54 protein-coding genes, 3 tRNA genes and 1 pseudogene (2 of these 58 cut by a window edge) are annotated in these 54,788 nt (G+C 73.4%); 30 read left to right on the top strand and 28 right to left on the bottom strand.

The genetic code is table 11. From position 1 onward, the window contains the following. The 5 genes from FKD65_RS08285 to FKD65_RS08265 form a co-directional block, all read left to right on the top strand. On the top strand, window positions 1-989 hold the final stretch of the coding sequence (locus tag FKD65_RS08285; protein ID WP_141576909.1) for an RNA helicase. It extends 1,519 nt beyond the left edge of the window; 989 of the gene's 2,508 nt are visible here — the last part of the coding sequence; its start codon lies beyond the left edge, outside the window; it ends in the stop codon at window positions 987-989. Window positions 990-998: 9 nt separating this feature from the next. Then, the gene (locus tag FKD65_RS08280; RefSeq protein WP_141576908.1) at window positions 999-1,799 is read left to right on the top strand and encodes a carbon-nitrogen hydrolase family protein; all 801 of its coding nucleotides are present in this window, start codon (window positions 999-1,001) and stop codon (window positions 1,797-1,799) included. A gap of 97 nt (window positions 1,800-1,896) precedes the next feature. After that, entirely contained in the window at window positions 1,897-2,739 is an 843-nt protein-coding gene (locus tag FKD65_RS08275) for an LLM class flavin-dependent oxidoreductase (protein ID WP_141576907.1), read from the top strand. Window positions 2,740-2,804: 65 nt separating this feature from the next. Next, window positions 2,805-3,740 carry a hypothetical protein gene (locus FKD65_RS08270; RefSeq protein WP_141576906.1) on the top strand — a complete coding sequence of 312 codons (936 nt, stop codon included), beginning with the start codon at window positions 2,805-2,807 and terminating at the stop codon, window positions 3,738-3,740. Between the two features lie 240 nt (window positions 3,741-3,980). Further along, window positions 3,981-4,526: a hypothetical protein gene (locus FKD65_RS08265; protein ID WP_141576905.1), complete on the top strand. Its 546-nt coding sequence runs from the start codon at window positions 3,981-3,983 to the stop codon at window positions 4,524-4,526. A 10-nt stretch (window positions 4,527-4,536) separates the two neighbouring features. Here the strand turns inward: FKD65_RS08265 and FKD65_RS08260 are convergent, their stop codons facing one another. The 4 genes and pseudogenes from FKD65_RS08260 to FKD65_RS08245 all read right to left on the bottom strand — a co-directional run bounded on the left by FKD65_RS08260 (window position 4,537) and on the right by FKD65_RS08245 (window position 7,824). Then, window positions 4,537-5,094, bottom strand: coding sequence for a Clp protease N-terminal domain-containing protein (locus FKD65_RS08260; protein ID WP_141576904.1), 558 nt, complete (start codon window positions 5,092-5,094; stop codon window positions 4,537-4,539). Between the two features lie 131 nt (window positions 5,095-5,225). Further along, window positions 5,226-5,426, bottom strand: a pseudogene (locus FKD65_RS08255) (helix-turn-helix domain-containing protein); the annotation flags it as partial. Between the two features lie 59 nt (window positions 5,427-5,485). After that, on the bottom strand, window positions 5,486-6,505 hold the full coding sequence (locus tag FKD65_RS08250; RefSeq protein ID WP_141576903.1) for a hemolysin family protein: 1,020 nt from the start codon (window positions 6,503-6,505) through the stop codon (window positions 5,486-5,488). Then, window positions 6,502-7,824 carry a hemolysin family protein gene (locus tag FKD65_RS08245; RefSeq protein ID WP_141576902.1) on the bottom strand — a complete coding sequence of 441 codons (1,323 nt, stop codon included), beginning with the start codon at window positions 7,822-7,824 and terminating at the stop codon, window positions 6,502-6,504. The genes FKD65_RS08250 and FKD65_RS08245 overlap by 4 nt, the downstream gene beginning before the upstream one ends. Window positions 7,825-7,978: 154 nt before the next feature. On the opposite strand from FKD65_RS08245, the gene FKD65_RS08240 reads away from it, so the two are divergent. Both FKD65_RS08240 and FKD65_RS08235 read left to right on the top strand, forming a co-directional pair. Then, window positions 7,979-8,938 (top strand): MBL fold metallo-hydrolase, encoded by a 960-nt coding sequence (locus FKD65_RS08240; protein ID WP_141576901.1) that lies wholly within the window; start codon window positions 7,979-7,981, stop codon window positions 8,936-8,938. Between the two features lie 134 nt (window positions 8,939-9,072). Further along, entirely contained in the window at window positions 9,073-10,077 is a 1,005-nt protein-coding gene (locus tag FKD65_RS08235) for a hypothetical protein (protein WP_141576900.1), read from the top strand. Window positions 10,078-10,132: 55 nt separating this feature from the next. On the opposite strand, the gene FKD65_RS08230 is transcribed toward FKD65_RS08235, so the two are convergent. The 3 genes from FKD65_RS08230 to FKD65_RS08220 form a co-directional block, all read right to left on the bottom strand. Beyond that, window positions 10,133-12,001, bottom strand: a complete 1,869-nt coding sequence (locus tag FKD65_RS08230) for a potassium transporter TrkA (protein WP_368367268.1) — start codon at window positions 11,999-12,001, stop codon at window positions 10,133-10,135. 190 nt (window positions 12,002-12,191) lie between these two features. Then, a complete protein-coding gene (locus FKD65_RS08225) occupies window positions 12,192-12,521 on the bottom strand; it encodes an Lsr2 family protein (RefSeq protein ID WP_141576899.1) in 330 nt (109 codons plus the stop codon). Between the two features lie 17 nt (window positions 12,522-12,538). After that, window positions 12,539-12,964 carry a histone-like nucleoid-structuring protein Lsr2 gene (locus FKD65_RS08220; RefSeq protein WP_240810025.1) on the bottom strand — a complete coding sequence of 142 codons (426 nt, stop codon included), beginning with the start codon at window positions 12,962-12,964 and terminating at the stop codon, window positions 12,539-12,541. 204 nt (window positions 12,965-13,168) lie between these two features. Between FKD65_RS08220 and FKD65_RS08215 the strand changes: the two genes are divergently transcribed. From FKD65_RS08215 to FKD65_RS08205, 4 genes are all read left to right on the top strand, one after another. Continuing rightward, entirely contained in the window at window positions 13,169-15,265 is a 2,097-nt protein-coding gene (locus FKD65_RS08215) for a catalase (protein ID WP_141576898.1), read from the top strand. A 549-nt stretch (window positions 15,266-15,814) separates the two neighbouring features. Continuing rightward, complete coding sequence (locus tag FKD65_RS44080) at window positions 15,815-15,973, top strand: hypothetical protein (RefSeq protein WP_168220985.1); 159 nt, start codon at window positions 15,815-15,817, stop codon at window positions 15,971-15,973. A gap of 59 nt (window positions 15,974-16,032) precedes the next feature. Next, the gene (locus FKD65_RS08210) at window positions 16,033-17,070 is read left to right on the top strand and encodes a hypothetical protein (protein WP_141576897.1); all 1,038 of its coding nucleotides are present in this window, start codon (window positions 16,033-16,035) and stop codon (window positions 17,068-17,070) included. Window positions 17,071-17,083: 13 nt separating this feature from the next. Then, window positions 17,084-18,289, top strand: coding sequence for a CdaR family transcriptional regulator (locus FKD65_RS08205; protein WP_141576896.1), 1,206 nt, complete (start codon window positions 17,084-17,086; stop codon window positions 18,287-18,289). A gap of 76 nt (window positions 18,290-18,365) precedes the next feature. On the opposite strand, the gene FKD65_RS08200 is transcribed toward FKD65_RS08205, so the two are convergent. Together FKD65_RS08200 and FKD65_RS08195 are read right to left on the bottom strand one after the other, a co-directional pair. Beyond that, window positions 18,366-19,553, bottom strand: a complete 1,188-nt coding sequence (locus FKD65_RS08200; protein ID WP_141576895.1) for a zinc-dependent alcohol dehydrogenase — start codon at window positions 19,551-19,553, stop codon at window positions 18,366-18,368. 79 nt (window positions 19,554-19,632) lie between these two features. After that, complete coding sequence (locus FKD65_RS08195) at window positions 19,633-20,277, bottom strand: hypothetical protein (RefSeq protein ID WP_141576894.1); 645 nt, start codon at window positions 20,275-20,277, stop codon at window positions 19,633-19,635. Between the two features lie 234 nt (window positions 20,278-20,511). Here FKD65_RS08195 and ctaD point away from each other — a divergent pair, with 234 nt between their 5' ends. Next, on the top strand, window positions 20,512-22,200 hold the full coding sequence (ctaD, locus tag FKD65_RS08190) for a cytochrome c oxidase subunit I (protein WP_141576893.1): 1,689 nt from the start codon (window positions 20,512-20,514) through the stop codon (window positions 22,198-22,200). A 26-nt stretch (window positions 22,201-22,226) separates the two neighbouring features. On the opposite strand, the gene FKD65_RS08185 is transcribed toward ctaD, so the two are convergent. Together FKD65_RS08185 and FKD65_RS08180 are read right to left on the bottom strand one after the other, a co-directional pair. Then, on the bottom strand, window positions 22,227-23,861 hold the full coding sequence (locus tag FKD65_RS08185; RefSeq protein WP_141576892.1) for a ubiquinol-cytochrome c reductase cytochrome b subunit: 1,635 nt from the start codon (window positions 23,859-23,861) through the stop codon (window positions 22,227-22,229). Window positions 23,862-23,950: 89 nt separating this feature from the next. Next, window positions 23,951-24,829 carry a LysR family transcriptional regulator gene (locus FKD65_RS08180; protein ID WP_141576891.1) on the bottom strand — a complete coding sequence of 293 codons (879 nt, stop codon included), beginning with the start codon at window positions 24,827-24,829 and terminating at the stop codon, window positions 23,951-23,953. A 97-nt stretch (window positions 24,830-24,926) separates the two neighbouring features. Between FKD65_RS08180 and FKD65_RS08175 the strand changes: the two genes are divergently transcribed. Beyond that, a complete protein-coding gene (locus tag FKD65_RS08175; protein ID WP_205718602.1) occupies window positions 24,927-26,309 on the top strand; it encodes an MFS transporter in 1,383 nt (460 codons plus the stop codon). Here FKD65_RS08175 and FKD65_RS08170 read toward each other — a convergent pair. From FKD65_RS08170 to FKD65_RS08165, 3 genes are all read right to left on the bottom strand, one after another. Beyond that, window positions 26,275-27,384 carry a PrsW family intramembrane metalloprotease gene (locus FKD65_RS08170; protein WP_168220984.1) on the bottom strand — a complete coding sequence of 370 codons (1,110 nt, stop codon included), beginning with the start codon at window positions 27,382-27,384 and terminating at the stop codon, window positions 26,275-26,277. The two genes, FKD65_RS08175 and FKD65_RS08170, sit on opposite strands and share 35 nt — an antisense overlap. Beyond that, complete coding sequence (locus FKD65_RS44075) at window positions 27,375-27,944, bottom strand: hypothetical protein (protein ID WP_168220983.1); 570 nt, start codon at window positions 27,942-27,944, stop codon at window positions 27,375-27,377. The genes FKD65_RS08170 and FKD65_RS44075 overlap by 10 nt, the downstream gene beginning before the upstream one ends. A 77-nt stretch (window positions 27,945-28,021) precedes the next feature. Further along, window positions 28,022-28,840, bottom strand: a complete 819-nt coding sequence (locus FKD65_RS08165; protein WP_141576889.1) for a pentapeptide repeat-containing protein — start codon at window positions 28,838-28,840, stop codon at window positions 28,022-28,024. A gap of 110 nt (window positions 28,841-28,950) precedes the next feature. Here FKD65_RS08165 and FKD65_RS08160 point away from each other — a divergent pair, with 110 nt between their 5' ends. The 5 genes from FKD65_RS08160 (at window position 28,951) to FKD65_RS08145 (ending at window position 30,649) form a co-directional block, all read left to right on the top strand. After that, entirely contained in the window at window positions 28,951-29,733 is a 783-nt protein-coding gene (locus tag FKD65_RS08160; RefSeq protein WP_141576888.1) for a putative protein N(5)-glutamine methyltransferase, read from the top strand. 54 nt (window positions 29,734-29,787) lie between these two features. Further along, window positions 29,788-29,916 (top strand): LPFR motif small protein, encoded by a 129-nt coding sequence (locus FKD65_RS46105; protein WP_254714467.1) that lies wholly within the window; start codon window positions 29,788-29,790, stop codon window positions 29,914-29,916. Between the two features lie 328 nt (window positions 29,917-30,244). Further along, window positions 30,245-30,316: transfer RNA gene (locus FKD65_RS08155), tRNA-Ala, on the top strand. Window positions 30,317-30,417: 101 nt separating this feature from the next. Beyond that, a tRNA-Gly gene (locus FKD65_RS08150) sits at window positions 30,418-30,489 on the top strand. Window positions 30,490-30,578: 89 nt separating this feature from the next. Further along, window positions 30,579-30,649 (top strand) — tRNA-Gln (locus tag FKD65_RS08145). 20 nt (window positions 30,650-30,669) lie between these two features. On the opposite strand, the gene FKD65_RS08140 is transcribed toward FKD65_RS08145, so the two are convergent. After that, on the bottom strand, window positions 30,670-31,818 hold the full coding sequence (locus FKD65_RS08140; protein WP_141576887.1) for a mandelate racemase/muconate lactonizing enzyme family protein: 1,149 nt from the start codon (window positions 31,816-31,818) through the stop codon (window positions 30,670-30,672). 1 nt (window position 31,819) lies between these two features. Next, window positions 31,820-32,734: a 5-dehydro-4-deoxyglucarate dehydratase gene (gene kdgD, locus FKD65_RS08135; protein ID WP_141576886.1), complete on the bottom strand. Its 915-nt coding sequence runs from the start codon at window positions 32,732-32,734 to the stop codon at window positions 31,820-31,822. A gap of 74 nt (window positions 32,735-32,808) precedes the next feature. On the opposite strand from kdgD, the gene FKD65_RS08130 reads away from it, so the two are divergent. From FKD65_RS08130 to FKD65_RS08115, 4 genes are all read left to right on the top strand, one after another. Continuing rightward, window positions 32,809-33,693, top strand: coding sequence for a LysR substrate-binding domain-containing protein (locus tag FKD65_RS08130; protein ID WP_141576885.1), 885 nt, complete (start codon window positions 32,809-32,811; stop codon window positions 33,691-33,693). 84 nt (window positions 33,694-33,777) lie between these two features. Continuing rightward, window positions 33,778-34,947, top strand: a complete 1,170-nt coding sequence (locus FKD65_RS08125) for an acyl-CoA dehydrogenase family protein (protein ID WP_141576884.1) — start codon at window positions 33,778-33,780, stop codon at window positions 34,945-34,947. Between the two features lie 78 nt (window positions 34,948-35,025). After that, window positions 35,026-35,823 carry an SAM-dependent methyltransferase gene (locus tag FKD65_RS08120; RefSeq protein ID WP_141576883.1) on the top strand — a complete coding sequence of 266 codons (798 nt, stop codon included), beginning with the start codon at window positions 35,026-35,028 and terminating at the stop codon, window positions 35,821-35,823. A gap of 27 nt (window positions 35,824-35,850) precedes the next feature. Further along, a complete protein-coding gene (locus tag FKD65_RS08115) occupies window positions 35,851-36,321 on the top strand; it encodes an SRPBCC family protein (protein WP_141576882.1) in 471 nt (156 codons plus the stop codon). Window positions 36,322-36,360: 39 nt separating this feature from the next. On the opposite strand, the gene FKD65_RS08110 is transcribed toward FKD65_RS08115, so the two are convergent. From FKD65_RS08110 to FKD65_RS08095, 4 genes are all read right to left on the bottom strand, one after another. Beyond that, the gene (locus tag FKD65_RS08110) at window positions 36,361-36,678 is read right to left on the bottom strand and encodes a hypothetical protein (RefSeq protein ID WP_141576881.1); all 318 of its coding nucleotides are present in this window, start codon (window positions 36,676-36,678) and stop codon (window positions 36,361-36,363) included. 469 nt (window positions 36,679-37,147) lie between these two features. Further along, the gene (locus FKD65_RS08105; protein ID WP_141586573.1) at window positions 37,148-37,336 is read right to left on the bottom strand and encodes a DUF5999 family protein; all 189 of its coding nucleotides are present in this window, start codon (window positions 37,334-37,336) and stop codon (window positions 37,148-37,150) included. Window positions 37,337-37,497: 161 nt separating this feature from the next. Further along, a complete protein-coding gene (locus tag FKD65_RS44870) occupies window positions 37,498-37,992 on the bottom strand; it encodes a hypothetical protein (RefSeq protein WP_205718601.1) in 495 nt (164 codons plus the stop codon). A 259-nt stretch (window positions 37,993-38,251) separates the two neighbouring features. Then, window positions 38,252-39,067, bottom strand: coding sequence for an SAM-dependent methyltransferase (locus FKD65_RS08095; RefSeq protein ID WP_141576880.1), 816 nt, complete (start codon window positions 39,065-39,067; stop codon window positions 38,252-38,254). A gap of 213 nt (window positions 39,068-39,280) precedes the next feature. Here FKD65_RS08095 and FKD65_RS08090 point away from each other — a divergent pair, with 213 nt between their 5' ends. From FKD65_RS08090 to FKD65_RS08080, 3 genes are read left to right on the top strand one after another with little or no spacing between them, the layout of a single operon-like run. Then, window positions 39,281-39,988, top strand: a complete 708-nt coding sequence (locus FKD65_RS08090) for a DedA family protein (protein WP_141576879.1) — start codon at window positions 39,281-39,283, stop codon at window positions 39,986-39,988. Further along, entirely contained in the window at window positions 39,972-41,165 is a 1,194-nt protein-coding gene (locus tag FKD65_RS08085) for a sensor histidine kinase (protein ID WP_240810024.1), read from the top strand. The genes FKD65_RS08090 and FKD65_RS08085 overlap by 17 nt, the downstream gene beginning before the upstream one ends. Next, complete coding sequence (locus FKD65_RS08080; protein WP_168220982.1) at window positions 41,156-41,803, top strand: response regulator transcription factor; 648 nt, start codon at window positions 41,156-41,158, stop codon at window positions 41,801-41,803. Before FKD65_RS08085 ends, FKD65_RS08080 begins: the two co-directional genes overlap by 10 nt. A gap of 17 nt (window positions 41,804-41,820) precedes the next feature. On the opposite strand, the gene FKD65_RS08075 is transcribed toward FKD65_RS08080, so the two are convergent. Genes FKD65_RS08075 through FKD65_RS08065 form a run of 3 tightly spaced genes read right to left on the bottom strand, consistent with a single transcriptional unit; the run spans window position 41,821 to window position 45,697 of the window. Then, window positions 41,821-43,626: a GMC family oxidoreductase gene (locus tag FKD65_RS08075; protein WP_141576878.1), complete on the bottom strand. Its 1,806-nt coding sequence runs from the start codon at window positions 43,624-43,626 to the stop codon at window positions 41,821-41,823. Beyond that, window positions 43,623-45,008 carry a hypothetical protein gene (locus FKD65_RS08070; protein ID WP_205718600.1) on the bottom strand — a complete coding sequence of 462 codons (1,386 nt, stop codon included), beginning with the start codon at window positions 45,006-45,008 and terminating at the stop codon, window positions 43,623-43,625. Before FKD65_RS08070 ends, FKD65_RS08075 begins: the two co-directional genes overlap by 4 nt. Further along, a complete protein-coding gene (locus FKD65_RS08065; RefSeq protein ID WP_205718599.1) occupies window positions 45,005-45,697 on the bottom strand; it encodes a FadR/GntR family transcriptional regulator in 693 nt (230 codons plus the stop codon). Before FKD65_RS08065 ends, FKD65_RS08070 begins: the two co-directional genes overlap by 4 nt. Before the next feature lie 102 nt (window positions 45,698-45,799). Between FKD65_RS08065 and FKD65_RS08060 the strand changes: the two genes are divergently transcribed. Further along, a complete protein-coding gene (locus FKD65_RS08060) occupies window positions 45,800-46,318 on the top strand; it encodes a YbaK/EbsC family protein (protein ID WP_141576877.1) in 519 nt (172 codons plus the stop codon). Between the two features lie 50 nt (window positions 46,319-46,368). Here FKD65_RS08060 and FKD65_RS08055 read toward each other — a convergent pair whose 3' ends face one another. Continuing rightward, window positions 46,369-47,466 carry an FAD-binding protein gene (locus FKD65_RS08055; protein WP_141576876.1) on the bottom strand — a complete coding sequence of 366 codons (1,098 nt, stop codon included), beginning with the start codon at window positions 47,464-47,466 and terminating at the stop codon, window positions 46,369-46,371. Between the two features lie 299 nt (window positions 47,467-47,765). Between FKD65_RS08055 and FKD65_RS08050 the strand changes: the two genes are divergently transcribed. Next, window positions 47,766-49,196 carry a trehalose-6-phosphate synthase gene (locus FKD65_RS08050; RefSeq protein WP_141576875.1) on the top strand — a complete coding sequence of 477 codons (1,431 nt, stop codon included), beginning with the start codon at window positions 47,766-47,768 and terminating at the stop codon, window positions 49,194-49,196. Here FKD65_RS08050 and FKD65_RS08045 read toward each other — a convergent pair. Then, window positions 49,174-49,800: an ATP-binding protein gene (locus FKD65_RS08045; RefSeq protein ID WP_141576874.1), complete on the bottom strand. Its 627-nt coding sequence runs from the start codon at window positions 49,798-49,800 to the stop codon at window positions 49,174-49,176. The two genes, FKD65_RS08050 and FKD65_RS08045, sit on opposite strands and share 23 nt — an antisense overlap. Before the next feature lie 195 nt (window positions 49,801-49,995). Here FKD65_RS08045 and FKD65_RS08040 point away from each other — a divergent pair, with 195 nt between their 5' ends. Together FKD65_RS08040 and FKD65_RS08035 are read left to right on the top strand one after the other, a co-directional pair. Continuing rightward, a complete protein-coding gene (locus tag FKD65_RS08040; RefSeq protein ID WP_141576873.1) occupies window positions 49,996-50,229 on the top strand; it encodes a DUF397 domain-containing protein in 234 nt (77 codons plus the stop codon). A gap of 67 nt (window positions 50,230-50,296) precedes the next feature. After that, complete coding sequence (locus tag FKD65_RS08035; RefSeq protein WP_141576872.1) at window positions 50,297-51,832, top strand: acyl-CoA synthetase; 1,536 nt, start codon at window positions 50,297-50,299, stop codon at window positions 51,830-51,832. A gap of 76 nt (window positions 51,833-51,908) precedes the next feature. Here FKD65_RS08035 and FKD65_RS08030 read toward each other — a convergent pair whose 3' ends face one another. The 3 genes from FKD65_RS08030 to FKD65_RS08020 all read right to left on the bottom strand — a co-directional run bounded on the left by FKD65_RS08030 (window position 51,909) and on the right by FKD65_RS08020 (window position 54,625). Continuing rightward, window positions 51,909-53,450, bottom strand: coding sequence for a DHA2 family efflux MFS transporter permease subunit (locus FKD65_RS08030; RefSeq protein WP_240810023.1), 1,542 nt, complete (start codon window positions 53,448-53,450; stop codon window positions 51,909-51,911). Window positions 53,451-53,823: 373 nt separating this feature from the next. Then, a complete protein-coding gene (locus tag FKD65_RS08025; RefSeq protein ID WP_141576871.1) occupies window positions 53,824-54,156 on the bottom strand; it encodes a TfoX/Sxy family protein in 333 nt (110 codons plus the stop codon). 4 nt (window positions 54,157-54,160) lie between these two features. Continuing rightward, on the bottom strand, window positions 54,161-54,625 hold the full coding sequence (locus FKD65_RS08020) for a DUF4260 family protein (RefSeq protein WP_141576870.1): 465 nt from the start codon (window positions 54,623-54,625) through the stop codon (window positions 54,161-54,163). Between the two features lie 135 nt (window positions 54,626-54,760). Here FKD65_RS08020 and FKD65_RS08015 point away from each other — a divergent pair, with 135 nt between their 5' ends. Next, window positions 54,761-54,788, top strand: partial view of a MarR family winged helix-turn-helix transcriptional regulator gene (locus FKD65_RS08015; protein ID WP_141576869.1) — the beginning only. Its footprint extends 449 nt past the window's final position; the window shows 28 of its 477 coding nt (coding positions 1-28); the start codon lies at window positions 54,761-54,763; its stop codon lies off the right edge, out of view.

The raw sequence follows: 54,788 nt of genomic DNA, 5'->3' as shown, positions 1-54,788 counted from the left end.
AGGAGGACTTCGCCCTCAACCAGGCGCTGTCGACGTTCGCGCTCGCCGCCTTCGAGATCCTCGACCCGGCGTCGCCGTCGTACGCGCTGGACGTCCTGTCGGTGATCGAGGCGACGCTGGAGGACCCGCGGCAGATCATCGCCGCGCAGCTCAACCGGGCGCGGGGCGAGGCCGTCCAGGAGATGAAGGCCGAGGGCATCGAGTACGAGGAGCGGATGGAGCTGCTCCAGGACGTCGACTACCCGAAGCCGCTGGAGGAGGAGCTCGGCGCCGCCTACGAGGTGTACCGGGCCGGGCACCCGTGGGTGGGCGACCACCCGCTGCGCCCGAAGTCGGTCGTGCGCGACATGTACGAGCGGGCGATGACGTTCACCGAGTACATCGGCTTCTACGAGCTGGCGCGGGGCGAGGGGCTCGTCCTGCGGTACCTGTCGGGGGCCTACAAGGCGCTCCAGCAGACCGTCCCGGAGTCGATCAAGACCGACGACCTGATCGACCTGATCGAGTGGCTGGGCGAGCTGGTCCGGCAGGTCGACTCCAGCCTGCTGGACGAGTGGGAGCAGCTCGCCAACCCCGCCGCCGAGGACCTGGACGAGCCGATCGAGGAGCGGGTCACCAGGGTGACCGCGAACACGCGCGCGTTCCGGGTGCTGGTGCGCAACGCGATGTTCCGGCGGGTGGAGCTGGCGGCGCTGGAGCGCTACGACGAGCTTGGCGTGCTCGACCCCGACTTCGGCGCCGGGGCGTGGGCCGACGCCATGGACCGCTACTTCGAGGACCACGACGAGCTGCTCACCGGGGCCGACGCGCGGGGGCCGAAGCTGCTCCAGATCGAGGAGGTCCCGGAGGACGCCCTGTGGCGGGTCCGGCAGGTGTTCGACGACCCCGAGGGGCATCACGACTGGGGCATCAGCGCCGAGGTCGACCTCGCGGGTTCCGACCAGGAGGGCGAGGCCGTAGTCCGGGTGACCGGCGTCGACCGGATGTAGGAGGCGGGGATGGTACGTGTCGCGGTGGCGCAGTTCGCGCCCGGAACCGGCAAGGACGAGAACCTCGCGGCGATCGGCGGGCTGGCCGCCGAGGCGGTCGCGCAGGGGGCGCGGGTCGTGGTCCTGCCCGAGTTCGCCATGTTCACCGCGCCGAAGATGGACCGGCGGTTCGTCGACTCGGCCGAACCCCTGGACGGCCCGTTCGTCGCGGGTCTCGGGGATCTGGCCTGGCGCCACGGCGTCCACGTCGTCGCCGGTGTGAACGAGCGGCTGGACGAGCCGGACCGCATCTCCAACACCCTCGTCGCGATCGCCCCCGGCGGGGAGGTCGTCGCCGAATACCGCAAGCTCCACCTGTACGACGCGTTCGGGTACGAGGAGTCGGCGCTGGTGCGGCCCGGCGAGATCGGAGAGCCGGAGACCTTCGCCGTCGACGGCGTCGTGTTCGGCATGCAGACCTGCTACGACGTCCGGTTCCCCGAGGTGACCCGGCGGATCGTGGACGCCGGCGCCGACGTCCTCGCGCTGCCCGCCGAGTGGGTGCCGGGACCGCTCAAGGAGGACCACTGGCGCACGCTGGTGCGGGCCCGCGCGATCGAGAACACGGTCTACGTGGCGGCTGCCGACCAGTGCGCCCCGACCGGCGCGGGCAACAGCATGGTCGTCGACCCGATGGGCGTCGTCGTGGCCGCGCTGGGGGAGGGGACCGGCGTCGTGTCCGGGGACGTCTCACCCGAGCGGATCAAGGCCGTCCGGGCGAAGAACCCGGCCCTCGACCTGCGGCGTTTCACCGTCACCGAGGCCGGTTAGCCGCCCTCGCCGCGCGGGCCCGGGCTCGCGGGCCCTTGACAAATGAGTGAGTGCTCACTCAAATGGAGGTGTCCGGCGGCGAACGGGAGGCGGGCAGATGGCCGATCGGCGGTTCAGGTTCGCGGTGATGGCCGCGTGGGCGCGGGACGGCGCGGACTGGGCGGCTCAGGCGCGGCGCGCCGAGGAACTGGGGTATGCGACGCTGCTGACCCCCGACACCTCGGGCACGGCGATGCCCGCGGCGTCCCTCGCCGCGGCGGCGGGCGCCACGACGGCGCTGCGGGTCGGCACGTTCGTGCTCTCCGCCGCGACCCGGCCGCCGCACATGATCGCCTGGGAGGCCGCCTCGATGGCGTTCGCCACCGGCGACCGGTTCGAACTCGGGATCGGCGCCGGCCGGCCCGGCGGCGAGGACGACGCCGCGCTGTTCGGCGTCCCCTACGGGTCGGGCGCCGAGCGGCTGGCCAGGGTGGAGCGGGTGCTCGACGCGGTCGCGCGCCCGCCGGACCGCCTGTTCGCGGGGACGGGCCGCCCGCCGCGCGTGCTCGTCGCCGCGTCGCGGCGCCGGATGCTGGAACTGGCCGCACGGCGGGCCGACACGGTCGCGTTCGGCGTCCCGCCGATGACCGACGACGCGCGCCTGGCGGAGTATGTGGAGATCGTCCGGACGGCGGCGGGCGAGCGGTTCGACGACCTCGAGCTGTGCACGCAGGTCCACGTCGTCGGCGACGAGGTGCCGGAGTGGCTGAGCCGGCAGATGAACGTGGACACCGACGCCCTGGCGAGATCCGCCGCGATCGCGAAGCTCTCCGGGACGCCCCGCGAGATGGCCGGCACGCTCGCCCGCCGGCGGGACGAACTGGGCGTGTCATACGTATCGGTCTCCTCCGCGTTCGTCGAGGCGTTCGCGCCGGTGGTGGAGCTGCTCGCGGGCCGCTGACCCGTAGGCGAACCTCCGGGGGCCGGCCCGGAACTCACGGCCCGCGCGAGGAGTCGTAAAAGACCGTGAATTCCAACAGCCACGACATCATCGGGACCGCCCTCGTGGACGCGTTCGCTCAGCGCGGCTACCAGGCGGCGCTGCCCGACCCCGACACCCTCGCCGTCACGCTCAGGGACGGCACCCGTGTGCAGGCGGGCATCGCGGAATGGCGGGCGCACGCCGGACGGAACCCGAGGTCCGCTCTGCCGGGCATCGCGGCCCAGTACGCCGACCAGGCGGTGCGGGCGTTCGCGCGGCGCCCGGCTCCGCCTCCGGCCGGCGGGACGCTCGACGTCGCGAGCCTGCGCGTCCGGCTCTATCCCGAGGAGGCGCTCGACGAGCGGATGCGGGCCGCCCTCGTGACCCGGCCGCTCGCACCCGGACTGCTCCAGACCGTCGTCATGGACTATCCGGACTCGATCGTGCCGCTCAACCGGGTCGACCTCGGCGGCCTGCCCGAGACCGAGGCGTTCGGGCACGCGTTGACGCAGTCGATCGAGCGGGAGCCCCACTACGTCCAGGCCACCGACGTGCAGGGCATAAAGATCGCGAACATCGGCGAGCAGCACCGCTACATCGGCGCGCACGTCCAGGTCCTGCGGCGCTACTTCCCCGGGCCGCTGCCGTTCGGCGCACTGGTCGCCTTCCCGCTCCCGGAGTACGTCATGGTCCACGAGGTCGGGACCGAGCAGCACCTGGTCCTCGCCATGAAGACCGTCCAGGACGTCGCGGCCAGGCTCGCCGGCACGGGGGAGAAGCCGATCAGCCCGCAGGTGTACTGGTGGCGGCCGGGCGACTACGAGGCCCTGGCCGAGCGCGACGCCCTGTTCGGCGGGCGCGTCCCGGACCTGCGGCCCGTGGGCGTCCAGGTCGAGCAGGGCGGGGAGCGCCTCCAGGCCGGACTCGTCGGCGACCACACCGCCGCGCTGGTGCAGGGCTGGGAGGCGGCGCGCCGCTGAGCGGGATCGGGGGCGTCCCGGAGACCCTCCCTCCAGGGCGCCCCGCGAGATGGCCGGCACGCTCGCCCGCTGACGGGACGAGCTGGGCGTGTCGTACGTATCGGGCTCCTCCGCGTTGGTCGAGGAACTCGCGCCGGTGGTGGGGCCGCTCGCGGGCCGCCGACCCAGGAGGGGTATCGAGGTGGCAACGTCACGGTGATTTTCCGTGCCCGGACGGGTGCTCAGCGTGACCATCGTAGGGTGCGCCCTTCCTCCAGCCTTCCGCCCGCCGGGTACACCCGCGGCGAGCCCAGGCCGCCCGTCCGCCGCCCGAGCCGCCTGTCGGTGGTCGTCGCGGCGGCCGCCCTCGTCACCGGGCTCCTCCTCGTCATCGCCTACGGGACGACGCGGCTCGCGCCCGCCCCGCCGGCGGGGGGCCCGGGCACCACTCCGGTGCCGTCCGCCGGGCCTCCGTCGTCCGCCGCGCCTTCGACCGCGCCTTCGACCGCGCCTCCGCCGGCCGCCACCGTGCCGCCGTCCGGCCGGGAGGCGGACGCGCCCGGCACGACACCGCCCCGCCACCCCGCCGGGAAGAAGAAGCGGGCCCATCACCGCAAGCACGCCTCCCGCCCCCGCCACCACCGGCCCGTGCGGCGGCCCCACAGGCCGGTGGTGCGCAGGCCGCCGCGGCCCGTCCGCCCCGCGGCGCCGCCGTGGATCACGCGCGAGTGCAAGCGCCGCTACCCGTTCGATCCCACCCGCAGCGCCGCCTGCGCCGGCACCCTCTCCGGCGTCTTCGGCCGCTGACGCCGTGCGGTCAGGCCGCCTTGGACGTCAGCAGCCGGCGGACCTCGTCGCGCAGGGCCTCGACGTCCACCCCCGCCTCGGTGACCAGCCGCGTCGACAGGAAGTCGTCGTCGTGCAGGAGGCCGAGCAGGAGGTGGCCGCTGCGGATCTCCTTCTGCCGGAGCCGGACCGCGTGCCGGAGGCCCAGCTCCAACGCCTTCTTGGCCTTCGGCGTGAAGGGGATGTGGCCCCTGCGGTACCGGTCGATCTTCCCCGGCGGCACGTCGAGGGCGCCCTCGCCGAAGCTCTGCTCGGTGGCCTCCCGGACGGCGTCCAGGTCGATGCCGATGCTGCGCAGGGCCTCGGAGTCGAGGACGTCGCCGCCCGCGCGGTTGACGCGGACGATCCGGGCCCGCAGGTCGTCCTGGGTGAGCCCGTGCTCGCGGAGCGCGCGTCCCATGGCGTCCTGCGCGCCCGTGAGGGCGAGCAGGACGTGCTCGGTGCCGATGTGCCGGTCGCGCAGCGCCCGCGCCTCGGCCTGGGCGCCGGTGACCGCCTGCCGCGCGTCGGCGGTGAAACGCTCGAACATCCCTACTGCTCCTTCTTGTCTCTGGCGGGGGGGCGACCCCCCGCACCCCCCGGAACTGCCTTCTGGTCTCTGGCGGGGGGGCGACCCCCCGCACCCCCCGGAACTGCCTTGTGGAGAATCCGGCGGCCGGAGCCGTGCTTCTTGTGAACGGCCTGCCTGCTCACGCCGAGGCAGACGGCGATCTCCTGCCAGGACCAGCCCTGGTCGCGGGCGCTGGCGACCTGGAGCGCCTCCAGCCGCTCGGCCAGCTCGCGCAGCGCTCGCACGGCCCGCAGCCCGACCGCGGGATCCCGGCTGCTCGCCTCCTGGGCGAGCGTCACTCCATCGCTCATGGCTGTCAATGTAGGTTGACATTCGAGGCATGTCAACCAACGTTGACACCCTCGCGGGTTCAGCGCACGGTGAGCAGCGTGGTGAGCAGGTCGTCGAGGCTGACCATGCCGGCGACGCGGCCGTCCGGCGCGACGGCGAGGCCGAGATGGCTGTGATTGGCCTTCAGGGTGGCGACGGCCTCTCCGACGGGGGTACCGACCGGCAGCGCCGGGACGGGGTGCGCCAGGTCCCGGGCGGGGGTGTCGCGGCCCCGCGCGCGCGCCACGAAGGCGTCCCGGATGTGCACCATGCGGGCCTGCCCCGGACGCCCGGAGTCCCGCAGCATGAGCCGGGTGCGGCCGCTGCGGGCGGCGATGTCGATGACCTCCTGCGGGGTCGCGGCCGCAGGGACCGACACGATGTCGGAGACCGGCACGACGAGGCCGGCCAGCGGTGCGCGCGGCGCGTCCAGCGCGGTGGTGAGCAGCTTCAGCTCGCCCTGCCCGATCAGCCCCAGCCGCCGCGACTCCTGGGCGATGCTGCGCAGCTGCTCGGGGGTGCGCGAGACCTCCCGCGAGTCGGCGGGGCGGACGCCCACCAGCCGCAGCAGCAGGTTCGTCGAGCCGTTCAGCGCCGCCAGCACCGGGCGGGCGACGGTGGCGAACGCGCGGAACGGCATGCCGAGCACGCTCGCCGAGCGCTCCGGGTCGGCGATCGCCCACGACTTCGGAGCCATCTCGCCGACGACCATGTGCAGGAACGTCACCAGCGCCAGGGCCAGCACGAACGCGACCGCGTGCGCCGCGCCCTCCGGCAGGCCGGCCGAGTGGAACAGCGGCGTGAGGGCGCCCGCGAACACCGGTTCGGACACCAGGCCGAGCCCGAGCGAGCACATCGTGATGCCGAGCTGCGCCCCGGCCAGGGTCAGCGACAGCTCGTCGATCCCCGCGACGGCCGCCGCCGCGCCCCGCCCGCCGCGCGCGGCGGACCGCTCCAGCCGCGGCCGCCGCGCCGCCACCAGCGCGAACTCGGTGGCGACGAAGAACCCGTTGCCCGCCAGCAGCGCCAGCGTGACCGGAGCGCCGAGCGCGAGGTTCACCGGCCCTCCTCGGTGCGGACGCGGATCAGCTCCGGCACGTGCCGGTGGATCGTCAGGACCTCCACCACGGCGGTCCGGGCGGGCTCGTCCAGCGCGGTCGGGGCCAGCTCCACCCGGACGACGTCGCCCGGCCGCGCGACCCGGCCGAGCCGCTTCATCAGCAGCCCCGCGACGGTCTCGTAGTCGCCCTCCGGCAGCGAGATGCCCGTCTCGTGGGCGACCTCGTCCATCCGCAGGCCCGCGTCGGTCGTCCACCACTCGCCGCTGCGGATGGCGAGCTCCTCGCCCGGCTCGTTCTCGTCGGCGATCTCCCCGACCAGCTCCTCGGCGACGTCCTCCCAGGTGAGGATGCCGGCGAAACCCCCGTACTCGTCCACGACGCAGGCGATGGGCTCGCCCGCGCCCTGGAGCCGCAGCACCACGTCCGGCAGCGGCAGCGACGAGGGCAGCAGCAGCGCCGGGCGGGCGATCGCGCCGACCTCGGTGCGCTCCGCCTCCCGCGGACCGAGCGCGACCAGCTCCTCCAGCCCGACGATCCCGACCACGTCGTCGACGCCCTCGCCGAGGACGGGGTAGCGCGTGTGCCCGCTCGCCGCGACCACGTCGCTCACCTCGGCCGCGCGCGCGGAGGCCGGCACGGTCACCACGTCGACCCGGGGCACCATGACCTCCTCGGCGTCCCGCTCGGAGAACACCAGGGCCCGCTCCAGCAGGTCGGCGTGGCCCGCCTGGAACTGCTCCCCGGACTCGCCGATCATGTGCCCGAGCTCCTCCAGCGTCGCGCCGTGCCGCAGCTCCTCCACCGGCTCGATGCCCACCGCGCGGACGAGGCGGTTCGCGGACGCGTCGAACAGCCTGATCAGCGGGCCCGCCACGGTCAGGTAGACCAGGGTGGACCCGGCCAACGCGCGCGCCATCGGCTCCGCTCTCGCCAGCGCCAGATTCTTGGGGAACAGCTCGCCCAGCACCATCTGGATCACGGTGGCGAGGACGAACCCGAGCGCCACCGCCACCCCGCCCGCCGCCGCGTCCGGCACCCCGCCCGCGTGCAGGGCCGGGGCGATCAGGTCGGCCAGGGCGGGCTTGGCGATGAACCCCACGACCAGCGCGGTGACCGTGATGCCGAGCTGCGCGCCCGAGAGCATGAACGACAGCCGGCCCATCACCCGCACCGCGCGCCCCGCCGCCCGGTCGCCCTCCGCCGCGCGCTGGTCGAGCGCCGGGCGGTCCGCGGTGACGAACGCGAACTCCTGCGCCACGAAGTAGCCGGTCGCGGCGGTCAGCACGAGGACGGCGAGCAGCCCGAGCGCGGCATTCACCCCGGAGTCCTCCTCACGCGCGGCACCTTCGAGATCACTTCTACCCCCGCCCGGCCGACCCTCCCCGGTGCCTGAGACGGTTATCGACTGCTCTGTGTGGAATGAACCACATTGCAGGCGAAAAGGCCGGGGCCACGACCGCGAGGGGGCGCCCATGCCGAGACCGTTCGCGTCGTCCGCGGACCTGGGCGACAAGACGCAGACGCTGGAGATCCTCGCCGACGGGGTGTACGCGCTCACGGCCGAGGGGGACCCCAACGTCGGGGCCGTGGAGGGCGAGGACTTCCTCGTCTGCTTCGAGGCCCTCGCCACGCCCGCCGCCGCGCGCGACTGGCTCGCCGTCCTGCGCGAGCACACCGACAAGCCCGTCCGCTACCTGGTCCTGTCGCACTACCACGCCGTCCGGACGCTGGGCGCGAGCGCGTTCGGCGCCCCGGTGGTCGTCGCGCACGACCTGACCCGCGCGCTGATAGCCGAGCGCGGCAAGCAGGACTGGGAGTCGGAGTACGGCCGGATGCCACGGCTGTTCAAGGACCCGGACGGCATACCGGGGCTCACCTGGCCGACCGTGACGTTCTCCGGCACGCTCACCATCGACCTGGGCGGCGACCGCGGCGACCTCGACCTGGCCTACTGCGGGCGCGGGCACACCGAGGGCGACATCGTGGCGTGGCTGCCCCGGCACCGGATCCTGTTCGCCGGCGACCTCGTGGAGACGCAGGCCGCGCTCTACACCGGCGACGCGTTCCACCGCGAGTGGGCGTCCCGCACGCTCGACCACGTCGACTCCTTCGGGGCCGAGGTCCTCGTCGGCGGGCGCGGCGCCGTCGCGCACGGCCGGGACGCCGCCCGCGCCGCCGTCCGGCAGACCCGCGACTTCCTGACCACGATGACCGAGGAGGCCGAGCGGGTCCGGCGCGGCGGCGGCACGCTCGGGGACGCCTTCGCCGCCGTGCACGCGGCGCTCGCCCCCGCCTACGGCGGCTGGCCGATCTTCGAGCACTGCCTGCCGTTCGACGTCTCCCGCCTCTGGGACGAACTGGACGGCGTCGAGCGCCCCCGGATCTGGACGGCCGAACGCGACCGGGAGGTCTGGGCGGAGTTGCAGGACTAGCCGGTACCGGAGAAGGGAGGCCCAGCGGCGGCAGGAATGTCCGGATCTCGTGACGACCCGGAGAGGGCCGGGACCCGCGTGGAAGGCTGGGAGGCGCCCGCGGGCACGGGGTTCCAGACGCGGAGGGAGTGTCGATGACCGAGCGGTACCGTCCCCGTCCGGTGTTCGATCCCGGCATCGCCGGCGAGGAGCGCGCGCTGCTGGCCGCCGCGCCCGAGCGGCTCGTCCCCGCCCGCATGCCCGCGCCCGCGCCGCCGCGCCTGCGCACCGCCACGGTTGCGGCGCGGATGGTGTGGATCCCGGCGTTCGCCCTCTTCTACGGCGTGCTGCCCGGCGGATGGCTGCGCGTGTGCTTCGTCGCCTCGCTGGACGACGACGAGCTGGTGGGCGGCGCGGTGCGCTGGGGCAGGCTGCCCGTGCTCGCGATGATGCTCACCCCGGCGCTGCAGGTCCTCCTGCTGCTGATCGGCCAGGTCGAGGCCGCCGTCGTCCTGGCGGCCGCGAGCTTCGCCGGCTGGGTCGGCGGGGCGCTGCGCTACGTCCGGGAGCCGGCCGCCGCCCGCGCCGCGCGCGAGCACCACGGCCGCTACCTGCTGCCCGCCGACTTCGACGAGCCCGCCGCCGCCCTGCTCGTCCGCGCCCAGCGCGCCGTCGACGCCGTCCTCGGCTCGCGGGCCCACTGCGCCGGGCTGCTCGACGACATCAACAACTCGGTCGTGCTGCCGCGGCAGGAGTGGGCGATCGCGGACGCCCTCGCCGAGCACACGCGGCTGCGCCGGGAGCGCCGCGCCCAGCGCCCGGAACGCCTCTCGCCGCACGTCCGCGCCCTGCTGGAGCCGCAGGACCGCGCCCTCGCGCTGTCGGTCCGCTCGGTCACCGGACGCATCGAGGCGCTGGAGGCGTACGCGCGCCGGGCGGGCGAGGCCGACGACGCCTACCACGAGTCCACGGTCCTGCAGGGGCTGCCCGAGCAGAACGCCCGCTACCGGGACCTGCTGGCGAGCACCGTAGGGGACGAGATGGCGGGGGAGGAGATCCGCGGGATGACCGAGGACGCCCGCCGGGCCGAGACGGCGCTGCGCGAGCGCGTCGCCGGAGCCGTGCGCGCCGGGCACGAGCTGGGCCCGCCGCTCGGATGAGGCCGGTCCGGGGACGGTTTCCGGGACGTCCCGCCGTGGCGGGGTCCTCGGCCGGTCAGTTCTCGGCCAGCACGATGACGCGGTCGTCGGCCGACAGCGTGAGCGGCGCGGTCTTGCCGGGGTTCAGCACCACCCCGTAGCCGGGCGGCTCGTGGAACCGCTCCGTCAGCCGGTAGCCGAGCGCGACCTCGCCGCGCCGCCGCGCCGACTCGATGAGCGTGGTGAAGTCGGCCTCGGCGCCCGGGGCCAGGTAGTCGCAGGCCGGCTTGAGGTAGATCTCCGAGCCCGCGGGGTCGAGCAGGTCGGCGAACACCTCGTACAGGTGCCGGTTCTCGCTCAGCTGGGTCAGCATCAGGCTGATCAGCTTCTCGCTGACCACGAAGTCGTCGGCCTTGGTGACCTGCGCGATCTCCCGGTTGGCGTCGTCGTTGATCTCGCTGACGATAGCGAAGGGGTCACCGATCTTGTCCTCGATGTCGCGCAGGTGCAGCAGCGTGACGAGGGTGCGGGCGTCGGCGTGCTCCCGCTCGTGGCGGGCGTCCGACAGCACGATGACCTTCTGGAAGGAGCCGAGGTCGAGGGACTCCAGCGCGGGCCGCTCGGTCGGCTCCGCCCGGATGAAGTCGATCTCGAGGTTGGCGTGCTCGCGCAGGGCCCCGGTCGGGTCGTCGCGGGGCGCCGCCACCACGAGCGCGGACCGGGGGGCGAGGAACTCGTCCAGCAGCTCGATGATCTTCGGGGCGCGGTGGTTCCAGCCGAGCATCAGGGTGCGCTCGGGCACCGGGGGCCGCGCGGTCGCCGTCGTGATCGCCGCCTCCCGGGCGGGCGGCGCGGGTCCGGTGGCGAGCCGGATCAGCAGGTCGTCCTCCGCCAGGATGATGACCTCGTCGTCGGCGCGGATCACGGTGTCCATCGGCGGGTTCAGCAGGACGGCCCCGTCCGCCCGCCGCAGTCCGGAGGGGACGCCGAGGTCGTAGGCCGACAGCGACTCCCCGAACGTCATGCCCGCGAGGGACGGCTCGGGGCGCATGTAGAACTCGTGGCCGGCGAAGTCCAGCAGCTCGGTGCAGACCTGCGACAGCCCCGACTGGCGGTGCGACTGGACGATCAGCCGGATCGCCACGTCGTCGGCGTCGATGACGTGCGCGGCGGGGCCGCCCGCGAGCCGGGCGGCGGGCAGGTTGGCCGAGTCGTGCACGGCGGCGACCACGTGCGGGCGGCGCCGCCCCCAGGGGCGGGCGCCGAGCGACAGCAGCACCTTGATGACGCGGGCGTCGGCCTCGTCGACCTCCGGCGTGACCACCATGATGGACCGCGCCGTGCCGGGGCTGACCAGCTCCACGTCCGCGACCTTCAGCGGGTCGCCGGTGCGGCACACGATCCTGGTGCGGCCGAGGTCGCCGACCCGCGCGCGGATGGCGTCCTCCATCTCGACCTTGTCGCGGTCGGCGAGGATCGCGACGCACGACCTGCGCCTGCTCTGGTTGGCCTCCACGAGCTCGGCCACCACGGTGAAGACCTGCTCGGACCAGCCGAGCAGCACCGTGTGGTCGTGCTCGACGATCCGCGACCGGCCCTTGCGCAGCTCGGTGATCTTCGCTTCCAGGCCGGTGGTGAGCACACCGATCAGCGAGCTGACGATGAAGATCCCGCCGATGGTGGAGACCAGCATCAGCCCGAGGAAGGGCGCGGTGCCGGCGTCGTCGCCCATCGTGCCCGGATCGAGCGTGCGCAGGAGGCTGCGCCAGACCATGCCGGGCCAGTGCCCGTGGGAGTCGCTGTCGCCCGGCGCGATCACGACCGCCGCGCTCGCCACCACCAGGACCAGCGCCACGGACGCGAGCCCGAGCCAGCCGATGAGCGCGGGCGTCCCCTTCGACATCGTCCGGTCGAACCAGTACCGGACCCTGTCCCGCCGCGTCACGCGTCTCAACGGGCCGCCCCCTCCGCCGTCGCTCCCGGCGCCAGCCTATTGTGTTGTCTCGCACCATTCCTGGCATTCTCTCCCTCAATGAGGGGAGAATTTTCGTCCCGCGCGCGCAAGGGGCCGGGGCGACGGAAAATCCGCCCCGGCCCCTCGGCGCGCCGGAACACCGCCGGCCGCGCTGCGGCCGCTAGTGCGCGGCTTCGTACTGCTCGATCACATTGGCGGGGATACGGCCCCGCTCATTGACCTTGATGCCGCGGTTCTTCGCCCACTCGCGAATCTCGGCGGAGCGCTCGCGGCTGCCCGCCGTGCGCGTCCCGCGGCCGCCCCGGCCGGGAGCCTTGCGCGCCTTGCGGGCGCCGGCCACGAACGGCTCCAGGCCGCTGCGGAGCTTGGCGGCGTTCTTCTTGCTCAGGTCGATCTCATAAGACGTCCCGTCCAGGGAAAAGCTGACGGTCTCGTCGGCCTCTCCACCGTCGATGTCGTCCACGAGAAGGACTTCGACCTTCTGTGCCATGCGGGGACTCCCTCTAGCTATGCGTCCGGCTTGGCGTCCGGATGTGCCTCGATGAATGCAGCATAGACCTCATCCGATATCTTGCCACGTTCGGAGACTTCGATGTCCTCTCGCAATGCCCACGCGCGGACATCGCCGTTCGTGTAGCCCTTGATCTTCGCGGTGCGGGACTTGCGCCCCTTCCCGGCGGGCTTCACCTCGGCGGCGTTCTCGATGAAGGGCGCGAGGGCGTCCAGGATCTCGCCCAGCCGCTTGTAGTTGTCATCGCTCAAGTCGATCGTGAACGTGCGCTCCAGGACTTCGAAGTCCCGCTTTGCGACATCGGCTCCTTCGGAGCCGTCCATGTCGTCCACCCGAATGACCTTCTCGGCCATGTGTTCTGTGACTTCCTTCCCCTCGCCGATGCGGCGACCTTGACCGTAGCGGATTTCGGGGGCGGTCATGGCGGCGGGACGCGCCGGGGGGACGGGAGAAGAAGGCGGGCCGCCCGCCGCGCACGGGCCGGCCGGCGCTGGAACCGGCGCGTGGCGGGACCCAAGTTCCGGTCAAGCGACGCATGGTGCGGTGATCCCGGGGTAGCCGCTGGAGCACGCGTGCGATCACCAGCACCGAGTCACCACCGAGTCACCATCGAGGGAGCTGCGAGCATGGTTGACCCCGCCGGCCGTCAAGACCGGAAGCAGGAGCAGCTGGACCGTCGGCGAGTGAGCCCGGAAGGGGCCCGGCTCACCACCGACCAGGGGGTCCGGGTCGACGACACCGACAACTCGCTCACCGTGGGCGAGCGGGGTCCGTCCCTGATGGAGGACTTCCATCTGCGCGAGAAGATCACCCATTTCGACCACGAGCGGATCCCCGAGCGGGTCGTGCACGCTCGCGGCTCGGGCGCCTACGGCCATTTCACCCTGCACGAGTCCCTCGCCGAGTACACGACGGCCGAATTCCTCTGCGACGCGTCGCTGACGACTCCGGTGTTCGTGCGGTTCTCCACCGTCGGGGGGTCGCGCGGGTCCGCCGACACCGTCCGGGACGTCCGAGGCTTCGCCACGAAGTTCTACACGCGGCAGGGCAATTTCGACCTCGTCGGCAACAACATGCCGGTCTTCTTCATCCAGGACGGCATCAAGTTCCCCGACTTCGTGCACGCGGTGAAGCCCGAGCCGGCCAGCGAGATCCCGCAGGCGTCCTCGGCGCACGACACCCTCTGGGACTTCGTGCAGCTCCAGCCCGAGACCATGCACATGATGATGTGGCTCATGTCGGACCGGGCGCTGCCGCGCAGTTACGCGATGATGGAGGGCTTCGGCGTCCACACTTTCCGGCTCGTGAACGCCCAGGGCCGGGGGACGTTCGTGAAGTTCCACTGGAAGCCCAAGCTCGGCACCCACTCGCTCGCCTGGGACGAGACGCAGAAGATCGCGGGGAAGAATCCCGACTTCAACCGGGCCGACCTGTGGGAGCGGATCGAGGCCGGCGACTTTCCCGAGTACGAGCTCGGCGTCCAGCTCGTGCCGGAGGAGGACGAGCACGCGTTCGACTTCGACCTGCTCGACCCGACCAAGCTCATTCCGGAGGAAGAGGTGCCGGTGCGGCGGGTCGGCACGCTGGTGCTCGACCGCAATCCCGACAACTTCTTCGCCGAGACCGAGCAGGTCGCCTTCCACATCGGCAATGTCGTGCCCGGCATCGACTTCACCAACGACCCCCTGCTGCAGGCGCGGCTGTTCTCCTACCTGGACACGCAGCTGATCAGGCTCGGCGGGCCCAACTTCTCGCAACTGCCCGTGAACCGGCCGGTCGCGCCGGTCCGCAACCACCACCGCGACGGCTACCACCAGACCGACATCCACCAGGGGCGGGCGAGCTACCACAAGAACTCGCTGTCGGGCGGCTGCCCCGCGGTCGGCGGCGAGGGCTCCTACACCCACTACCAGGAGCGGGTGGACGGCACCAAGATCCGTAAGCGGAGCGAGAGCTTCGCCGACCACTACTCCCAGGCGCGGCTGTTCTGGAACAGCATGTCCGACTGGGAGAAGGAGCACATCGTCGGCGCGTTCCGGTTCGAACTCGGCAAGTGCGACCACCGGCACATCCGGGAGGGCGTCGTCGCGCACCTCGGCCACGTCGACCACGACCTCGCCGTGCAGGTCGCCGAGGGCGTCGGGGTGGAGCCGCCGCAGGAGCCCGCCGCCGCCGCCCACGTCCGCACCTCGCCCGCGCTCAGCCAGGCGAACGCGCGCGCGGACTCGGTCCGGGGCCGCAAGATCGCGGTGCTGGCTGCGGACGGCGTCGACTCGGCGGCCGTCGCCGCGGTCGGCGACGCGCTCACCGAGGCCGGGGCGGTGGTCGAGATCCTCGCCGCGAAGGACGGCTTCCTCCAGGCGGCCAACGGCGGCCAGGTCGAGGTGACCCGCGCCATGCCGACCGTCGCGTCCGTCCTCTACGACGCGGTGCTCGTGCCGGGCGGCGAGGAGAGCGCGCGGACGCTCGCGCGGGACGGCGACGCCGTGCACTTCGTCGCCGAGGCGTTCGTGCACTGCAAGCCGATCGGCGCGCTGGACGCGGGCATCGGCCTGCTGGAGCGGGCCGGGATCGACAGCGTGCGGTTCTCGGAGGGCGACACCGTCAGCGACGCCGGCGTCGTCACCGGGCGGGGGCCGGGCGGCGACTTCGCCGCCAGGCTGGTCGAGGCGGTCGCGGCCCACCGGCACTGGACGCGCGCGAAGGACCACGTTCCGGCCTGACCCGCCTGCCGTGCCGCCTCGCGCTCGCGGGCGGCACGGATCGGGGGCCGGGGCCCGGCGCGGCCCGCGAGCCGCCGCGCCGGGCCCCGCCGCGCGCTGGCCGCATTCTGCCAATTAATTGTGGGCAAGGTCACAGCGTCGCGCCGATCGGCTCAATTGAATTCTAATCTGAAAATATATCTTGTGCGAATGTGCCGGGAATTCGCGCCGCCGGTCGGCCGCGAAGATCCCGCTCCGGTCCGCGCGGGGGGCGCGGTGACGTGCGCGGTCCGTGCCGCCCGCGGCCGGGCCGCGTCCTGCAAGCGGACGCTGACATGCGCTTTCCGGGCCGGAGGCGCCCTCAACGGAGCGTGTCCGGCCGGTGCCGGTTGCCGGAGCGGGCAGCCCGGCGCGGCCCGGACTGCCGGGGGGTGCAGTTCAGCATCCCGCATTTCTGTAGCAAGATGACGGCCGTCCGGTCGGCTTATCCGCCCTTCCCGAGAAGGGCGTCCGGTGTCGTTTTCGGCACGGGCCGACGAGCGTGGGGCCAGAAAAATGGAGGAAACGCGCGTGGCCGCGTCCGTCATCGATCGATTCCGTGGGCTCGCCGCAGACGAGCCCGACCCCCTCTCCCTCGATCTGTCCTTCGAGCACGCGCTCGACCCCGCGCCGGGCATGCCGCCGTCCGCCCGGACGGTCCGGATCCCGGTCGGGCGCGCCCTGCACTGAGGGGCCCCCGCCGGAGCGCCGGCACGGTCCGAGACACCCCGCAGCAGAGGAGTTGGCACGTGGACGAAGGAGCGTTCGGCAGGGCCGCCCAGGAACGGGCGATCGCCGAGGCCGAGGCGGAGATGGCGCGGCTGTGCGAGCTGCTCGCCGAGGGCATGGCGATGGGGGTGGACGAGGGCCGCGAGATGGTCGGCGGCGCCATGTCGGAGTTCCTCGTGGAGTTCTTCGACCTCGTCCGGGCCGAGGGTTCGCGGCCCGCGGTGAGGGGCGTGGTCGCGCTGCCGCTGCTGGTGCACGGGGCGGAGACCGGCGAGCCGGGCCCCGCCATGCCCGCCGCCGTGCTCCACCTGCTCTGGTGGGCGTCGGCCCGCTACCTCGACGGCCTCGCCGACCCCTCCGGAGCGCCGGCCCCCGCCGCGGGCGGGAAGGTGCTCACCGCGGTGGCCGTCGGAGGCCAGCTGCCCGGCAGGCTCATCGCCGGCCTGCCCGTCGGCCCCGCCGTCCGCGCCGCGCTCGCGGACGAGCTCTCGCGCGCCTGGGTGGACGCCGTGGACGGCCGGCTCCGCGGCCTCGCCGGGCGGCCGTCGAACGCGACCCGCGCGTCGGTGCTGCGCGGCTACGAGGGCGGGACGGGCGCGCCCTACGCGATGGCCGCGGCGTCGGCGGCCCGGCTCGCCGGGGCCGGCGACCGCCGGACCGCGGGCTGGCGGGCGTACGGGCGCGCCCTCGGCGTGCTGCGCCGGCTCGCCGACGACCAGCGCGACCTCGCCGCCGGGCGGCACGAGGACCTCGCCGGCGGCACCGCCACGTACCCGCTCGTCCACCTGCTGGCCGAGCTGCCCCCCGCGCGGCGCCGCGAGGCGCTCGCCCTGCACGCCTCCGCCCGCCACTCGGCGTCCGCGCGCGCCGAACTGGCGTCGTGGATGCTCGACGAGGAGGTCGCCGAGTCCTACGCCGCCTCCGTCGCGCCGCTGGCCGACCGGGCCCACGGCCTGCTCGACATGCTCGGCGGCGACCCGGGCCACCTGCGGGAACTGCGCCGGCTGGTCGACGGGACCGTCGGCCGCCCGCCCGGGCACCGGCTGGCCGTGGCCTAGGGGAGGACCGTCGATGACCGTCTCCGGCGGACTCCCGGAAGTCCTCACCGCGCACTGCCCGCGGCTCGCCGCGGCGATCCGGGAGGCCCTGCACGGCCACCCCGCGTACCAGCCGATCAGGCGTGCGGCGAGCCCGATGTTCGGCGGGCGCCGGGAGACCTGCGCCCGGCTGCTCGGCCTCGTCCTGCGCCGGTCCCCCCTCCCCGAGGACGACCGGGGGCGCTTCCGCGATCTCGGCGTCCTCGCCGCACGGCAGGCGGTCCCGCTGCCGGTGCTGTCGGAGGCCTGGGACCTCGCGCTCTCGGCCGCGGCGCGGAGCTGCTGGACGGTCGCGCCGCCCGGCTGCTTCGCGGAGATGGCCGAGCTGACCGGGCACGCGGCCCGGCTCGCCGCCGGCGCGCGGGAGGCCTGCATCGAGGGCTACGCGGAGGCGCCCCGCGAGGGGGCGAGGTCGCGGCCGCTGCGCCGGCTCCTCGCCGAGACCCTGATCGACGGGGCTCCCGCCGGGGTCATCGCGGACGCGGCCGGCGTCCGCCTCGCCTCCGCCTACCTCGTCCTGCGCTGCGAGGCGCCCGCGCTCACGCAGGAGGACTGGGAGCGGGAGAGCGAGCGCCTGGAGTCGTGGGAGGGCGTCCTCCACTCGGGCGGACCGGCGGGGCTCGTGGTGCTGTTCCCCGCCGCCGACCCGCTGCGCGCGGAGAACCTGGCCGCCGAGTTCGCCGTGGGCGTCGCCGCCCGCTCGCGCGGCCCGGTGCACGCCGCCGAGTCCTGCGGGCGCGGCATCGCCGGCATCCCGGCCGCGCTGGAGGAGGCGTCCCGCGTCCTGACGATCGCCAAGGCCATCCCCGACTCCGAGGACCGCCCCTACCGGGCCGACGAACTGCTGGTCGAGCTGGCGATCCTCGGGCAGCCCGCCATCCGCGGCCGGCTGGCCGCCGTGCTGTCCCCGCTCGACGCCGGCACCGACCTGCGGCGGACGCTGGAGGTGCTGCTCGCCTGCAACCTCGACCGCGAGCGCGCGGCGCGGGAGCTGTGGATCCACCGCCGCACCCTGCACTACCGGCTGGACCGCATCCGGGACCTCTCGGGCGTCGACCCCAGCTCCGCGCGCGGCATCCAGCTCTTCCGCGCCGCCCTCACCTCGGCGCGGCTGGCACGCCTGGAGCGCGAGGGCCGCCGCGCCGAGGACGCGTCCCTGCCGCCGCCGCTGAGCGCCTGAGGGGGCGCACGCCCCTCGGGCCGCCGGGAGCGGCCCGCCCGCCCCTATCGTCAGCGCGATCACCGCGCGGGCGGTGTCACGTGCCGGGCTGGAGCAGCACCTTGATGGCGCCGTCCCGCTTCTTCTGGAACATCTCGTACGCCTCCGGCGCCTTCTCCAGCGGCCAGCGGTGCGTCGCGAGGTCCATCACGCCGAGCGGGTCGGCCTCGTCGGCGGCGAGCGGCATCACCTCGTCGATCCAGCGCTTGACGTGCGCCTGGCCCATCCGGAGGGTGATTCCCTTGTCGAACATCTGCATCATCGGCAGCGGGTCCGTCATGCCCCCGTACACGCCGCTGAGGGAGATCGTCCCGCCTCGCCGCACGGCTTCGACGGCGGTCATGAGCGCGGCGAGCCGGTCCACCCCGAAGCGCGACATCAGGGGCGCGGCGGAGTTGCCCGGCAGGAAGCCGGTGAGGGTCTGCGCGAGCTTGGCGCCGGGGGAGCCGTGCGCCTCCATCCCGACCGCGTCGATCACCGAGTCGGTGCCGCGGCCCCCGGTGAGCTCGCGGACCGCCTCCGGCACGTCGTCCGCGTCCGACGCGTCGATCACCTCGATGCCGTGCCGGCGCGCCATCTCCAGCCGCTCCGGCACGAAGTCGACGGCGATCACCCGGTGGCCGAGGTGGCGGGCGACGCGGGCCGACATCTGCCCGATCGGCCCGAGTCCGAGCACGGTCACCGACCCGCCCTCGGGGATCTCGGCGAAGGCGACGGCCTGCCAGGAGGTGGGCAGGACGTCGGAGAGGTAGACGAACCGCTCGTCCGGCGGGCCGTTCGGGACCTTGATCGGCCCGAACTGGGCCTGCGGCACCCGCAGGTACTCGGCCTGCCCGCCCGGCACCTGCCCGTACAGCCGGGTGTAGCCGAACAGCGCCGCGCCCGTGCCCTGCTCGCGGACCTGCGTCGTCTCGCACTGGGCGAACAGCCCGAGACCGCACATGTGGCAGTGCCCGCACGAGATGTTGAACGGGATGACCACACGGTCACCGGGCTTGACGTGCGTGACGTCCGGCCCGGTCTCCTCGACGACGCCCATCGGCTCGTGGCCGAGGACGTCGCCCTCGCTCATGAACGGCCCGAGCACCTCGTACAGGTGCAGGTCCGACCCGCAGATGCCGGTCGAGGTGACGCGGATCACCGCGTCGTTCGGCTCCTTGATCTGCGGGTCGGGGACCTCGTCCACGCGGACGTCGCGCTTGCCGTGCCAGGTGACAGCCTTCATCGTGCTCCTCCGGTGGGACGGACTCCGTCCCAGGCGGCCGTACCCGTGCGACCAGGGCGAAACGTCCCGTGCCCGGCTCTCAGGGGCAGCGGTGGGCCCGTGCGACGGCGCGCACCGCCGCCCTCCTCGTCGCCCACAGGTGGGACGCCCCGGGCCGGTACGCCTCCGGGCCGGGCTCGGGACGCAGCCGGAACCCGCGCGCGTCGTGGGCCTCCCAGCCCGTCCGGCGGCCGCGCAGGTTCAGGACGTGCGTCACGGTCCCGGCCTCGTGCCCGTCGTGGCGCAGATGCCAGCGGTGGGCGTCCCGGTCGGCGGTGGTGAACTGGTAGAGCCGCCAGCCCGGCCCGAGGCGGTGGGCCAGGTCGAGCGTCACGAGCGGCTCCTCGGCGGCGGGGGGCCTCGACCGCGCCGGGGCGGGGACGAGTTCCGCGGCGGCGGGCCGGCGGCCGTACTCGCGGACGAGCCGGGCGAGTTCCCTCGCGGCCTCCGCCAGGGTGCGCGCGGCCTCCGCGAGCCGCTGCTCCTCCGCGGGCGGCGGCGCGCCGGCGCCGGCGCCGGTCTCGTGGCGCGCCCGCGCCGCCGTCCTGCGCGCCCTGTCCAGCCGGTCGAGCGCGCGGGCCGCCTCGTCCCGTGCGGCCGCGACACCCGCCTGCACGTCGGCGTCCTGCGCCCGAGCGGTCTCCGCGGGCTCGCGGGCCCGCGGGGGCAGCCGGTCCTTTCGCATCGGGGGGAGCTCCTTCGCACGTGCTTTCTCAGCGCACTTCCCCAAGTTCCGGGCTTAATCCCTCGCGCGGTTCGAGAGCGGCGCCGCCCGGCCCGCGCCGGGGAGGCGCCGGACAGGGCGTCCGGCCTGGTGGGGGAGCGTCGAGGGCCGGTCGCGCCCGCCCCCGCCGCGCGTTTGAAACAGGCCTGCGCGGCTAGTTGCCGGATGGGGTCGGACGAGGGAGGGGAGGCCGGGATGACGACCGTGCAGGGACGCCCGGACACGAGCGTCGGCGACGCGCTCGCGAGGCACCGCAAGGGGACCAGGGTCGGCCACGTCCTGGCCACGACCGACCACAAGATGGTCGGCTACCTCTACCTCGGGACGTCGTTCGCGATGTTCCTGGCCGCCGGGCTGATGGCCATGGTGATGCGGACCGAGCTGCTGGAGCCGGGCAAGCAGGTGGTGAGCAACCACACCTACAACGAGATGTTCACCATCCACGGCACGATCATGATGCTGCTGTTCGCCACGCCCCTGTTCGCGGGCTTCGCCAACGTGCTCGTCCCGCTCCAGATCGGCGCGCCCGACGTGGCCTTCCCGCGGATGAACGCGCTCACCTACTACCTGTTCCTGTTCGGCGCGCTCATGGTGCTGGCCTCGTTCGTCATGCCGGGCGGCGCCCCCGGGTTCGGCTGGTTCGCCTACACCCCCCTGTCCACCGAGACCTACTCGCCGGGCCAGGGCGGCGACATGTGGGCCATGGGCCTGATCGTGTCGGGTCTCGGGACGATCCTGACCTCGGTGAACATGATCACCACGATCATCGCGATGCGCGCCCCGGGCATGGTGATGTTCCGGATGCCGATCTTCACGTGGAACGTGCTGCTGACCAGCCTGATGGTCCTCATCGCGTTCCCGGTGCTGACCGCGGCCCTGTTCGCGCTGGAGGCCGACCGCAGGCTCGGCGCCCACATCTACGACCCCTCCAACGGCGGCGCGCTCCTCTGGCAGCACCTGTTCTGGTTCTTCGGCCATCCCGAGGTCTACATCGCGGCGCTGCCGTTCTTCGGGATCGTCACCGAGATCATCCCGGTCTTCAGCCGCAAGCCGCTGTTCGGCTACCTCGGCATGGTCGGCGCCACCATCGCGATCACCGGGCTGTCGATGACGGTCTGGGCGCACCACATGTTCGCCACCGGCGGCGTGCTGCTGCCGTTCTTCTCCATCACCTCGTTCATGATCGCGGTCCCGACCGGCCTGAAGTTCTTCAACTGGGTGGGGACGCTCTGGAAGGGGCAGCTGACCTTCGAGACCCCGATGCTGTTCGCGCTCGGGTTCCTGGTGACGTTCCTGTTCGGCGGGCTGACCGGGGTCATCCTGGCCTCGCCCCCCATGGACTTCCACCTCACCGACTCCTTCTTCGTCGTCGCCCACCTGCACTACGTCCTGTTCGGCACGGTGGTCTTCGCGATGTTCGGCGGGTTCTACTTCTGGTGGCCGAAGATGACCGGCCGGATGCTGAACGAGACATGGGGGAAGATCCACTTCTGGACGCTGTTCGCCGGCTTCCACACCACGTTCCTCGTCCAGCACTGGCTGGGCGCCGAGGGCATGCCGCGCCGCTACGCCGACTACCCCGACCAGTTCGCGACCCTGAACATGGTCTCCTCGATCGGCTCGTTCGTTCTCGGGGCCTCGACGTTCGCGTTCCTGTGGAACGTGGTGTGGTCCTGGCGGCACGCCGAGCGCGTCGAGACCGACGACCCCTGGGGCGCGGGCGGCTCGCTGGAGTGGGCGACCTCCTGCCCGCCGCCGCGCCACAACTTCACCTCGATGCCGCGCATCCGGTCCTCGCGCCCCGCGTTCGATCTGCACTACCCGCCGAGGGAGCCGCCGCAGGAGGCCGAGCCGGCGCTGCCCCCGCCGGGGTCGTCCGGCTGACTGGGCCTTCAACTGAGGGCGGCCGGTCAGTCGCCGCGGCCGTCCCCCGCGGGGCCCTCGCTCAGGTCGCCCTGTCCGCCGCCGTGCGACTCGGCCTGGTAGTTCATGTAGAAGCGGTTGACGCGGGTCCGGACCTGCGTGCGGGCGCGGTCCGGCGTCGGCAGCGGGATCACGTGGTGCGGGTAGGGCGCGACCAGTTCGCCGGGCCGCCGGGCCTCCATCACCGCCTCGGCGTCCTCGGACGGCTGCTCGTGCCGCTCCCGGAAACCGCCGTCCGGCGTCAGCGAGATGAGGCCGCTCTCCACGCCCTCCTCACGCGTGCGCAGGTCGCGGCGCTGAAGGCTCAGGCAGACCCGCCGGGTGACGGCGAAGGCCGCGATCGGGAACACGAAGAACCCGGCGCGGAAGAACCAGGTCGTCCAGAACAGCGGGATCTTGAAGGTCGCGGAGATGATGTCGTTGCCGCCCGCCGCCAGAAGGCCGCCGTACCAGGCGACGGCGGCGGCGCCGATCGCGGTCCTGGTCGCGGCGTTGCGCGGCCGGTCCAGCAGGTGGTGCAGGCGCTCGTCCCCCGTGGCCCAGCGCTCGACGAACGGGTAGAGGCCGATGAGCGTGAAGAACAGGCCGGGCAGGATGACTGCCGGGACCAGCACGTTCCACGAGACGGTGTGCCCGAAGAGGGTCGTGGACAGGGGCGGCATGATGCGCAGCGAGCCTTCGAGGAACCCGACGTACCAGTCGGGCTGGGAGCCGAACGACACCTGGTCGGGGTCGTAGGGGCCGTACAGCCAGACGGGGTTGATCTGGAAGAACGCCGCCATCGCGGCCAGGACGCCGAACGTGTAGAGGAAGTAGGCGGTGCTCTGCACGGCGAAGTGGGGGAAGGTCGGCTCCCCGGTCACCGCCCGCTCCCGCCGGCCCCTGCCGGGGAAGATGGTGTGCGTCTGGTGCCACAGGATCATCAGGTGCGCGGTGATCAGGGCGAGCAGGATCGCCGGGACGATCAGGATGTGCACGGTGAACAGCCGCGGGATGAACTCCTCGGCGGAGGGGAACTGCCCCCCGAAGACCCAGAGGGCCGCGTACGTCCCGATGACGGGGATCGAGAGCACGATGCCCTGGAAGATCCGCAGGCCGGTGCCCGACAGCAGGTCGTCCGGGAGCGAGTAGCCGGCGAACCCCTCCGCCATCGCCAGCGCGAACAGGGTCGTGCCGATCACCCAGTTGATCTCCCGCGGCTTGCGGAACGCGCCGGTGAAGAAGATCCGCAGGAGGTGGACGCAGATCGCCGCGACGAAGACGTTGGCCGCCCAGTGGTGGATCTGGCGCATCAGCAGCCCGCCGCGCACGTCGAACGACAGGTCGAGGGTGGACGCGTACGCCTCGCTCACCCTGACGCCCCTCAGCGGGGCGTAGGAGCCGTCGTAGACGATCTCGGTGCCGCTCGGCTTGAAGAACAGCGTCAGGTAGACGCCGGTGAGCACGAGGACGACGAACGCGTAGAGGGCGATCTCGCCGAGCAGGAACGACCAGTGCTTGGGGAACGCCTTCCGGATGTTCTTCTCGAGGAACCCGGCGGAGCCGAGCCGGTCGTTGACGCCCCAGAAGAGTCTCGGTATCCGCTCGAATTTCGCCCCTTCGCTCCCGATTTGTCCTGCCATAGCGGTCTCCCAGGCCGGGCGGTGATGTCCCTGGGCGGCTACCCGGGGCCGGTGGGGGCAAACGCCGCGCGCCGGCGGCCCGGAGGCGCTCAGCCGCTGGCCGCGTAGAGGACCTCCCGCATGCCCGGGACGGTCTCCCTGTCGGCCCGCCAGACAAGGCGGAGGACCAGGTCAGGGACCTCGAAGGCGAGCGGGACGAGGGCCCTGGCGGCCAGCCTGCCGCGGACGGCGAACTCGGGGAGCAGCGCGATGCCGAGGGACTGCTCGGCCCAGGACGCCATCACGGTCACGCTCCCCGCCCTGACGCGTTCCACGGCGTCCCCGAGGAGCCGCTCGCCCGCCATCCAGAACGAGCACGCCGGCACGTTGACCAGCAGCCTCTCGCCGCGCAGGTCGCCCGCGGCCAGGCGCGGCGCCCCGGCGAGCCGGTGGCCGGGCGCGGCGACGAGGACGAGCGGCACCGGCTCCAGGTCGAGGAAGTCCAGCGGCGCGGGCGGCGGCGTGAAACCGAGCCCGCCCACGTCGGCTCCGGCGTCCAGCAGCAGCGCGGCCTCCAGGTCCCCGGCGGCGACCTGGTCCAGGAGCCGGTCGCGGGCGGCGTCCGACCGCACGTCGACCCGCAGGCCCGGCCGCCGCTCCGCCAGCCTGGCCAGGACGCGGGGGACGTGGGCGGCGGCGATCGACTCCAGCGCGCCGAGCCGCAGCACCGGCCGCTCCCCGGTGACGTCGCGGCGGGCCTCCTCGGCCTGCCGGAGCAGGCGCCGCGCCCAGCCGCGCATCCGCTCGCCCTGCTCGGTCAGCCGCATGCCCTTCGGGCCGCGGTGGAACAGCGGCACGCCGAGCGAGGCCTCCAGCGCGCGTATCCGCTCCGACACCGACGACGGCGCGAGGCCGAGCGCGTTCGCGGCCTCCGTGACGGTCCGGTGGGCGACGACGGCCTCGAACGCCCGCAACTGGCGCAGTTCCACGCCGGTGCCAACCCGGGCCGCGCGTTCGGATATTCCGAACGGCGCGTGCGGCACCGCCGGTGGAGCCCGCGGCCTCGGATTCCGAGACTTGGGCGCCATGAGCTCGGTTCTCTCACCCGCACCGGCGGGCACGGCCCCCGGACGGCGCGGCCCCGCCCTGCTGGGCATCTCGCTCGGCTACTTCATGGTGCTCCTCGACACGACCGTCCTGTCCGTGGCCGAACCGGACCTGGCCCGCTCCCTGCACGGGACGGTCGCGGGCCTGCAATGGGCCGTCACCGGCTACACCGTCGTGTTCGGCGCCCTGCTGCTGTCGGCGGGCGCCGTCGCCGACCGGTACGGCGCCCACCGCGTCTTCCGCGCGGGAATCGCGGTCTTCGGCGCCGGATCGCTGCTGTGCGCCGCCGCACCGGACCTGTGGACGCTCGTCGCGCTGCGCGCGCTCCTCGGCGCCGCCGCGGCGGCCTGCGTGCCCGCCTCCATGGCGATGATCGCCCGTCTCTACCCGCAGCCCGCCGAGCGCGCCCGCGCCGTGGCGGCCTGGGCGGCCACGAGCGGCGCCGCGCTCGCGGCCGGGCCCGTCGCGGGCGGCGCGCTGGTCGGCCTCGCCGGCTGGCGCGCGATCTTCCTCATCAACGTGCCGCTCGCCGCCGCCGTCCTCGCGCTCGCGGCGGGACGGGCCGTCCGCTGCCCCCGCGGGTCCCGCCGCCTCGACGGGGCGGCGCAGCTGCTCGCCTGCGCCGCGCTGGCCCTGCTGACCGACGCCCTCATCGCGCTGGGCGCCGGTGCGCTCGCCCACACGGCCGCCTCGGCGGCCGGGGCGCTCGCGGCCGGTGCGGCGTTCGCGGTCCGCGAGCGGGGGAGCGCGGCGCCGGTCCTGGTCCCGGCGGTGCTGCGGGCGCCCGGCATGCCCGCCGCGCTGGCCGCCGGCGCCGCGGTCAACTTCGTCATGACCGGCGTGCTGTTCGTGCTGCCGCTGGTGTTCCAGCGGACCCTCGGCCTCACGCCGCTCCAGAACGGCCTGGCGTTCCTGCCGATGACCCTGCCGTTCGCGTTCAACCCGCTGCTCACCGGGCGGATCGTCGCGCGCACCGGGCCGCGCCGCCCCGTCCTCGCCGGGCTCGGCCTGCTCACCGCCGGGGGAGTGCTGTTCGGGGCCGTGCTGCTCGGCGGCGCGACCTATCCGCCGCTCGTCGCCGGCCTGCTGTGCACCGGGTTCGGAGTCTCGTTCGCCCTTCCCGCCCTCGCGACCATGGTCGTCGCCTCCGCTCCCGAGGGCGCCGCCGGAGCGGCGGGCGGGCTGCTGAACGCCGTCCGGCAGCTCGGCGCCACCCTCGGTGTCGCGACCATGGGCGCGTTCGCGCCGGTCGGCTCCGGGGGCGGCTCCCGCGACCCGGCCTACGCGCTGTTCGTCGCCGCCGCGGTCTGCGCCGCCGTCCTGGCGCTCACACCACGCGCACGTTCGCCCCGGACGCCTTGAGATCGTCCCGCAGGGCGCGGATGTCGGTGCGCAGCCGCTCGGCGGCCAGCGGGTCCCGTTCCAGGCCGCCGAGGCCGTCCTCGATGAGGGCGAGCTCGGCGGCCCGGAGCCGCGCGAGCAGCCGCCGCGACTCCCCGACCGGCACGCCCCACTGCTCCTTCCTGCGCCACTTGCGGAAGGCGAGCACGTGGCCCTCGCCCGGCACGAGGACGCCGCCGGCGGTCTCGGCGTGCACCGTCCGCCGGAAGTGCGAGAGGTAGCGGCGCCTGGACAGGCGGTAGGCGACGATCGCGGCCAGCAGGATCGGCGCGCCCTTCACCGGCATGAGCGCCAGCCCGGACAGGACGGGTGCGTCCCACCACGAATGCAGCGCCATGGCGAGGACGAACGCGCTCACCGCGGCGGTCACGTGCGCCCTGGAGAGCCGCCCTATCAGGCAGCCGAGGCCCGCGCCGCCCACCGCGGTCATCGCCCAGTGGCTCCACCACGCCCCGCCGACCACCCGGCTGCCGAACGAGAAGAAGGCCGCGTTGGCGTCGTGCGTGGCGCCCGTCAGGATGATCGTGTTCAGGACGTACAGGAAGTTCTCCGCGAACTGGAAGCCCAGCCCGGCCAGCGCGCCGTAGCTCCACCCGTCCAGCGGCCCGCGGACCGCGGCCGGCGCCATCAGCGCCAGGACCGCGACACCGAGCAGCTTCAGGGTCTCCTCGTCCACCGGCGCGGCGATCGACGCGCCCCACGCCGCGTTGAAGCCCGGCCCCGCCGTCTTCCCGAGGACCCCCTGGAACGCGGCGTTGGCGGGAAGCGCCGTCCCGAACGCGGCCAGCCCGCCCCACGCCACCGCGGCCAGCGCGTACCCGAGCGGCGGCGAGCGGACCGGGTGCAGCCGCCGCAGCAGCCACACCCCGGTGGCCAGCGCCGGCGCGAGCAGCGCGAGCCCGGCGACCGCTCCGGTGGGGAAGGCGGCGGCGTGCCCGCCGATCCCGCGGAGCGCGATGAGGGCGCCGAGCAGGCACGCCGCCGCCCACAGCCAGAACGCGGGCCGGCGCGCGAGGGCCCCGCCGGTCATCCCCATGTCGCCGCGATCCTGATCGTCCGCACCATGGCCTCGACCTGCGGGGAGACCTCCCGGAAGGCGTGCGGCGGCCCGGTGGCGGTGACCGCCGCGCCGAGCGTCCCCCTGGCGAAGACGGACGCCGAGCCGACCCGCTCGCGACCCGCGAGCCGTCCCGTCAGCCCGGTCAGGCCCTGCGCGGTCGTGACCGGGACGGGCCCGGTCCCGAGCCGTGTGTGCCCGCCCGCGGCGACGATCCGGCCGAGCCCGCCCCACAGCGCCCGCGCGTCCGCCGACCCCAGCGGGACCACCACGCTGAGGTCGAAGACCACGTCGCCGCTGAACAGCTCGGCACTGTTGGACAGGGAGGTGGAGCCCCTGTTCAGGGCCCAGCCGGCCGAGGTGACCGAGAACGTCACCGGGCGGACGCCGCCGCGCTCCGTCCCGACCGACACCACCGTGCCCGGCGCCAGCGGCTGCCCGCGGAGTCCGAGGACCCGGTCGAGCAGGGGAAGCCCGGCGCCGAGGACCAGCAGCACGAACGCCACGGCGCCAGTGCCCCACCATTTGACCCGCACCACGCGACCCCCCGACGTGCGCTGCGGAGAAATGCCCTTTGATGGGCGAAAATGCCCCTTGACAGGGGGCCTAAACAAGATCAGGCCACGGGTGTCATCCAGTGCGCGGGCCGCACGAGGGCCTCGGGCAGGCACGTCGCCGCGTCGCCCCGCGCCGAATCGAGCTGCGCCTGGGTCAGGAACAGGCACCCGGTGAGGTCCGCGCGGCGCAGGTCGGCGTCCCGCAGGTCGGCCCCGAGCAGGTCGGCCGCCCGCAGGTCGGCGCCCCGCAGATCGGCGGCGATCAGGTACGCGCCGCGCAGGTCGGCTCCGCGCAGGTCGGCGCCCTTCAGCCTCGCGCCCAGGAGGTCGGCCCCCCGCCGGTCCTTCCCCCGCCCGGGCAGGCCCGCCCTGGCGAGCTCGCTGGCCCGCGACAGCAGGCCGCTCACGCTCTGCCGCGCCGCGCCGACGTCCACCTCCGCGAGCTCGCCGGGGCCGCCCCGGGTGAGGCGGTCGATCTCCTCGAAGGCCCGCCGCAGGTCCTCGCGGATCGGGGCGGAGGACGGCAGCGCCGCGGCCTCGTCCAGGTACCGGAGCAGCTCGTGCAGCCGCGTCATGACCGGGAACACGGCGAACATGCGGCGCGCGACGGCCGGATCGCCGCGCCAGTCGCGGCCGGAGAAGGTGTGCAGCGAGACCTTCTGGCCGGCTCCGAAGCAGTCGAAGACCGTGCAGCCCGGGAAGCCGCGCCGCCGGAGGTCGGCGTGGATGCCGCAGCGGAAGTCGTCCAGCAGGTTGCGGCAGGGCTCGCCCGCGTCCTTGTCCATCGCGAAGTCGGCCGACCTGGCGAACGGCAGCGCCACGCAGCACAGCCCGAAACAACTGGCGCAGTCGGCCCGCAGGTCCGCTCTGTCCGACACCCCGACCCCCGTCTTCCTGGACGACGCTCCATTGTCGCGCCGTGCCGGCCATGCCGTGACCGCGCCGGGAGGCGGCGCGGGCCGGTGCCGGGATAAAGTTGCCGACCCTTATGACTGCACCCCTCACCGAACCCGAGATCGTCTCCAGGCTGCGCGCCGCCGGCTGCGTGTTCGCCGAGGACGAGGCCCGGCTCATCCTCTCCACCGCGGGCACCCCCGCCGAGGCCGCCGCGATGGTGGAGCGGCGCTCGGCGGGCGAGCCGCTCGAGCACGTCCTCGGCTGGGCGATGTTCTGCGGGCTGCGGATCGCCGTCGGACCCGGCGTCTTCGTGCCCCGCCGCCGCACCGAGTTCCTCGTCCGGCGGGCCCACGCCCTCGCGCCGCCACGGCCGGTGATCCTGGACCTGTGCTGCGGGTCCGGGGCGCTCGGGGCCGCGCTCGCCTCCGGGCTGGAGGGGTACGCCCTGTACGCCGCCGACATCGAACCCGCGGCGGTCCGCTGCGCCCGCGGCAACATCGCACCGTACGGCGGGCGGGTCTACGAGGGCGACCTCTTCGAACCCGTCCCCGGAGCGCTGTGCGGACTGGTCGACGTGCTCATCGCGAACGTCCCCTACGTCCCCACCGGGGACGTCGAGTTCATGCCGGCGGAGGCGCGCGACCACGAGCCGCGATCGTCGCTGGACGGCGGTCCGGACGGCCTCGCCGTGCTGCGCCGCGTCACCGCCGAGGCCCCGCGGTGGCTCGCTCCCGGCGGGCGCCTGCTGTTCGAGACGAGCGAGCGGCAGGTGCCGGACGCCCTGGCGGCCGTGCGGCGCGGCGGCCTCGCGGCGGCGGTCGAGACCTCCGACGATTTCCATGCCACCGTCATTGTCGGAGCAAAGCCGGTGTAAAACTCCTCAGGCGGGTATCGGTGCGTCAGGACCGAGCCGAAGGAGTGAAGGCAGATGCGCCGCATCAGCGCAGTGATCAGCGCCATTGTCGGGACGATCATCAACGTCGTGACCCTGCCGTTCCGCGTTCTGGGGCGGTTGCTGACCCCCGGCCGCGGCCGGAGCCGCCGCGGAGCGGCGTGACGCATATCCGACTCGCCCCGGGCCGCTCTTCGGAATGGCCCGGGGCGATCGCGTGGAAAAGGCGTTGCACGCCCGTCCGGCGTCCCGCACCATAGAGGGGCGAGCACGGAACGGAAGCGAACCGGAGGGAGTGACGGACATGGTCGCGGGCATCGCGCAGCAGGCGCCGCGGTCCTTCGGGGCCGGCGTGGGGCAGGGTGCCGCCTTTGCCGCGAACGCCTCCGGATAGAGCCGTCAGGCTCCGCCGGAGGCCGCCAGCGAGAAATCCCGGCGGCCTTTCTCGTTCCACACCGCGAGCCACATTCCATCGTCTGTCGACGATCAACCTGGGTCAGTAGCTCAATGGGAGAGCACCCGCCTTGCAAGCGGGGGGATGCCGGTTCGAGTCCGGCCCGATCCACGGCCTTCAAGCTCATGCGGATGAGCGCCCGGGTGAAGACCGGGAGGACGGGGTTCGACTCCCCGGACGGCCACCGAGCGGAGCCTTTGTCGGCTCCGCCCGTCGCACAGGCCGAAATGGTGAGGCGGCTGGCTACCACCCAGCAGGACCGGGTTCGACTCCCGGGTGCGGCTCCGGACTGGACCGGCGGGAGTAACGACCCCCGGCCGGTCCTCCCCGTGCCCTCGGCGGGCGGACGCCACCGCCCGCCGGCGGGCACCCGTGCTGGATCATCCAACGGCAGGATGCGTGACTCTGGATCACGTCATGCGGGTTCGAGTCCTGCTCCAGCAGCTCGTCCGCCCCGGCGCGTCTCAGGGGCGGGTCCCGACGAGGGTCCGCCGCGTGGTCCAGGCGCGGGCCTGCTCGCTGAGCGTGATACCGAGGCCCGGCCGGGCCGGGACGCGCATCCGCCCGTCCCCGATCACGAGCCGCTCCTCGAACAGCGGGCCGAGCCAGTCGAAGTGCTCCACCCACGTCTCCGACGGGTACGCGGCGGCCAGGTGAAGGTGGATCTCCATCGCGAAGTGCGGGGCGAGCCGCAGGTGCCGGTGCTCCGCGAGCGCGGCGACCTTGAGGAAGTTCGTGATGCCGCCGATGCGCGGGGCGTCCGGCTGGAGGACGTCGGCGGCGCCCCGGTCGATGAACTCGCGGTGCTCGGCCACGCTGGTGAGCATCTCCCCGGTGGCGACGGGGGTGTCGAGCACGCGGACCAGCGCGGCGTGCCCCTCGGCGTCGTGGGCGTCCAGCGGCTCCTCGATCCAGGTCAGGCCGAACTCCTCCAGCGCCCGTCCCATGCGGCGCGCCGCCGGCCGGTCCCACTGCTGGTTGGCGTCCACCATGAGCGGGAACCCGTCGCCGAGCCGCTCCCGGACGGCGGCGACGCGGCGCAGGTCCTCGGCCTGGTCGGGATGCCCGACCTTGATCTTGACGCCGCCGATCCCGGCCCGCGCGGCCGCGCCGGCGTTGTCGACCACCTGCTCCAGCGGGGCGCTCAGGAACCCGCCCGAGGTGTCGTAGCAGCGGACGGAGTCGCGGTGCGCGCCGAGGAGCTTGGCGAGCGGCAGTCCCGCGCGCCTGGCCTTGAGGTCCCACAGCGCGATGTCGACGGCGGCGATCGCCTGCCCGGCGAGGCCGCCGCGCCCGGCCGAGGCGCCCGCCCACTCCAGCACCGCCGCGATCCTGCCGATGTCGCTCGGGTCCTGGCCGAGGGCGGCGGGGGCGATCTCGGCGGCGTGCGCGAACTGGCCGGGGCCGCCGGCGCGCTTGGAGTATCCGAAGCCGACGCCCTCGTGCCCTCCCTCGGTGCCGATCTCGGCGAACAGGAGCACCACCTCGGTCATCGGCCGCTGCCGCCCGGTGAGCACCTTCGCGTCGCTGACCGGCGCGGCCAGCGGCAGCATGACCGACGACAGCTCGATCCAGGCGATCCGGTCGAGGGTCGCCTCCCCGGCGGCCTCCATCTCAGCCGACCCGCTTCACGAGTTCCGCGAGCAGATCGGTCTCCGCGCCGGTCAGATCCGTCAGCGGCGGCCGGACGGGGCCGGCGGGATGCCCGGTGACCCGCATGCCCGCCTTGACGATGCTCACCGCGTAGCCCTTGCGGCGGTTCCGGATCTCGCAGTACGGCAGGACGAACTCCGCGAGCCGCCGCCGGACGGCCTCCCGGTCGCCGGCGCGGACGTCGGCGTGGAAGGCGAGCGCGAACTCCGGGGCGAAATTGAAGATCGCCGAGGAGTACGTCGTGACGCCCATCTCCCGGTAGGGGAGCGCGAAGGTCTCGGCGGTCGGCAGCCCGCCGATGTAGACGAGGCGGTCGCCGAGCCGGGACCGGATCCGCGTCATCAGCTCCAGGTCGCCAACCCCGTCCTTGAAGCCGACGAGGTTGGGGCAGGCGTCGGCCAGCCCCGCGACCGTCGCGTCCTGGTAGACGGCGTTGGCGCGGCTGTAGATCGTCACGCCCAGGGCGGTCGCTTCGCACACGGCCCGGACGTGGGCGGCGAGGCCCTCCTGCGGCGCCTCGGTCAGGTAGGGCGGGAACAGCAGGACCCCGTCGGCGCCCGCGCGCTCGGCGTCCTCGGCCATCCGCACGGCCGCCGCCGTCCCGTACCCGGCGGGCGCGACGACCGGGACGCCGTCCGGCGCCTCCGCGACCGCCGCGCGCACGACCCACCCGACCTCGTCCGGCGCGAGTGAGAAGAACTCGCCGGTCCCGCCCGCGGCGAACAGTCCCGCCACGTCGTACTCGCCGAGCCGGGCGATGTTGTCCCGGTAGGCGTCCTCGTCGAACGACAGGTCGTCGCGGAAGTGGGTGACGGGGAACGACAGGAGCCCGGACCCGAGCCTGCGGGCGACCTCGTCGGGCGCGGTCTGCTTCATGCCCCGAGGCTAGGATGGGCGATCGATCCAGGTCCAACACAGAAAACGCATCCACTGATACCCGAAGTGAATCGATGTTCACGCTCACCCAGCTCGCGAACTTCGTGGCCGTCGCCGAGGAACTGCACTTCGGCCGGGCGGCCGCGCGGCTGCGCATGACGCAGCCACCGCTCAGCCGCCAGATCCAGCTGCTGGAGAACGAGCTGAAGGTGCGGCTGTTCGACCGGACGAACCGCTCGGTGCGCCTCACCCCGGCCGGGCGCGCGTTCCTCGTCGAGGCCCGCCGGCTGCTCCAGCAGGCCGACCAGGCCGCGACCTCCGTCCGGCAGGTGTCGGCGGGGGAGGCCGGGACGATCACGCTGGGCTTCACCGCCGCGAGCGCCCACACCGCGCTCGGCCGGGTCCTGGAGACCGCGCGGACGGAGCTGCCGGGCGTCGGGATCGTGCTGCGGGAGATGGTGACCCGCGACCAGGTGCGCGCGCTCGCCGACGGCGGCCTCGACCTCGGGCTGCTCCGCCCTCCGGTGAGCGACCCCGACCTGGTGGAGCGCCGCGCCGACCGCGAGGCGCTGCTCGCCGCGGTCCCGAGCGGCCACCCCCTGGCGGAGGGGGACGGCCCGCTCTCCCTCGCCGACCTGGACGGGCGGCGGCTCATCATGTACTCGCCCGTCGAGGCCCGCTACTTCCACGACCTGCTGATCAGCCTGTTCCGGCAGGCCGGCGTCTCGCCCGTGTACGCGCAGTACCTCAGCCAGGTGCACAGCATCCTCGCGCTGGTCGACTGCGGCTGGGGCCTCGCCCTCGTGCCCGCGGCCGCGGCCCGGCTCCGCTACGCGGGCCTGACGTACCGGCCCGTCGAGCTGCCCGATCCGGCTCCCGTCGAGCTGAGCCTCGCCTGGCGGCGCGGCAACGACAACCCGGCGCTCGAGCGGCTGCTCCGCCACCTGCGAGCGCCTTGACGGCGTCCGTCCGCTCGCTTATTTTGGCGTCCAAATATTGGCCGTCAAAATATCGGCCCGGACCACCCGCTTCCTGGAGGAACGATGAGCGACTTTCCCGCGTACGCGCCGTCGGAGGAGCATGAGCTGCTGCGGGTGACGGTGCGTGAGCTGGCCGAGGCCAAGATCGCTCCTTTCGCGGCGGAGGTGGACGAGGAGTCGCGGTTCCCGCAGGAGGCGTTGGACGCGTTGGTGTCCAATGGTCTGCAGGCGGTGCACGTGCCCGAATCGTACGGGGGTGCGGGGGCCGATGCGCTGGCGACGGTGATCGTGATCGAGGAGGTCGCGCGGGTGTGCGCGTCGTCGTCGTTGATCCCGGCGGTGAACAAGCTGGGGACGGTGCCGGTGCTGCTGGCGGGTTCGGCGGGGTTGAAGGAGCGGTTCCTGGGGCCGGTGGCGCGGGGGGAGGCGATGTTCTCCTATGCGTTGTCGGAGGCGGATGCGGGGTCGGATGCGGCGGGGATGCGCACGCGTGCGGTGCGTGATGGGGATCACTGGGTGCTGGACGGCGCCAAGATGTGGATCACCAATGCGGGGGTGTCGCGGTACTACACGGTGATGGCGGTGACCGAGCCGGGTGCGGGGGCGCGGGGGATCTCGGCGTTCGTGGTGGATTCCGAGCTGGATGCGGGGGTCTCGTTCGGGCCCAAGGAGCGCAAGCTGGGGATCAAGGGGTCGCCGACCCGGCAGGTGCTCTTGGAGGGGGTGCGGGTGCCGGCGGATCGGATGATCGGGGCCGAGGGGACGGGGTTCAAGACGGCGCTGGCGACGCTGGACCATACGCGGATCACGATCGCGGCGCAGGCGTTGGGGATCGCGCAGGGGGCGCTGGACTTCGCGGTGGGGTATGTCAAGCAGCGGCGGCAGTTCGGCAAGGCGATCGCTGATTTCCAGGGTGTGCAGTTCATGCTGGCCGACATGGCGATGCGGTTGGAGGGGGCGCGGCAGCTGACCTATCACGCGGCGATCAAGTCCGAGCGGGCGATGGCCGGTGAGAGGGTGGCGGATCTGACGCTGGTGTCCTCGGCGTGCAAGGCGCTGGCCTCGGATGTGGCGATGGACGTGACCACTGATGCGGTGCAGTTGCTGGGCGGGTACGGCTACACCCGCGAGTTCCCGGTGGAGCGGATGATGCGCGACGCCAAGATCACCCAGATCTACGAGGGCACCAACCAGATCCAGCGCATGGTCATGGCCCGCCAGCTTCTCAAGTAACCGGTCCGCGCCGAGGAACCCGGCGGGATGACTGACCTTCGTCCGTAGCGGGAAGGGGAACGGCCGAGGGGGTGGCCCATGAGCGACCAGAGGCCCGTGCCCGGCATCGACACGAGCGTCCCGCACGTGGCGCGCATCTGGAACTACTGGCTGGGCGGCAAGGACAACTACCCGGTGGACCGCGAGGTCGGAGACCAGATCCTCGGGATGCTGCCGGACGTCGCCCGGCTGGCGCGCGCCTCCCGGTTGTTCCTGAACCGGGTGGTGTGGCACCTGGCCGCCGAGGCCGGGATCCGGCAGTTCGTCGACATCGGCACGGGGCTGCCGACGGTGGACAACACCCACGAGGTCGCCCAGCGCGCCGCGCCCGCGTCGAGGATCGTCTACGTCGACAACGACCCCCTGGTCCTGGAGCACGCGAAGGGCCTGCTCACCAGCACGCCCGAGGGGAACACCGCCTACATCCACGCGGACCTGCGCGATCCCGACTCGATCCTGGAGAGCGCCGCCGAGACGCTCGACCTCGGGAAGCCGGTCGCGTTCACGCTGATGGGCATCCTGGAGTTCGTCCCGGACGACGACCAGGCGTACGGGATCGTGCGGCGGCTCATGGACGCGGTGCCCTCGGGCAGCTACCTCGCCATGTACGACGGGACGAACGTCGTGCACGGCGAGGCGTCCGACCGCATCGTGGACGTCTGGAACGCCTCGGGCAACGCGCACCTCGTCCTGCGGACGCCCGAGGAGATCGGGCGCTTCTTCGACGGGCTGGAACTGGTGGAGCCGGGCGTCGTCCCGGTGACGCACTGGCGGCCGGACGCGGCCGCCGAGCCGGAGGCCGTCGACGCCTACGGCGCCGTGGGCCGCAAACCCTAGACCCGACCTCGCACGGAACAGGCCCCGATGACCGGAACCGAGTTCGTCTACACGCTGTACATCGGCACCACGCCGGAGCGGCTCTGGGAGGCGCTCACCGAACCGGACCTCACCCGCCGCTACTGGGGCGTGGCCTTCGAGACCGACTGGAAGCCCGGGTCCGCCGTCATCTGGCACGAGGAGGGCGCGTCGACGTCCCATCCCGAGCAGGTCGTCCTCGAAGCGGAGCCGGGCCGGCGCCTCTCCTACACCTGGCACACCTTCACGCCGGAGTGGGGGCGGGCCACCGGCGTGGACGAGGAGACCCGGGCCAGGCTGCTCCTGGAGCCCCGCTCGAAGGTGACCTTCGAACTCGAACCCGTCGGGGGGACGGTGAGGCTGACCGTGGTCCACGAGGGCGGGGAGGTGCTGCTCGGCATGTCCCGGGAGGGCTGGCCGCACGTCCTGTCCGGCCTCAAGACCCTCCTGGAGACCGGGGCCCCGCTCCCCACCACCTGACCGGTCGCGTGCCGAAACGCTCCACGGCCACCCGATCCGTCACCTGAGCATGCTGCTGCCGCCGGACTCCTCTTCGCCGTCGGAGGTGTGCTCAAGCTCCAGGTACTCGTCGTCGGGCCAGAGCTCGTCGGCCACGAAGGCGAGGTACTCCTCGTCGCCGGGGTCCAGTTCGGCGGTCATGGACTCCGGGTGGCCCGGGGGCTCGGCGGCCGGGGGAGGGACCGCGACGGGGCGCGGGGCCTCGGGGGCGAGCCCCTGCGGCTCCGGGACGGGTCGCGGCTGCATGGGGTGGAGGAGATTCGGCAGGAAGAGGCCGAACAGGGCGACCAGGGACGCGAGGACCTGGACTGTGACCACACCACACCGTCCTTCCGCGGTCGAGTTCCGCATGAATGTTGCGTAAGTAGCAAAACAGTTGAACGCTACCGGGATCGCCCGCCGGATGGGAGCCCGACATGCGAACCGCTCGAGACGAAGATCCCGTGGAGGCTCCCGCGGGCGCGCGCGGACCGGCGACGGGCGGCTGGGCCGCCCCGTCCGGTCCGATCACTTCTCCAAGGCTGGCGCGATCTCCGCGCGGGAGTGCCGCGACACGCGGAATCGCGGCGCATGCTGCCAGGCTTTGGTGTGAGGGATGGAATCCGCTGGTGGTCGCCGGATGCGGGTGCGGAAAAGTGGTCTCGGCATGGGCCGCGACAGAGAGAACGGCACCGGTCCCGGGCGACTGCCGGAGCGGTGCGGTGGCGCGGGCGGCGTGGAGGGGCTCGCCCGGCGCCGGAGGGGGCCGGCAGGCCGTCAGATGGGCGTGCCGGTGGGGGCCGCGGGTCTAGGCGGCCGTGGTGGGGCGGTGCGGGGCGATGACGCGCCCGTCGGGAAGCAGTTCGCCGGTGTCGTCGAAGACGACGACGCCGTTGCAGAGAAGGCTCCACCCCTGCTCGGGGTGGGCGGCGACGATGCGCGCGGCCTCGCGGTCGAGGTCGTCCGGCTGCGGACAGAGCGGCTCGTGCGTGCAGATGGTGCGGTGTTCGGCGGTCACAGGGTTCCTCCACGGGTGTCCCACGTGTTTAAGGACAAACTTCAGCCTGCCGCGCCACGTCCGAAATATGCAAGTGGATGACGAATTTTTTACCAACGAACACGTGTGAATCCGCCGAAGCTCGGGCAATCAGGGCCGATTCACCACAAGACGCCTTCGTCAGGCTCGCCGCCGTGGTCCACGTCCAGGCCGACGACGGCCGTGCAGCCCGTGCAGATCCACTCGGCGATGACGGCCTCGGAGTTGGTGCCGTGCGTCCGGTACGGGCGCTCCACGGTGCGGCGCCGCATCCCGTGGCCGCAGGAGGAGTGCAGGAGCCTTCCGCAGGCGGGGCACGGCCAGACGTCCTCGCGCCGCAGGTCGCACCGGGGGCACAGCGGCGACTCGTAGTGCCCCGCCGGCTCGCCGAACTCCAGCTCGACGCGCCACTCGTGCTCGAGGTCGAGGTACTCGTCGGCCGGCCAGTGGTGGTCGGCCAGCCACGCGAGGTACTCCTCGTCCCCCGGGTCGAGGACGGCCGTGAGCGACTCGGGGTGCTCGTCCGAACGGTCTCGGCACCTGCCGCGCCGCGCGGTGGCCAGGAGCGTCAGCAGGCCCAGGAGCGCGGCCGCGGCCAGTCCTGTCGCCAGGGGCATCGCGGCGTCCTCAGATGATCTTGTGGCGGGAAGGTCCGATCATGAATGCACTTCACAAAACGCTGCGAACGCTACAAGAAAGGCCCGACAACGGAAAAGTCGATCAAAAAGATCCTTTACCTGGATCATGACCGTGCCCCGGGCCCGAAACCGGCGGCGAGGCCGTCCAGAACCTCGGGGCCTGCGGGAACCGGGCCTCCGAGGCTCCTCCGCGGCGGCGGGCGGCGGAGCCGGTTTCACTCTCCGCTGAATCCGCCGATCAGTCCTTCCGGCCGAGCACGGCGACCATCTGGGTGTGCAGGGGGTGCTCCAGCGGGCCGGTCGGACCGGCGGGCCGCCATTCGGTCACGTTGGCCACCCCCGGCTCCAGGATCGTGAGGCCCTCCATGAACCGCTCGATCTCGGAGGAGTGCCGGAAGTAGGACCCGCCGAGCCCCGACTGGAGGACGCGCTTGGCCTCCTCGACCCGCGGGTCGTCCCCCGCGTCGTGCAGATGGGTGAGCACGACGTGGCTGCCCGGCGCCAGGAACGGGAGCAGCGCCCGGACGACGCCCGCCGGGTCGCGCTCGTCCGGCACGTGGTGGATGATCGCCGCCAGCACGACCCCCACCGGCCGCGACAGGTCGAGCAGCCCCGTCAGCGCGGGGTCGGTGAAGATCTTCTCCGGCTCGTACAGGTCGCCCTGGATGAACGTCGCGACGCCGCTCTCGGTCAGCAGCGCGCGCCCGTGCGCCAGCACGATCGGGTCGTTGTCGACGTAGACGACCCGCGCGGCGGGGTTGGCCGACCGGGCGAACTGGTGCACGTTGGAGGAGGTGGGCAGCCCCGAGCCGATGTCCACGAACTGGTCGATCCCGAGGTCGCGCGCCATGTAGGTGACGGCCCGCTCGATGGCGACCCGGTTGCCCTGCGCCACGACGGGGGCCTCCGGCACGAGCTGCATGACCATGTCGGCCACCTCGCGGTCGGCGGCGAAGTTGTCCTTGCCGCCGAGGAAGTAGTCGTACACGCGCGCGAAGGTGGGCGTGGAGGGGTCGATGCCCGGAGGCGCGTTCTCTGGGAGGTCGTCGGCCACGCGCGCGGCTCCTTCTGTTGTGCGCCCTGATCCCCTGAACGGGCGACGGCGGTGATCCAACTTTAGGGCGGTTCTCCGCCCTCGTCCGGGTTTTGGCGGTCTGGGGCGCGGTGGGGTGCGGTTTTCCGCAGGGGAGGGGGTGCGGGACGCGGCCGGAAGGGTCGGCGGTGCGCTCCATGGCGGCGGCCCGCCCCGGTTCCTAGCGTCGTGTACATGATCGAGACGATGTACGCGGCGTCCGGGGGCGAGCCGGCCGGGGGCGTCGCCGGGTGGGCGACGGATCTGATGGACCGGCTGGGCGCACCCGGGGCGGGGCTGGCGATCGCGCTGGAGAACCTGTTCCCGCCGCTGCCGAGCGAGGTGATCCTCCCGCTCGCGGGATTCTCGGCGGCGCAGGGCCGGATGAGCCTGGTGGCGGCGCTCGTGTGGACGACGGCCGGCAGCGTGGTCGGGGCGCTGGCCCTGTACGGGATCGGGGCGCTGATCGGACGGCGCCGGATCCGCGCGCTGGTGGACCGGCTGCCGCTGCTCAAGCTCGACGACCTGGACCGGACGGAGGCGTGGTTCGCCAAGCACGGCGCCAAGGCCGTGTTCTTCGGCCGCATGGTCCCGATCTTCCGCAGCCTGATCTCCGTCCCCGCGGGGGTCGAGCGGATGGGCATGGGGGTCTTCCTGCTCTACACCACCCTCGGCAGCCTGCTGTGGAACACGGCGTTCGTCCTGGCCGGATACGGGCTCGGGGACAACTGGCGGACGGTCGAGGAGTTCGTCGGCGCCTACTCCACGGCCGTGCTCGCGCTGGCCGGACTGGCGGCGGCGGCGTTCGTCGCCGTACGTATCGTGAAGGCTCGCAGGTCCTCGCGGCGGCCGGGGGCAGGGGCCGACCGAGCGGAGGTGCTCGAAAGTGATCGCGACTTCTGAGGTGCGGCGCGGCGGCCCGCGCGCGGTGGCGCGGGCCGCGGTCGGCCTGCTGCTCGGCGCGGCCACCGCCGGAGCGGAGCTGGTGCTGCTGGCGGTGGCGGCCCTCCTGATGGCCTACTCGATGGCGTTCTCGCGCGGGCGCCGCAAGGTCCCCGCGGCGGTCGCGGACGGCGCCGAACTCCTGGCCGAGCTGGAGCTGTGGAGGCTCAGGGCGTTCCTCGGCGAGGGCCGGGCCGTCCGCTACGGGCCGCTGAAGGCGCTCGCGTACCTGGTGCTGCGGGTTCCGGTGGGGCTGCTCGGCGGAGTGATCCTGCTGCTGGTCGCCTACGGCGCGGCGGTCGCGGTGCGCCTCGCGGTCGGCTGGTGGATCACCGGCGACCACCTGGACGGCATCCCGCCGAGCTGGTGGATCGTCCTCTACACCGCGGTCGCGGGCGTGGTCCTGCTCTTCCTCGCCGTCCAGGGCCTGGTCGGGGTCGCGGTGATGGAGCGGAGCGTGGCCAGGCGGTGCCTGGGGCCGAGCCCGCTGGAGGAGTACGAGCGCCGCATCGCGCAGCTGTCGGTCACGCGGGCGCAGGTGGTGGACGCGGTGGACGACGAGCGCCGCCGCATCGAGCGGGACCTGCACGACGGCGTCCAGCAGCGGCTCGTGGCGCTCGGCATGCTGATCGGCCGGGCCCGCCGCGCGGGCGACGGGGAACGGGCGTCGGAGCTGCTGAGGCAGGCGCACGAGGAGTCGCAGCGGGCGCTGGCCGACCTGCGGGAGGTCACCTGGCGGGTCTACCCCGCCGCGCTGGACGGGGAAGGGCTGCGGGCGGCCCTGGAGACGGTGGCCGAGCGGTCCGCCCTGCCGGTGGAGATCGACTACGACGTCCCGGACCGGGTCCCGCACGCGGTCGAGACCGCCGCCTACTTCGTCGTGTGCGAGGCCGTCACGAACGCCGCGAAGCACTCCGGCGCCGCGTCGGTGCGGGTGGCCGTCCTCCGCCGGCACCGCGCGGGATCGGCGACAATGATCGGTGTGCGCATCCGCGACGACGGGAACGGGGGAGCCGACCCCGCGGGCGGCGGCCTCGCCGGGCTGGCCCGCCGGGTCGCCGCGCTGGACGGGACGTTCTCCGTGGACAGCCCGCGCGGCGGCCCCACCGTGATCACCGCGGAGCTGCCGTGCGGGTGATGCTCGCCGAGGACTCCACGCTCCTGCGCGAGGGGCTGGTCCGGCTGCTCGCGGAGGAGGGCCACCGGGTGGAGGCGGCCGTCGGCGACGGCGACGCCCTGATCGCAGCGGTGGCCGAGGGCCCGCCCGACGTCGTGGTGGTGGACGTCAGGATGCCGCCGACCCACACCGACGAGGGCCTGCGCGCCGCGCTGGAGATCCGGCGGCGCTGGCCGGACGTCGCCGTGCTCGTCCTCTCGCAGTACGTGGAGAAGCGCTACGCCACCGAACTGATCACCGCGGACACCGCCGGGGTCGGCTACCTGCTGAAGGACCGGGTCGCGCAGGTCGACGAGTTCCTCGACGCCCTGGAGCGCGTCGGCGCGGGCGGCGCCGCCTTCGACCCGGAGGTGGTGCGCCGGCTGCTGGCCGCGCACGGCGCCCGGGACGACCCGCTGGCGCGCCTCACCCCGCGCGAGCGGGACGTCCTCGACACGATGGCGCAGGGGCACACCAACGCCTCGATCGCCGCCCACCTGCACATCTCGCAGAGCGCCGTCGAGAAGCACGTCAACGCGATCTTCGACAAGCTCGACCTGTCGCAGGCGACCGGGTACAGCCGCCGCGTCCTCGCCGTCCTGCGCTACCTCGGCTCCTGACCGGGGCGCGGGGCGGCCTACTCGATCCCCTCGGCGATCCGCAGCGCCATCGCCATGACGGTGAGCTGCGGGTTCACCTCGGGGCAGGTCGGCAGCACCGACGCGTCGGCGACGTGCACGCCGCGCACGCCCCGCAGCCGCCCGGACGGGTCCACCGGCGCCCTCGCCGCGTCGGCGCCCGACTTCACCGTCCCGGTCGGGTGGAACCCGGCGAGGTGCAGGTCGCCGGCGGGCGCCATCGCCGCGGCGCGGGTGAGCTCGGCCTCGTCGCGGGCCACCGGGTGGCGGGGCAGGCCGGTGAGGACCTCCTCGGCGCCCGCCGCGAACAGGATCCGGCCCATCGCGACGAGGGCCCGCCGCAGCCGGGCCGCGTCCTCCCGCGCCAGGTCGTAGCGGACGATCGCGCGGTGCCGGGCGCCGTGCACGCGGCCGGACGGCGCGTCGGCGATCATCGCGCCGAGCACGGCGAGGCGGTCGGCGCCCTCCAGCGCGCGGCGCAGCGCCCGCCCCGAGCCCGGCAGCGGGAACGAGCTCATGCCGGGCGGGCTCGCCGTGGCCTCGATGAGGATCCCGTCGCCGTGCAGCTCCTCGACGCCGACGCTCTGCATCACCCCAGACCACGACACGACCGGCTCGGCGAAGCGCCCGGCGATGTTCGTCGCGGGGTGCACGGCCATGCCGCGCCCCACCTCGGGGTGCCCGCCGAGCCCGGACCGCCGCAGGAGCAGGGGCGTCTCCGTGGCACCGGCCGCGACGACGACCCGCGGCGAGAGGATCTCGAAGACCGTGCCGTCGGGGCGGCGCGCGCGCACGCCGGTGGCGGTGCCGCGCTCGACGAGGATCCGGTCGACCCGGGCCTGCGAGACGATCCGCGCTCCCGCCTCGCATGCCTGGGGGAGCGCGTTCAGGTGGACGCCGTACTTCGCGTTGTGCGGGCAGCCGGCGGCGCACTGCCCGCTGCCCACGCAGTCGGGCGCGTTGCGGCGCAGCGGGCCCGCGCGCCAGCCGAGCCGCTGCGCGCCCTCCAGGGCGAGGAGCCCGTTGCGGCCGAGGGGCCCGAGCGGCTGCCGCGCGACCCTCAGCGTGGCCTCGACCTCGTCGAGCCGGTCGCCGAAGGCCTCGACCGGGACGCCGAGCCCCGCCCACCGCCGAAGGACGCGGTCCGGCGTCCGGTAGCAGGTGCCGCTGTTGACCACGGTCGTCCCGCCGACGGCCCTGCCCTGGGGCAGCAGCACGGGCGGGCGCCCGAGCGCGACGGTGGAGCCGCCGTCCCGGTACAGGTCGAGGAAGCGGTCGAGCGGGGGGCGCTCGCGGAACTCGGCGACCGTGAACCGCCGCCCCTCCTCCAGGACGACCACCGACATGCCGCGCCGGGCGAGGGTCCGCGCCGCCATCGCGCCGCCCGCGCCCGACCCGACCACGACCGCGTCGGCGGTCGAGCACGCGGGCCAGCCGCCCGACGGCGTGCAGTCGAGCGGCGCGTCGGGACGGGGGTCGCCGGCGGCCCGGGGGAGCGGCAGCAGCTCGGTGCCGGCGGCCAGCAGCAGGGGGATCTTCAGCGCCTCCACGAGCCGGGCCGCCGGCTCGCGGGAGGTCAGCAGGGCGCAGAACGCGTCCCGGCGGTCGGCGTCCAGGCCGTCCAGCGGGTGCCCGGTGGCGAGCCGGGAGAGCGCGTCCAGCGTGCCCGCCCCGGCGCGCAGCCCGAGCCGTGCGGGCGCCGGCATCGCCCGGCCGATGGCCTCCGCGCGGGCCGAGACGCGGGCCACGTCGCCGGCGTCCTCGATGCCGAGCAGCGCCGCGACCGCTCCGGTCATCGCGCTCATCGCAGCCCCACCTCCGCGTGCCCGGTGCCGTCGAGCCGCCACTCGCGCTCGGTCTCCCAGCCGCGCCCCGCCCGCCGGGCCAGGACGATCCGGACGTCGGCGCGCTCGGAGTTGTGGCAGACGGCCGGCGCGCCGTCCGGGTCGGCGTAGTCGACCGAGACGGTCTCCCCGGGCGGCAGCGCCACCCGCACGTGGACGGCCCGGTCGCCGAGGCGGCCCTGGACCGTCCAGACGGGCAGGCCGATGTCGGCGCGCAGCCGCAGCGCCGCGAGCAGCGGGTCGCCGGAGGCGAGGTCCGCGCCGTCCACCCGGAGCCGGAGGAACGGCAGCGGCGGGAGCCGGTTCATCCCCGGCCGCGTCGAGACCGCCGCCACGATCTCGCACACGTCCCCGCCGCCGAGGTCGGCGTGCAGCCACGCCCAGCGTCGCGCGTTCCCGTGCCCGTAGATCCGGGCGGACGCGCCGGGCGCGGCCTCCAGTTCGAGGGCGCGGTCGCCGAAGCGGACCACGCCGTCGTACCTCGCGTCCGGCCTCGGGACGATCTGCGCGGCCGGCAGCAGCTCCGACTCCCACGCCCAGCGCGGGAACGTGTAGAGGGGCGGTCCGCCGCCGGTCTCGCGCAGGTCCCAGGTGACGTCCCCGGCGGTGCCCGCGAGCCGGTCGCCGGCCTGCACGACGGGCCCGGCGGCGAACCCCGCGTCCTCCGGGGGGCTCCACTCCCGCGGGCCGAACCGAGCCAGCACCGGCGCCTCTCCGGGCGGGAAGACCGCGGCCCAGCCGTGCGCCCGCGCCCCGCCCCCGTCCCGCCCGTCCCTGTCCGGCGCGACGAGCTCGTGGTGGATCCAGACGCCGGTTCCGGTCGCCGGGTCGGTCAGCGTCGTGTACCAGACCTCCAGCCGCCCGGCCTGGCCGCGCCAGCGCGACCGCATCGGGTCGGGCCCGGGGAACCGGAAGCCGCCGAGGAACCGGGCGAGGTCGCGGCGCAGGTGGAAGCGCAGCCGCGCCTCGCCCACCACGGCCCCTTCCTCGTCGGTCACCGTGAGCGGCAGGAGCGTCATCGACCGGACGGGCCGCCGCGGGGTGATGGTCTTCCAGCCGTCCAGGCGCAGCCGCCGCCCGTCGCCGGAGGTGAAGGCGAGGGTGTAGCGGATCCGGCGCGCCGCGATCGGCGCCACCCGCAGCCGCCCGGCCGCCGCGGGGTCGTCCGCCCAGTCCGGCACGTGGACGCGTCCGGTGAGCGCCCCCTCCGCGTCTCCCCAGGGGCGCAGGACGCCCGGCAGGTCGGCGGCGAGCTCCAGCCGCATCGGACGCTCGCGGTCCTCCCCGGCGAGCCGCAGCGTCCCCTCCATCACCTCGCCGAACACCGTGCGCCGCGCGCTCACCGCTCACCCCGCATGATCGACTCGGTCTCGGCGAAGTACGCGCCCGCCGCCGCGCGCGCCCGCGCGGCGTCGCCCTCGCACAGGGCGTCGATCAGGGGTGCGAGCCGGTCGGCGGCGGCCGGCGGGTCGGCGAACGCGTGCGTGAAGCCCTCCCGGACGGCGAGGTAGGCGTTCAGCAGGGCGTTGACCATGAACCCGTAGACGCGGTTGCCGGTGGCCGCGGCGACGACCCGGTGGACCTCGCACTCGGCGAGCTGCGCCTCCTCGCCTCCGGCGGCGTCGCGCACCCGCGCGGCCAGCTCCCGCAGCCGCTCCCGCTGCTCGCCGGTCGCGTGGACCGCCGCCTTGGCCGCGACCTGCGCGCCGACCTCCCGGCGCACCTCGAAGATCTCCGCCATCCAGGCGGCCCCGACCGTGCTGACCAGCATCGGCAGCAGCTCGGGCCCGCCCAGCCGCTCGTAGTCGCGGACCCGCGTCCCGACGCCGTGCCGCGTCTCCAGCAGCCCGGCCTGCGCCAGCCGGACGATGGCGTGCTTCAGCGACGTCCGGGTGACCTCGTAGCCGGCGGCGAGGTCGCGCTCCGGCGGCAGGTAGGAGCCGGGCGGGTAGCGGCCGCTCAGCACGTCGTCGCGCAGCCGGTCGACGAGGGCGTCGACGACGGTGTCGCGGGGGATCGGGGAGGACGGCACCGGCAACCTCCAGAGGATGAGTGGATGAGCCACTGGACCACGCGCGCCGCCATGGCGTCAAGGCCATGGCAGGGTGGGTGGCGTCACGAGAGGGGGCGGAACATGGTCGGCACGCTCGACTGGGGACCGGCGAACGAACGGCGCGACCTGCTGGCGGATCCGGTGGCCGCGGCGATAGGCGGCCTGACCGGCGCGGAGGCCGCCGAGATCGACCCGGACCTCGCCGACACGGCGGCGTTCTGCGAGCGCTACGGCGTCCCCCTCGACATCAGCGCCAACTGCGTGGTCGTGGCCGCCAAGCGCGGCGGCGAGGTCGCCCACGCCGCCTGCATGGTCCTCGCGACCGGCCGCGCGGACGTGAACGGCGTGGTCCGCAAGCACCTGGGCGCCCGGAAGGTCTCCTTCGCGCCGATGGCCGACGCCACGTCCCTGACCGGCATGGAGTACGGCGGTATCACCCCGGTCGGCCTCCCCGAGGGCTGGCCGATCCTTGTGGACGAGGCCGTCGCCGCCGCACCGCGGGTCGTCATCGGCAGCGGTCTGCGCAGATCCAAGCTCCTCCTCCCCGGCAAGGCCCTGACCGGCCTCCCCGGCGCCGAGGTCATCGCCCTGGCGCAGTAGGCGCTCCCAGCCCGCCTCGGGGGCGGCCGGCGTCTGGCGTTCCAGTCCGCCTACCCCGCGGGCGGGACGGAGTCGACGGCGTAGCGGACGCCGCCGACCGCTTCGGCGCGGGTGAGCAGGGTCCGGTTGGCTTCGAGCATCTCCGCGACGGACGCGCAGCCCGGGGAGGCGGTGCGCAGCACGCTGAACAGGACGGGATCGTCAGGCGCCGCCAGCATCGGGACGCGGTCCACCCGCAGCGCCTTGACGAGGACCACGCCGAGGCCGAGGTCCGCCGGGGTCATCTCGGCGACCGTCGCCCCGATCACCGCCGCGGCCGCGGAGCCGGGCAGCAGGACCATGCCCCACGGGTGCGGGCGCGCCCACTCGCCGAGCGCGACCAGCTCGGCCACGTCGGGACGCAGCCGGTCGGCGAAGTCGGCGTAGGGGAGTTCCTCGGTCTCGGTCGTGCCGGGAGGCGGTTCGCCCGGCCCGTACAGGACGGCCTTGGCCTCGTACGCCCAGCCGGTCTCGGAGGGCTTGACCTGGCCCGAGACGTGCTCGGCCCGGGTCTCGCGCTGGACGCGCAGGAGGTCGGCGGCGTCCCGGCACGGGACCGTGCAGGACAGCACCCGCTCGGGCGCCGGGACGAGCCGCAGGGTAGCCCCGGTGATCACGCCGTGCCGGCCCAGCCCGCCGCGGACCCTGTCGAAGACGTCCGGGCGGACGGACGAGGAGCAGGCGACGGGCTCCCCGTCCACGACCACGTCCAGGGCGAGGACGTTGTCGGCCTGCGTCCCGTACCGGTGGGACGTCCCGCCGACGCCGGCCGCGGAGATCGTCCCGCCGACGGTGACGTCGAGGTGGTCGGTCAGGACGGGCGGGGTCAGCCCGAGCGGCAGGGTCGCGGCGAGGACCGCGCGCCAGCTCGTCCCGGCCCCGACCACCGCGCGGTCGGGGCGGACCTCATGCACGCCCGCGAGCCCGCTCAGGTCGAGCGACACGCCCGAGGTCAGCGACTGCCCGTAGGTGGAGTGCCCGAGGCCCCGCGGCACCGCTTCGAGGCCGTGCGCGGCGGCCTCGCGGACCGCCGCCGCGGCCTCCCGCGCCGTGGCCGGCCGGACGGTCCGCGCGGGCGAGCGTTCGACGATGCCCCCGAAGTCGCGCATGAGGTGCCTCCGTCACGTGGTGGTCAGCGCCTTCCGAGCACGTTAGCCGCACCGGCGCGACTGTGATCTAGGTAACTTTCCGCGCCGCCGTGCCGGGCCGTGTGACTGGTGCGTCAACAGCGGTCACCAGCCGGGAAAGGAATATGGCCCGCTCCAATCCTCGGTCTGCGCCGCCCCGGCCGCCTGACATCCCCCTTTGCGGGCCTCGGGTCCTTTGCGTCGAAGTGACAAGATGTTCCCGTTGACCGTTTCTGGGCATGAGTGAGCGCTGAGAGTTCCCTGGAGAGGCGGGTCGCAGAGTGTCGCGCGGTAGTGAGTTCGTTGTGGTGGCCAACCGGTTGCCGGTGGACCGGAAGGTCGGAGCCGACGGCGTCCCGCGCTGGCGGCGCAGCCCGGGCGGGCTGGTCAGCGCGATCGCGCCGGTGATGAGGCGCAGGCATGGCACGTGGATCGGCTGGACGGGCGCGCCGGACGAGGAGCTGGAGCCGTTCGAGGAGGACGGCATGTCGCTGCATCCCATCGCGCAGTCCGCGCAGGAGGTCGAGCTCTACTACGAGGGGTTCTCGAACGCCACGCTGTGGCCGCTCTACCACGACGTCGTCGCCACGCCCGTCTACGACCGGGCGATGTGGGACGCCTACGTCCGGGTGAACCGGCGCTTCGCCGAGGCGGCGGCGAAGGTCGCTTCGAAGAACGCCATGGTCTGGGTGCAGGACTACCAGCTCCAGCTCGTCCCGCAGATGCTCCGCGAGCTGCGTCCCGACCTGCGCATCGGGTTCTTCCTGCACATCCCCTTCCCGCCGGTGGAGCTGTTCTGGCAGCTGCCGTGGCGGCGGCGGATCCTGGAGGGGCTGCTAGGAGCCGACCTGGTCGGCTTCCAGCTCCCCGGCGCGGCGGCCAACTTCGTGCGGCTCTGCCGCCGGCTCCTGGACGCCCGCTTCCACAAGCAGGACGTCTTCTGGGACGACCGCGTCGTGCGGGCCCGCGCGTTCCCCATCTCGGTGGACGTGGGCGAGCTGAACGACCTGGTCGGGCGTGAGGACGTCCAGGAGCGGGCGCAGGAGATCCGCACGGACCTCGGCGACGCGACCGTGCTGCTGGGCGTCGACCGGCTCGACTACACCAAGGGCATCACGCAGCGGCTCCAGGCGTTCGGGGAGCTGGTCCAGGAGGGCCACATCAAGCCCGGCCAGGCGGTGTTCGTGCAGATCGCGACGCCGAGCCGGGAGCGCGTCGAGCAGTACCAGCTGCTCCGGGAGGAGATCGAGCAGCTCGTCGGGCGGATCAACGGGGAGCACGGCGAGATCGGGTTTCCGGTCATCCATTACCTGCACAGCTCGTATGGCCGCGCCGAGCTGACCGCGCTGTACCTCGCGGCGGACGTGATGGTGGTGACCCCGCTGCGCGACGGCATGAACCTTGTCGCCAAGGAGTACGTGGCCTGCCGCAAGGACCTGCGGGGCGCGCTCGTGCTCAGCGAGTTCACCGGGGCGGCCGCCGAGCTGAAGCGCGGCGCCTTCCAGGTCAACCCCTACGACATCGACGGGCTGAAGGGCACCCTGATGGCCGCGCTGAACGCCGAGCCCGCCGAGCAGGCGCGGCGGATGCGCGCCATGCGCCGCCGCGTCATCGAGCACGACGTCGACCGGTGGGCCCAGGCGTTCCTCAGCGAGCTGGAGAACCCCGCCCGGCCGGCCGCGGCCGAGACTACGGCTGTTCTGGAGGGCTGAAGCGCAGGTCGAAGGCCGCCCAGACGGCCTTCCCGCCGGTCGCGAGGCGGGACCAGCCCCAGGAGTCGCTGACCGCGCCGACGACGACGAGGCCGCGGCCGCCCTCCGCGCACCGGTCGAGGTCGGCGCGCACCGGCTCGGGCGCGCGTGCGCCCGGGTCGGTCACCGACACGACCAGCCGCCTCGGGTGGCCGATCAGGACGAGCTGGATCGGGCACAGCGGCAGCGGCTGGGGCAGGCCCTCCAGGCCGTGCCGCAGCGCGTTGGTCACCAGCTCCGACACGGCGACGACCACGTCCCCGGAGTCGTCGGCCAGGCCCCACGCGTCCAGCGTGACCTGAGTGAACTCCCGCGCCGACCGGGGCGCGGTGATCTCGGCCGGGAGCACCCGCCGGGCCGTGCGCGGGGTACCGGCGTGCGGGGCCGGCCAGAGCCCGGCGAGGCCGGGGGCGGCCTGGACGCGCGCGGACTGCTCGGGGACGTCCGTGCCGAGCGTCATCGGCGGGGCGTCCGGCCAGGGCGTGCGGACGGCCGAGACGTGCCGTGGCCGCCCGCCCCCCAGGGCCGCGGGGGCTACGACTTCGTCTGCCTGGTCAACGGTCATTGTCAAACCTCAGAGGCGTGCGGGTTGGTCACCGGCGAGCGTTCGCTATCTTGCTCCCCAAGTCGTGCAGATGCAAGGCCGTCTGCATGAACGAATGCAAGAACGAATGCACGTGCATCTCGTACCATGGTGTGGGGTGGGGCGAGATCGCGGTCTCCCGGGACAGGGAGGCCGAGACGCCTAGAGGGGGCATTGATGGACGGCCACCACCAGATGTCGGACGTCCGGCGCGGCGGGCTCGTCTGGCAGAAGAGCCGGCGGAGCAACCCGTCCGGCAACTGCGTCGAGATGGCGGAACTCCCCACGGGGGACATCGCCGTGCGCAACTCCAGGGATCCCGAGGGGGCGATCCTCGTCTACACGCGCGAGGAGGTGGAGGCGTTCGTCGGAGGAGCCAAGGACGGTGACTTCGACCACATGCTCGTCTGACCCCGTCCGGTACCGCAGAAAACCGAATGGGATTCCATTCGCCGGTCCGGCCAGGTAGGTTGCGGCCATGCACCTGGGGCAGATAGCCGCTCGGACGCCCGACAAGCCCGCCGTCGTCATGGCGGGCTCCGGGCGGGTCGTGACCTTCCGGGAACTCGACGAGGAGTCCAACCGGCTCGCGCAGCTCCTCCGCGCGGAGGGGCTGCGGCCGGGGGACCACGTCGCGTTCATGCTGGAGAACCATCCGCTCTACCTGGCCGTCGCCTGGGCCGCGCAGAGGTCCGGTCTCTACTACACCGCGATCAGCTCGCGGCTCCAGGCCGACGAGCTCGCCTACATCGCGGACAACTGCGAGGCGAAGGTCTTCATCACCAGCACGGCGATGGAGGTCGCCGCCCAGTCGCCGCCGGACGTGCCGCTTCGCCTGATGCTCGGCGGCACCGCCCCGGGCTACGAGTCCTACGAGGAGCGCGTCGCGCAGCACCCGCCCGCCCCGATCGAGGACGAGTGCGAGGGCGTGGACATGCTCTACTCGTCCGGCACGACGGGCCGCCCCAAGGGCGTGAAACCGGCCCTGTCCAAGGCGCCGATGGGCGAGGCGGGGCCGCTGTACCAGCTCCTGGCGTTCCTCTTTCAGCCCGACGCCGACTCGGTGTACCTCTCCCCGGCGCCGCTCTACCACGCCGCGCCGCTGCGGTACTCGCTCAACTTCCACCGGTTCGGCGCCACCGTCGTCGTGATGGAGAGGTTCGACCCCGAGCAGGCCCTCGCCGCGATCGAGCGGTACCGCGTCACGCACAGCCAGTGGGTGCCGACCATGTTCATCCGGATGCTGAAGCTCCCGGAGGAGACCCGCGCCCGCTACGACGTGTCGTCGCTGCGCTGCGCCGTGCACGCCGCCGCGCCCTGCCCCGTCCCCGTCAAGGAGCAGATGATCGACTGGTGGGGGCCGATCCTGCACGAGTACTACGCGGGCACCGAGGGCAACTGCTTCGTCTACACGAACTCGGAGGACTGGCTGGCGCACAAGGGCACCGTCGGCCGTCCCATCCTCGGCGAGGTCCACGTCTGCGACGAGGACGGCCGGGAGCTGCCTCCCGGGGAGTCGGGCACGCTCTACTTCGGCAACGGCCCGGTGTTCGAGTACCACGCCGACGAGGCGAAGACGGCCGCGTCCCGCGATCCCTGGGGGCACGGCTGGACGACCCTCGGCGACGTCGGCCACGTGGACGAGGACGGCTTCCTCTACCTCACCGACCGCCGCGCCTACATGATCATCAGTGGCGGGGTGAACATCTACCCGCAGGAGGCCGAGAACGTCCTCGCGGTGCACCCGAAGGTCGCCGACGTCGCGGTGTTCGGCGTCCCGGACGACGAGATGGGGGAGGCGGTCAAGGCCGTCGTCCAGCCGCTGTCGGCGGACGACGCGGGCCCCGAGCTGGAGGCCGAGCTGATCGCGTACTGCCGCGACCGGCTCGCCCACTACAAGTGCCCGCGCTCGGTCGACTTCCGCGCCGAGCTGCCCCGGCACCCGACGGGCAAGCTCTACAAGCGGCTCCTGAAGGACGAGTACTGGGCCCGGACGCGGTCCGCCACGGCCTGAGACCCTCATGAAAGGCCAAACCCCGGCCGGGGGTCCCTGAGGGCCCGGCCGGGGTTTGGAACGCGCCAGGGGCGTTCTAGTGCATCGGCAGCGGCGCGTCGACCGCCTCGACCGGGGTCTGCGGCTTCTTGCGCGGCAGCAGCAGCGCGGGCAGGAACGCCAGCAGCAGCAGCCCCGCCGAGTACCAGTAGGTGTGCTGGAACGCGTCGGCCATCGGCCCGGCGATCTTCTCCATGACCGCCGGCGGCACCTTCTCGGTGCTGCCGATCTCCCCGCCGGCCCCGCCGCCGAGCTCGGACGCCAGCCGGTTGGCCAGCAGCACCGAGATCATCGCGGTGCCGACGGAGGCCGAGACCTGCTGGATGATGTTCAGCATCGTGCTCGCCCGCGGCACCTCGTCGTGGACGAGCGTCTGGATGGCCGCCGCCATGGTCGGCATCATCGTCATGCCCATGCCGAGGCCCATCACGAACAGCGCCCCGCCGAGGGCCCAGTAGGAGGTGTCGGACTCCAGAATCGCGGCGAAGCCCGACACCGACAGCACCACGACGGTCATGCCGACCAGCACGACCCGCCCGGGGCCGATCCGGTCGGTGAGCTTGCCGCCGATCGGCATCGTGATCATCGCGCCGAGGCCCTGCGGGGCCAGCAGCAGGCCGGACTGGAGGGCCCCCTCGCCGCGCACGGTCTGGTAGTACAGCGGCAGCAGCAGCATCGCGCCCATGAACGCGATCATGAACAGCACCATCGTGCCGGACGCGGCCGCCACCGAGCGCCGCTTGAGCAGCCGCAGGTCGATCAGCGGGTTCTCGGCCTTCAGCGCCCGGAACACGAACCCGAGCACCAGCACGGCGCCCACGGCCCAGAAGGCCAGCGCCTCGGTCGCCAGGAAGTCCTTCAGCTCCGCGCCCTTGGCCACGCCGTAGATCAGCGACGCGAGGCCCGGGGACAGCAGGATCAGCCCGATGAAGTCGAGCCGCTCGGTCTTCTTCGGCTGGTCGCGCTTGAGGATCCGTCCCGCCATCACCAGCGCGACGATGCCGATCGGCAGGTTGATGAAGAAGATCCACCGCCACGACACGTCGTCGACGAGGTAGCCGCCGATGATGGGGCCGAGGATCGGGCCGAGCAGCATCGGCACGCCGACGATGCTCATCACCTGGCCGACCCGCTGCGGCCCCGCGGCCTGCGTCAGGATCGTCATGCCGGCCGGCATGATCATGCCGCCGCCGAGGCCCTGCAGCACCCGGAAGGCGATCAGCGACTCGGCGGACCAGGCCATCCCCGCCAGCATCGAGCCGGCCACGAACAGGCCGATCGAGATCATGTAGAGGCGCTTGGTGCCGAAACGGGCCGAGGCCCACCCCGTGATCGGGATCACGGTGGCCAGCGCCAGGGTGTAGCCGGTCGCGACCCACTGGATCGTCGCCAGCGAGGTCTTGAACTCCTTCGCCAGGTCGTTGATCGCGACGTTGACGACGGTCACGTCCAGGATGGACATGATCGCCCCGAGGACGACCACCATGGCCGCCGCGAGCACGCCGCGGTCCAGTCCTCCTCCCGCGTCGGATTTCTCCAGCGGGCCGTCCGCCATCTTGGGAGATGCGGGAGCGGTCAACTCTCTTCCAATCGTCAGGCCCGCATGCGGGCACGCGGGGGTCGTGAGCACGGTTGCTCAGGGGTCTCAGGGGTTGCTCGGCGCTTGTTCAGGCCTACCGCCGCAAAATACTGCAGCGACTGACACTTTTGCGAACGATTAAACCTCGAGCGTTCCGGGAGTATTCCAGCGGGGTCCGACAAATCCGCCCTGCTCTGCGGTGTCCACCCTCCGACCTGCACCGCGCTTGAGGTCAACCAAGTGTGACGGACGCGACATCCCAACCTCCCCTCCCTCCGCGCACCCAGGCAGACCGGCGCCGCCCCCGGAACTCATCGCTCCCGCGCGACCTCGTTCGGCGCCTCCCGGCCGGGGGCGAAGGTCCTCCCCGCCCTTACTTGGCGGGCAGGGTGAGAGCGAAGGCGAGCCCGCGGTCCACCCATGCGGCCACGTCGGACGGCGTGGAGCAGGCATCGGGAGCCACCGTGATCCATCCCCGCATCGGGTAGCCGCGCATGACCGTCGTGGTGGTCCCCGGCTCGGCGAGCATCGCGTCGTGGTCGTCGGGGGAGACCCGGACCATCAGCCCTCCCCGGCCCCTCACGACCACGGCCATGTTGCCGTTCACCAGCCACGCGATCCCGCCGAACATCCGCTTCGGGGTCGCGTCCCGCCTCGCTCCGAGCAGGTCTTCCACCCGTTCGGCCAGTTCTTCGTCGTAGCTCACCACGTCATCCTCCCCCGGTTCGTGCGGGACACCCGGACGCCCTGGTGGCGGAACGCCGTCGGTGGCGCTGGAAGCCGTCCTTGGTGCGGAGGCCGTAGCCGAACGCGCGGTCGAAGGAGATGTGCGCCATCCATCCGCACAGGGCGGCGAACAGCGGCGCCCAGGCCGGCGGAGTCACCGTGTAGACGACCATCAGCGCGAACGGCACCAGCGCCCGGTGCGCGGAGTTGTAGTACGGCACGGCGCGCGGCGGGAGCCGGCCGGGCTCCATCGACGCGGCCTCGCGCAGCCCGGCGAGGAAGGTCAGGTCCGGGGCCACGAAGAAGACGAGGGCCAGGAGGGCCGCCGGCCGGCCGTGGTTGACGCCTTCGAGGACGGCGAAGGCCGCCCAGAAGAGCGCTCCGGCGAACCAGGCGGCGCGGCGGACGGTGCGGCTGACGGAGACCTCGCCGTGGGCGGCTGTGCTCATGATGACGTCCCTTCCAGTGTTGGCTAACCTCGTTAGCCAACGTAAAGCTAATACTGTTAGCTGTCAAGCTATAGGCGGAAACCGCGGCGACCGCATGGTAATTCGCTGCGCGAACTGTCGAGATACCCTGAGCGCGTGGCTGAAGATGACGAAGGTCGGATCG

The organism is Actinomadura sp. WMMA1423, from assembly GCF_006547145.1.
Classification (GTDB): Bacteria; Actinomycetota; Actinomycetes; order Streptosporangiales; family Streptosporangiaceae; genus Spirillospora.
Note: the sequence above shows the minus strand (reverse complement) of the source record. Positions and strands in the feature narration are given on the sequence as shown.

What these genes read in the sequence shown, in the direction of transcription:
- FKD65_RS08130 (WP_141576885.1), top strand. Translation starts at nt 32,809, where the DNA reads ATGTTCACGCTCACCCAGCTCGCGAACTTCGTGGCCGTCGCCGAGGAA.
- FKD65_RS08160 (WP_141576888.1), top strand. Translation starts at nt 28,951, where the DNA reads ATGACTGCACCCCTCACCGAACCCGAGATCGTCTCCAGGCTGCGCGCC.
- FKD65_RS08175 (WP_205718602.1), top strand. Translation starts at nt 24,927, where the DNA reads ATGAGCTCGGTTCTCTCACCCGCACCGGCGGGCACGGCCCCCGGACGG.
- FKD65_RS08280 (WP_141576908.1), top strand. Translation starts at nt 999, where the DNA reads ATGGTACGTGTCGCGGTGGCGCAGTTCGCGCCCGGAACCGGCAAGGAC.
- FKD65_RS46105 (WP_254714467.1), top strand. Translation starts at nt 29,788, where the DNA reads ATGCGCCGCATCAGCGCAGTGATCAGCGCCATTGTCGGGACGATCATC.
- FKD65_RS08170 (WP_168220984.1), bottom strand. Translation starts at nt 27,384, where the DNA reads ATGGGGATGACCGGCGGGGCCCTCGCGCGCCGGCCCGCGTTCTGGCTG.
- FKD65_RS44870 (WP_205718601.1), bottom strand. Translation starts at nt 37,992, where the DNA reads ATGCCCCTGGCGACAGGACTGGCCGCGGCCGCGCTCCTGGGCCTGCTG.
- FKD65_RS08125 (WP_141576884.1), top strand. Translation starts at nt 33,778, where the DNA reads ATGAGCGACTTTCCCGCGTACGCGCCGTCGGAGGAGCATGAGCTGCTG.
- kdgD (WP_141576886.1), bottom strand. Translation starts at nt 32,734, where the DNA reads ATGAAGCAGACCGCGCCCGACGAGGTCGCCCGCAGGCTCGGGTCCGGG.
- FKD65_RS08055 (WP_141576876.1), bottom strand. Translation starts at nt 47,466, where the DNA reads ATGCGCGACTTCGGGGGCATCGTCGAACGCTCGCCCGCGCGGACCGTC.
- FKD65_RS08045 (WP_141576874.1), bottom strand. Translation starts at nt 49,800, where the DNA reads ATGACCGTTGACCAGGCAGACGAAGTCGTAGCCCCCGCGGCCCTGGGG.
- FKD65_RS08140 (WP_141576887.1), bottom strand. Translation starts at nt 31,818, where the DNA reads ATGGAGGCCGCCGGGGAGGCGACCCTCGACCGGATCGCCTGGATCGAG.
- FKD65_RS08220 (WP_240810025.1), bottom strand. Translation starts at nt 12,964, where the DNA reads ATGACCGCCCCCGAAATCCGCTACGGTCAAGGTCGCCGCATCGGCGAG.
- FKD65_RS08200 (WP_141576895.1), bottom strand. Translation starts at nt 19,553, where the DNA reads ATGAAGGCTGTCACCTGGCACGGCAAGCGCGACGTCCGCGTGGACGAG.
- FKD65_RS08020 (WP_141576870.1), bottom strand. Translation starts at nt 54,625, where the DNA reads ATGAGCACAGCCGCCCACGGCGAGGTCTCCGTCAGCCGCACCGTCCGC.
- FKD65_RS08120 (WP_141576883.1), top strand. Translation starts at nt 35,026, where the DNA reads ATGAGCGACCAGAGGCCCGTGCCCGGCATCGACACGAGCGTCCCGCAC.
- FKD65_RS08040 (WP_141576873.1), top strand. Translation starts at nt 49,996, where the DNA reads ATGGACGGCCACCACCAGATGTCGGACGTCCGGCGCGGCGGGCTCGTC.
- FKD65_RS08195 (WP_141576894.1), bottom strand. Translation starts at nt 20,277, where the DNA reads ATGCGAAAGGACCGGCTGCCCCCGCGGGCCCGCGAGCCCGCGGAGACC.
- FKD65_RS08075 (WP_141576878.1), bottom strand. Translation starts at nt 43,626, where the DNA reads ATGAGCGCGATGACCGGAGCGGTCGCGGCGCTGCTCGGCATCGAGGAC.
- FKD65_RS08275 (WP_141576907.1), top strand. Translation starts at nt 1,897, where the DNA reads ATGGCCGATCGGCGGTTCAGGTTCGCGGTGATGGCCGCGTGGGCGCGG.
- FKD65_RS08225 (WP_141576899.1), bottom strand. Translation starts at nt 12,521, where the DNA reads ATGGCACAGAAGGTCGAAGTCCTTCTCGTGGACGACATCGACGGTGGA.
- FKD65_RS08205 (WP_141576896.1), top strand. Translation starts at nt 17,084, where the DNA reads ATGACCGTCTCCGGCGGACTCCCGGAAGTCCTCACCGCGCACTGCCCG.
- FKD65_RS08215 (WP_141576898.1), top strand. Translation starts at nt 13,169, where the DNA reads ATGGTTGACCCCGCCGGCCGTCAAGACCGGAAGCAGGAGCAGCTGGAC.
- FKD65_RS08115 (WP_141576882.1), top strand. Translation starts at nt 35,851, where the DNA reads ATGACCGGAACCGAGTTCGTCTACACGCTGTACATCGGCACCACGCCG.
- FKD65_RS08185 (WP_141576892.1), bottom strand. Translation starts at nt 23,861, where the DNA reads ATGGCAGGACAAATCGGGAGCGAAGGGGCGAAATTCGAGCGGATACCG.
- FKD65_RS08035 (WP_141576872.1), top strand. Translation starts at nt 50,297, where the DNA reads ATGCACCTGGGGCAGATAGCCGCTCGGACGCCCGACAAGCCCGCCGTC.
- FKD65_RS08090 (WP_141576879.1), top strand. Translation starts at nt 39,281, where the DNA reads ATGATCGAGACGATGTACGCGGCGTCCGGGGGCGAGCCGGCCGGGGGC.
- FKD65_RS08060 (WP_141576877.1), top strand. Translation starts at nt 45,800, where the DNA reads ATGGTCGGCACGCTCGACTGGGGACCGGCGAACGAACGGCGCGACCTG.
- FKD65_RS08260 (WP_141576904.1), bottom strand. Translation starts at nt 5,094, where the DNA reads ATGTTCGAGCGTTTCACCGCCGACGCGCGGCAGGCGGTCACCGGCGCC.
- FKD65_RS08240 (WP_141576901.1), top strand. Translation starts at nt 7,979, where the DNA reads ATGCCGAGACCGTTCGCGTCGTCCGCGGACCTGGGCGACAAGACGCAG.
- ctaD (WP_141576893.1), top strand. Translation starts at nt 20,512, where the DNA reads ATGACGACCGTGCAGGGACGCCCGGACACGAGCGTCGGCGACGCGCTC.
- FKD65_RS08235 (WP_141576900.1), top strand. Translation starts at nt 9,073, where the DNA reads ATGACCGAGCGGTACCGTCCCCGTCCGGTGTTCGATCCCGGCATCGCC.